A 43845-nucleotide genomic window follows, 5' to 3' on the forward strand; every position below is an offset into this window, starting at 1 on the left:
AGGCTTTATTTGAATTGCAGTATCCCAAATTTTGAAGATTTAAATCGAAAAAAGAGGTTTTTTCACAGCCTGACGTTGTTCTGCTTCTTCCCAAGAACTTGCTTCTTTTTCATTTGAAAGATATTTTTCTCTTTCTTCAGCAACTAAATCATAATGAGAATCGGAAACAATTGATTTCTTTTCGTCATGGTTTATAGCATCAAAAACACTTTCTAGAATTTCTAATTTAGAATCATCTTCAATGAACTTTCCAAAATCCTTTATAAGCTTACGTCTTAATTCTTTTGTTTCCATTATCGTTGCATTTTAAATCAAATTTAATTCTTTTTGGTTTATAAATTTAACCTCAAAGTTTTATTTTTTAATCTCGCAATCCCGATAGCTATCGCGAATGCGAGATTATCCTAAAAACTTTTGACCCTTTGTTCCTCTGAACCTTCCTAAAAAATCACCGTCGAATTCTTTACCTCACTAATCATAAAAGTACTTTGTGTGCTACCTATGTGTTGCAAAGTAGTGAGTTTGGTTACTAAAAATTCTCTGTAAGCTTCCATATCTTTTACCAAAACTTTCAGGATATAATCGTAGTCACCGCTTACGTGATGACATTCTAAAACTTCGTTGAGTTTGATGACTTCGCTTTCGAATTTGGTTAGGAACTCTTTGGTGTGCTGAATGAGTTTTAAATGACAAAAAACCACAAAACCTTTTTCGATTTTAGTTTTATCGACTAATGCTACGTAGTTTTTTATGATTCCTTCTCGCTCTAACTTTTTAATGCGCTCGTAAACTGCTGTTACGGATAAATTAAGTTTTAAAGACAATTCTTTATTTGTTTTTTTACTGTCGGTTTGCAGTAAAACCAAGAGTTTTTTATCGGTGGCGTCTAAAGTCATTTTAGTTGATGGTTTTTGGTTAATAGTTGACAGTTTATTGAAGCGAAAGAAAATCTATTGAATTATATTTTTTGTTTCAAATTTAGAATAATAATCACAAAAAATCCATTTTAATAGTTTTAAAATCTAATTATTCACTTTATAGTTGACTAATTTTCTAATTATCTCTTATTTTGAATAGTATTTCTTTTGAAAACTAGAGCATAGCCCTGATAGAAGTGGAAATCCTTTTGTGCCGGAGGTTGGCACAAAAGATTGAAACGGATAGCAGGAAATAGCTCCTAAAAATTAACACTAGATTCAAACAACTTGAAACCTGACACGAGGCTTTAGCTAAACTGGCGAAGCAAACTTGAAACAAAAAAACCAACTATATGAAAAGCTTTAACCCAGCGGACAAAATTCAGGATTTGCAGTACTTTGGTGAATTTGGCGGCGTAAATCCGTCAATTTCTGACTCTTCGACCTATACTTTTCTTTCAGCAAAAACTATGTTTGATACTTTTGAAGGAAATATGGAAGGCTGTTATTTGTATTCGCGCCATTCGTCGCCTAGTAATTTGTATTTGGATCAGGCTTTGGCAGCGATGGAAGGAACGGAAACAGCAAATGTTTCTGCTTCGGGAATGGGAGCGATTACGCCCACTCTACTGCAACTTTGCGGTGCTGGCGATCATATTGTTTCGAGCCGAACGATTTATGGCGGCACTTACGCTTTCTTAAAAAACTTCACACCACGATTTGGAATTGAAACGAGTTTTGTAGACATTACTAAACTCGATATTGTTGAAGCGGCAATTACCCCTAAAACGAAAGTTTTGTACTGTGAAACCGTAAGCAACCCTTTATTGGAAGTGGCCGATATTGCTGGTTTGGCTCAAATTGCAAAAAAACATAATTTAAAACTGGTCGTCGATAATACGTTTTCGCCATTATCAGTTTCTCCTGCAAAATTAGGCGCTGATATTGTAATTCACAGTTTAACGAAATACATTAACGGAAGCAGTGATACAGTTGGAGGTGTTACTTGCGCATCGGCAGCATTTATCAATTCGCTGAAAAATGTAAACTCAGGAGCAAGCATGCTTTTGGGACCAACAATGGATAGTTTACGCTCTGCCAGTGTGATGAAAAATTTGAGAACACTTCATATCCGAATCAAACAACATAGTTATAATGCTCAATTTTTAGCTGAAAAATTTGAAAAAGACGGTTTAAAAACGGTTTATCCGGGATTAAAAAGTCACCCGAGTCATGAGCTATATAAAACGATGATTAATCAGGAATATGGTTATGGCGGCATGATGACGATTGATGTTGGAACTTTGGCAAAAGCCAATGAATTAATGGAATTGATGCAGTCCAGAAATTTAGGGTATTTGGCAGTAAGCTTAGGATTCTACAAGACTCTATTTAGTGCTCCGGGAACTTCTACTTCTAGTGAGATTCCGTTGGAGGAGCAAAAAGAAATGGGTTTAACGGATGGACTTATTCGCTTTTCTATTGGGTTGGATAATGATATTCAGCGTACTTATGAGATGATGAAGGACTGTATGGTGGAATTAGGGATTTTATAGGTTTATTTTGCAGAGAATCTATAAGTTTTATCGGAACAGTTTGCCGTTTCAACATAAGGAGAAATAAGATGATGTAACCATAAAGTACGTGATCTTTGAATGCGATCTCTCCTTATGCTGAAAGGACAAGGCAATGAACAAAAAATCCATTCTGATACTATTTTCAGAACTGCTTTTAGTTTTTAATTATGCTCAAGATGTTTGAAGGACTGCCAATATTTATCTTTATATATTTCGTAACTTATTTCAAACTGATTATACTTCTTAATAATTTTATCTAAAACTTTGGGTGGTTTTCTAAATTCTTTACAGGCAAAATAGATTTCTCGATTACCCGAACTTGTTTCTCTTCCTATATTTAAATAACCATCCAAATCTTTAAGATCAAGCATTATTTCATCTTCAATCTCGTTCAATAATTGATAGGTTTCACCATCTGGCATTCCATTATTATTACTCCCATCAAATGGAATTTCAATACTTAAAACCCATGGATGGGAGGCTTTTTTATCCCAGTCTAAAATATCGCTATTAACTATAGCTAAAACAATTTCTCCTTCTTTTGTTTTTGCTTCGAGGCTTGAATAATTATCATTTTCCGTATCATGCCTTAGACCTTCGTATTTTTCAACAAATTCTTTTTCTCTCCAAATTAAATACTCTTTTAATTTTTCAATCGGAATCAATTCTTGAGAAACGTTCTCATTTCCTATTACTTTCAGATTATCGATTAAAGTAACTGAATGTAATTCTCCCAAAAAGTTATCTAAAAAAATATAAACTCCATTTGTAACTGTAGATTTTTTACCTTCCTCAAAATCACCATAAACAACAGTTAAGTCAATTTCATCGGGATAACTTTTATGCAAATTGGGATAAAACTTTAGATTATCCGAATTAAATTCAAAGTTCTCGTATGTAATACTAACATCTTCACTATCTGATGCTGGCTTTAATGATGTAAATTTCCACCCTTTAATTTTTGGGGCATTATTCACTAATTCTTCAATAACATAGATATTTCTAATTTCTCCGTCTGGTGTCAGAATCAATTCTGCAGTTTCATCATTAAACATTCCTGTAAGGAAATAAATCCCATCATGAATTTCTTTTAATTTTGGCGCCAGTTTATCAAAGAAACCCTGATGTATATTTTCTCCAATTTCAACAATTTTAAAAAACTCTTTTTCGTGTTTTAGAAACCAATTCCAGAAGTCGCTGTAAGATTGACTAGGAAAGTCTTTTTTGCTCAGTAAATTTTTAAGGAAACTCATTTATAAACAATATTAAATTAAAATTTATAAGTGGTAAACTTAAAGAAAAACTTTTAAAATTATACGAATATATCTACAGAAATAAAACAAAAAAAGCCATTCTGATAGATTTCAGAACGGCTTTTACATATAACTTTTTGAGTTTTAACTTCTAATCTGAAGGCAAGTTTAGCTTACTATTTTTTCGGCTGTAGCCAAAGTAAATTGAGAGTCCGATTAATAACCAGATGGTGAAATAAATCCAGTTCCAAACACTTAATTCTGCCATCATGTACAGACAGCAAATAAGTCCTAAAAGTGGAATTAAAGATAGATTTTGTCTAAATGACCAAACTGCTAATCCAACCAAAACGAAAAGGAAAATCCACATTGGAATTTTATGTTTGAATAAGCTAAAACCTGATTCGTATTTTAATGAATCACTGATTGGCAATCCTTTTACGACGGCAGCATACTTTGTATCATCATCTTGATATTGGCTCAATAAATCTTCTAAATCAGATGTTTTAGCAGTTTTACTATGAATGTCGATACTTTCTAAATAATTGAAAACTTTTGTTGATTCTTCTTTGTTTAAAGAGGTAATAATAGCTGTCGCATCATTTAATTTTGCCTCGTTGTTAATAAAGCTCATTGTAGCCTTATTATTGAAAGCAAATGCATAATACAATCCTGCAATCATTAAAACTGGTAAAATATATTTTGAATTTAAATAAGGTGTTTTGAATTTTCCTCTTGGAATTCCCGGTTTATTTTGCAGTACTAAAACACCTGCACAAACCAGAACAAAGGCGAATAAAGTACCTATACTGCATAAATCTGTTACCATTGTGAGGTTCAAAAACAAAGCAGGAACTGCAACCACAAAACCGGTTACAATTGTCGCAAAAGAGGGCGTTTTGTATTTTGGATGTACAGTTGCAAATTTCTTTGGCAATAAACCGTCACGGCTCATACTCATCCAGATACGTGGCTGCCCCATTTGAAAAACCAATAAAACACTCGCCATTGCAATTACAGCACTTACAGCGATAATTCCTGACATCCATTTTAAATTTAGTTTTTCGAAAACAAATGCTAAAGGGTCTCCAACATTTAGTTCATTATAACTTACCATTCCGGTTAAAACCAAGGCAATAGCAATATACAAAATCGTACAAATAATAATCGCCCACATCATCCCGCGTGGTAAATCGCGTTGTGGATTTTTACATTCTTCAGCTGTTGTAGAAATTGCGTCAAATCCAATATAAGCAAAGAAAACAGCTGAAACTCCTTTTAAAACACCGCTAACACCATTTGGTACAAACGGATCCCAATTGGCTGTATCAACATAAAAAACTCCAACCGCAATTACCAAAAGTACAATACAAAGTTTTACCACTACCATTAAGTTACTCGCATTACGAGACTCTTTCATTCCTCTGTAAACCAAAGCCGTAATTAAAACGATGATGAATAAGGCTGGTAAATCAGCCACAAAATGAAAAGATCCAATTGTTGGCGAGGTTGTCCAGGCCATATAAGCTGCCTGCAGTCCTGAATCTAATTTTTCAAAAGATTTTCCGCCCTGCATCAAAGCCATCGCATCTTTAAAGCCATTTGAAGCGGTTAAATAATCCATCTGAATCCATTGTGGCAAACGAATACCCCCACTCTGAAGAAGTCCCGTAAAATAATCACTCCAGGATATGGCGACCGTTATATTTCCAATAGCATATTCCATAATCAACGCCCAGCCAATTATCCAGGCGATCAATTCACCAAAAGCAACATAAGAATAAGTATAAGCACTTCCTGATACCGGAACCATAGAAGCAAATTCTGCGTAGGCAAAAGCAGCAAAGCTACAGGCCAATGCTGTAAATAAAAACAAGAAAATAACAGCTGGTCCACCATCAGCACTTGCCTTTCCAATTGTACTGAAAATCCCGGCACCAACAATAGCTGCAATTCCAAACGCAGTCAAATCTCTTGCAGTCAAATGCTTTCCTAATGCATTATGACCATCTGCTTCGTTTTTTTCAACTTGTTTTAGAATATCTTGTACAGTTTTTTTTCGAAATAAACTTGAAAATGCCATATATGATTTTGGTGTTATAAATTAATATATTTCAGACTTTACGCTTTTATTTTACAAATAATGCAATTTAAATCTTGAAATCAAAAATATAAAATGATTTTGTTTTCTCTTTAGAAATTCAAATAAAAATAAAGTCTGGCTCTATATTTAAAGATTTTTCTTTCCAACAGGATTTTTATGGGCAACTTCCGTGGGCAATATATTAGCCATGCCTTCAAAATCATCATTAATACTTAATAATATAAATTTTAAACCTTAATTTTGTAGTTCTAAAAAAAACACAACAAATGGCAAATATCAATTCTGAAAAATATAAATTAGGAATGATTGGATTAGGCACAATGGGCCGAAACTTATTATTAAATATGGCAGACAAAGGTTTTTCTGTTACCGGTTATGATAAAGACCAAAAAATGATTACTAAACTCGAAGAAGAAGGTAAAAATCATAATTTAGAAGGTTTTAATAATATTGAAAATTTTATTGACAGCTTACAGACTCCTCGTACTTTAATTTTATTAGTTCCTGCCGGACCAATTGTTGATAGTGTTATTGCAGAATTAAAGCCACTTTTAAGCAAAGGAGATATTATTATTGATAGTGGAAATTCACACTTTAGCGATACCAACAGAAGAGTTGCTGAACTGGAAAATGATGGTTTGCATTTCTTTGGAATGGGAATTTCCGGTGGTGAAGAAGGCGCTCGTTTTGGACCTAGTATGATGCCGGGCGGAGATAAAAATGCTTACAATGTTATGAAAGATATTTTTGAAGCGATTGCTGCAAAAGTAAATGGAGATCCATGTGTTACCTATATCGGACGAGGAGCATCAGGACATTTTGTAAAAATGGTTCACAACGGAATTGAATACGCCATCATGCAATTACTTGCGGAATCGTACAGTATCCTGAAAAATGGTTTAGGCTATTCTAACCAAGAAATTCATACCGTATTTAAAAAATGGAATGAAGGAAAATTGCAATCTTTTTTATTAGAAATCACTACCGATATTTTCCCAGTTAAAGATACCGAAACGTCAAACGATCTTTTGGATATGATTAAAGATGAAGCAAGATCTAAGGGTACCGGAAAATGGACTTCTGAAGTTTCAATGGAACTGCAATTACCGGTTCCAACAATTAATGAAGCAGTAACTAATCGTGATTTATCAAAATACAAATCATTGCGTGTTTCTTTAGGAGAGGCTTTTCCGAAAAACGATGCTAAAATTAATATTACTGTTGATGATTTAGAAAACGCATTCTATTTCTCGATGATTTCGGCTTATGCTCAAGGTTTGCATTTGCTTGTGCAGGCTTCTAAAGAATACAAATACGAATTGAAATTACAAGAAATTGCTAAAATTTGGCGTGGTGGATGTATCATTAGAGCTAAATTTTTAGAAGATATTTATCAGGCTTACGATAAAAACAATTCATTAGAGCATTTATTTGGAGATGCCGGTATTCAGGAAATAATTAAATCAGTTTTGACTGGAACTCGTAAAACAGTTGCTGCTTGTGTTAGCAACGGCGTTGGTATTCCTGCTTTTGCCTCAACATTGACTTATTTTGACACGATTACCAGTGCTAAAATGCCTTCGAATTTAATTCAGGCTCAGCGCGATTTCTTTGGTGCACATACTTTTGAACGTATTGACAAAGAAGGCGTTTTTCATGCCGATTGGAATTAACCACCGAACCTAATTTAATACACGAATATCACAACAAAGATGAAAACGAAAGCCAAGTTAAACCCCACTATTTTTGTAATATTTGGAGGAACAGGTGATTTAAATAAACGAAAATTAGCGCCCGCTCTTTATAACTTATTTATCGAAGGTTATATGCCTGATAAATTTGCTATAATTGGTACCGGAAGAACAGAATATACCGATCAAGGCTATAAAGATGCCCTTGAAGATGCCGTTTGCTCTTTTTCCCGTACTGGAAAAGTGAAGGAGAAATGGGATCGTTTTGGAAATACGTTACATTATTGTGCCACTGATTTTGCAAAGCCTAAAACTTTTGAAAATTTAAAAATTGCTATCGACAAGTACCAGCAGGAATACGGAAAAGATACACAGGTAATTTATTATTTGGCTGTAGCACCCCATTTTTTCCCTATAATTGCTGAAAGCCTTAAAAAATATAAATTAACTGAAGACGAAGACAATAGTCGTATTGTTATTGAAAAACCTTTTGGTTATGATTTAGAATCTGCAAAAGAACTAAATACGTTGTTAAGTACTATTTTTACCGAAAAACAAATTTATCGTATTGATCATTATCTGGGTAAAGAAGCTGTTCAAAACATGATGGCTTTTCGTTTTGCCAATGCGATGTTTGAGCCTTTATGGAACAGACAATATATTGATCACGTGCAAATTTCTGTAACCGAACAATTGGGAGTTCAAGATCGAGGCGGTTATTATGAAGGAGCCGGTGCGTTAAGAGATATGATTCAGAATCACCTTTTACAACTGCTTTGTCTGGTTGGAATGGAAGCGCCTACATCTTTTGAAGCTACTGAAATTAGAAACCGAAAAGTGGAAGTTTTAAAAGCAGTTCGCCCTTTCTCTGCTGAAGATATTCGTTTCAATACCGTTCGGGGGCAATATAGCAAAGGTTGGATTGAAGGAAACGAAGTACTTGGTTATCGCCAAGAAAAAAGCGTTGACCCTGAATCTAATACAGAAACTTTTGCTGCAGCTAAATTCCATATTGATAACTGGAGATGGCAGGGAGTTCCTTTTTATTTAAGAACAGGAAAACGTTTGAACCAAACTTCGTCTTTAATTACGATTCAGTTTAAAGATGTTCCGCATCAGATTTTCTCAGGAAGTGCCATCGAAAATTGGCAGCAAAATCGCCTGATAATCAGCATTCAGCCTGAGATGAGTATTCGTATGCAAGTACAGGCGAAAAGACCTGGATTAGATATCATTTTAAATCCAGTCGATATGATTTTTGACTATAAAGGCACTTATGAAAACGATAGCCCGGAAGCCTACGAAACCTTGCTTTTGGATGCCATTATGGGTGATCAAACTTTATTTATGCGTGGCGATCAGGTAGAAGCGGCCTGGGAATTAGTAATGCCAATCTTAAACTCATGGGAAGGCAAAAAATCAATTAGTTTTCCTAATTATCCCGCGGATAGCTGGGGACCCGAAAAAGCAGAAGCTTTGATTGCCAGAGATGGTTTTCACTGGTTTAACCTTCCTTTAAAAGAAAAAGAATAAAAAACATGGAAATACTGGTATATAAAACGACAGAAGAGTTAAATCATGATTTAGCCGATTACGTAGTTGAAATTGCTAAAAAAGCAATCGAAAAAAGAAACCAATTCAATTTTGTTCTGACTGGAGGTAATTCGCCAAAAGCACTTTACCGCTTATTAGCAACAGAATACAAAAACGAAATGGACTGGAGTAAAGTATTTTTCTTTTTTGGGGATGAACGTAATGTTCTTTCAACCGATGAAAATTATAATGGTTTAATGGCTAAAAAATCCTTTTTTGATGTTTTAGAAACTCCGGAAAATCAAATATTTTATGTAAACACAACGCTCTCACCACAAGAAGCTGCTGCCGATTACAAAAAAAGAATTGATCATCATTTTGAAGATAAAGAAATTATTTTTGACCTGATTTTATTAGGCATGGGAGACGACGCACATACAGCTTCTATCTTCCCGCATACCGATTTAGTTGATAATACCGAAGCTACAGTGGCATCAGTTTTTGTTAAAAAATTAAACACATATCGTATTAGTTTAACAGCTCCACTGATTAACAAAGCATCAAATGTTGCATTTTTAGTTTTTGGAGAAAATAAAGCCGAAGCACTGAAACATGTAATAAAGGATGAGCAAAAAGAGGTAAATAATTATCCTTCACAGTTAATTAATCCTATTGATGGAAAATTAACCTGGTTTACCGATGAAGCAGCTGCTCAATTACTTTAATTCAATTTTTAAAATAATTTTCAATCCCTAATTCATCCGATTTATGAATTAGGGATTTTTTTTAGTAAGTCCATAATGTAACATTTCTTCAAAATAACTTACTAACAAATAAGTATTTTATTTCATTTAAAGTAAACTATATGGACAAAATTTCAAGACGAACGTTTGTGAATAAATTTGGCGTTGGCGTTGGTGCCTCGGTTATTATGACTACACTTCCTTCTTTTTTATCTCTATCTGAAGTTAGTAAAATAGCTTACACCGGAAAAAAATTAAATATCGCCTTATGCGGACTTGGCAATTATGCCTCAATGCTGGCAGAAGGAATTGAGGTTTCTGAATATTGCCAGCTTGCAGGAATCGTTACAGGTACTCCTGAAAAAGCTGAAAAATGGAAAAAGAAATACAACATTCCTGAAAACAACATTTACAATTATCAAAACTTCGACGAAATCATCAAAAATAAAGATATCGACTTAGTCTATGTTGTGCTTCCCAATGGATTACATAAAGAATTTGTTATACGGGCTGCAAAAGCCGGCAAACATGTAATTACCGAAAAACCAATGGCTATTACGGTCAAAGACTGCGAAGAAATGATTAAAGCGTGCAACGATAATAAGGTACAATTGGCAATTGGTTATCGCTTGCATTATGAACCGACTCATTTAGAAATTAAACGATTGGGACAAGAAAAAGTTTTAGGGCAAGTCCGATTTATAGAAGCTTCTCTGGGGTATCAAATACATGATCCTCGTGACACAAAAAGCACTGTTAATCTAAAGGATCGCAACGAATGGAGACTGAACAAAAAATTATCCGGCGGAGGTCCCTTAATGGATCTAGGAGTCTATTGTATTCAGGCCAGTCGTTATATTTTGGGTGAAGAACCAATTGCCGTTACGGCACAATTTGGCGCTATCTACAACAAACAAATTTTTTCTGAAACTGAAGAAAGCATTTCATGGCAAATGGAATTTCCAAGCGGTGCGGTCTCAAATTGTAATACTACTGTCAATTACAATATTGACAGATTGTATGCTGCCGCCGATGAAGGTTATTTTGAATTAAGTCCGGCTTTGAGTTACGGACCCTTTGAAGGAAAATCATCTAACGGACCATTGAAATTTCCTGTAATCAACCAACAGCAAACACAAATGGATGAAATTGCAAAAGTATTGCTAGCAAACAAAAAACTGCCAAACCACATTACAGGAGAAGAAGGACTGAAAGATATTAAAATCATAAATGCCATATACAAAGCTGCTGAAAACGGCAAGAAAGTCTCGTTAAAATAATTTTTAGAATGCTGACGACAGGAATCTATACCGATTGATGCTGGTTTTTTGTTTTACGCAGATTTATTTATTCGGCTAGCTAAAAAAAGATCTATTTAAATCTGCGTGAAAAATTTAGCCACAGATACAAAATAAAATGATTAAAAAAGCCTCGACAATCATAAACCCCTCTCATCTACGTTCCATCTTCCTTTCAAATACACCTCAATATTTTCTCACCAATCAGAAAAATTCTCATAAATTTTTGATTCAAACCTTAATAAGAAATCTTGCTTATTTTTTTACATTTGTTACATTATGATAAATGTAAACAACACACTCTAATATATAATTATTTATTAATGAGTATTTTACAAAAACCACCACTGTACTATTTCTAAAAAAACCAGTCTATTAATAAACCACTATTACTATAAAATCAAACCACATGGAAAAAATTTCAAGACGATCATTTGTAAATAAATTTGGTACTGGCGTTGGAGCCTCTGTGATCATAACGACACTGCCTTCTTTTCTAACGGTATCCGATCCTGACAAAATACCGTATACCGGAAAAAAATTAAATGTAGCACTTTGCGGCTTGGGAATTTACGCCAAAAAGGTTGCACAAGGCCTGGAAGTTTCTGAATACTGTACGATTGCCGGAATAGTTACAGGTACTCCCGAAAAAGCGACCAAATGGAAAGTGCAATACAATATTCCTGACAAGAACATCTATAATTACCAAAATTTTGATGAGATCGTCAACAACAAGGATATTGACTTAGTTTATGTGATACTGCCAAACAGCATGCATAAGGACTTTGTTGTTCGTTCTGCAAAAGCCGGCAAACATGTCATTACCGAAAAACCTATGGCAATTACGGTCAAAGAATGTGAGGAAATGATTAAAGCCTGTAACGATAATAAGGTACAATTGGCCGTTGGCTACCGCCTTCATTATGAACCAACACATATGGAAATTAAACGATTGGGACAAGAGAAAGTTTTTGGGCAAGTACGCTATATAGAAACGTCACTCGGATATAAAACTTATGATACGATTGCCAAAAAACCTGTCGATATAAATGACCCCAGCGTATGGAGGTTAAATAAAAAATTATCTGGCGGAGGTCCGTTAATGGATTTAGGAATTTATTGCATTCAGGCAAGCCGCTATATTTTAGGCGAAGAACCAATTGCTGTAACCGCTCAATTTGGAACTGTAAATGACAAAAACAGATTTTCAGAAACAGAAGAAAGTATTTCGTGGCAAATGGAATTCCCAAGCGGTGCGATGGCAAATTGCAATTCTTCTGTTGGCTATTATATTGACCGAATTTATGCCTCTGCAGACGAGGGTAATTTTCAATTAAGCCCCTCTTTAAGCTATGGCCCGTATGAAGGAAAAACATCAAAAGGTCCTTTAAAATTCCCTGAAATCAACCAGCAGCAAACACAAATGGATGAAATTGCGAAAGTACTTCTGGAGAATAAAAAACTGCCAAATCATATTACCGGAGAAGAAGGCCTGAAAGATATTAAAGTCATAAATGCCATATACAAAGCTGCTAAAACTGGTAAGAAAATCTCGTTGAAATAATTTTTGAACACAGATTTAACGAATTGATGCTGGTTTTTCTCTTTAATCAGCGTCAATTTTTTCACACAGATTTTTCAATAGTGCTATACATATAGATTTGCACACTTGCATAAACCGTACTTTACTATTAGACCTTTACTTCAAACAACTTCTCAATATACTTACCGGATGCTGTGCTTGCCTGTTTGTTCCATCAAAAATCTGATGACGGCAGCTCGTTCCTGCTGCTGCTATTTTTACATTTTCGGCCGTGTTTCGTACTTTTGGAAATAAAGTATCCTCGCCCATTTGCATGCTCACCTGATAATGTTCTTTTTCATAACCAAAAGATCCCGCCATTCCGCAACAACCCGAATTATAAATGGTAACTGTATTATTTTTTGGAAGATTCAGCATAGCGAAAGTTGCTTCAACAGAACTCAAAGATTTCTGATGACAGTGTCCGTGAATCTTAATTTCTTTTATCCCTTCGGAAAATGAATCAGGCGTTATTTTACCATCAATAATTTCTTTTTTAAAGAATTCTTCAATCGTAAAAGTATTTCGGGATAATTTATCTGCTTCTTCTTTATCATCTGCCAATCGCAAATATTCATCTCTAAAAGTAAGTATTGCCGACGGTTCAAGACCAACCAAAGGAGCATTTCCTAAAACAAGATCTTTAAAAACGTTTACATTAAGGTTTGCTATTTTCTTGGCTTCTTCTAAAAATCCTTTTGATAAATATGCGCGTCCGCTTTCTTCATGGTCGATAACCAAAACCTGATACCCTAAATTGGTCAATAATTCAAAAGCATCGATTCCAATATTTACATCATAATAATTGGTGAATTCATCTACAAACAAGTATAATCTTCCATTTGGAAAATCGGTGACCGTAAGTTTATGATTTTCATGCCATTTTCTGAAAGTCTTTTTCGCCAAAAGAGGCACTTGTCTTTCTGGTGCAATTCCCATACCTTTTTTAACAAATGACTGATTCAAAATAAAATTGGTGATTGAAGGAAACAAACTTCCCATCTTATTCAGTTTGGCATTGTGAGCAAAAATTTTATTTCGGGTAGAAAAACCGTTTGCTTTTTGGTATTGGTATAAAAACTCCGCTTTTAAAGTTGCAACGTCCACATTACTCGGACATTCGCTGGCGCAGGCTTTACAGCTCACACACAACTCAAAAACTTCGTATAATTCTTTCTGGTCAAATTTATTTTCTTTTTCAGAATAGGTCAAATATTCACGCAATGCATTGGCTCTCGCACGCGTGGTTTCTTTTTCATTTTTGGTTGCACGGTAACTCGGACACATCGCTCCTCCGGCAGATGGCAATTTTCTACAATCGCCGGAACCATTGCATTTTTCGGCTGCACGCAAAATACCTAAACTGTCTGAGAAATCCTGAAACGTTTTAATATCCGGTTCTACTCTGCCTGAAACCACACGATGGTTTTCATCCATTTTTAAGGCATTAACAATCTTTCCAATATTTAAAACCGAATTTGGGTCAAACGCTAATTTGATTCTTTTCAGCAATTCATAATTGGTTTCGCCAATCATAAACGGAATAAACTCTCCGCGTACAATTCCGTCGCCGTGTTCACCGCTTAATGAGCCTCTGTATTTTTTTACCAAAATCGCAACATCGGTCGCAATGGTTCTAAATAATTTTAAGTCAGACGTTTTCTTCAAATTCAAAACCGGACGCAGATGCAGTTCTCCCGCTCCGGCATGCGCATAATAAATCGCACCTTGTCCGTGACGTAACATCATCGCCGAGAACTCTTCAATATAGGCAGGCAAATCGCTCAACTCAACCGCAGTATCTTCAATAGAATCCGCTGCTTTATCGTCTCCTACTATACTTCCCAAAAGTCCTAGGCCGGCTTTTCTCAGTTCGTTTACTTTCTCGATATCCGCTCCGTAAATTTTTACAAGAGCATAACCAAAATTATTTTTTTCTAAATCAGTAATTAAAGCATTGGCCTGATTTTCGGCATCTTCAGGATCGTTTGAAGCTACTTCAAACATCATAATCGCCTTTGGCTCACCTTGCAAAAAGAATCTGTTTTTTACATGTTCACGATTGGTTTTTGTACAATCCAAAATCGTGTCATCGATCATTTCTGCTGTGTACAAATGATGTTTCATCGCCACCACCACAGACTCCAGTGATTCCTGAATGCTATGGTAATGCGCCACCACCATAATATTATGAGATGGCGGTAAATCGTCTACTTTTAAAGTAATTTCATAAGTAAAAGCCAGCGTTCCTTCACTTCCACACAATAACTTCCCAACGTTAATTGTCGGTTCAGTTCCGCCAAACAAATCGGATTTCAGTAAAATATCAACCGCATAACCCGTATTTCGTCTGTGAATCTCCGGTTTTGGAAACTCTTTTATAATTTCATCCTGCGTTGCTTTTACCGAAAGTTCGTCGTAAAGGCTTTTGTATATTTTATTTTCTAAAGTATCGCCTTTTGTTTTTTCAATAAATTCCGCCGAAGTCAATTCTTTAAAAACCACTTTAGACCCATCACTCAAAATCGCTTTGATCTCCACTATTTTATCGCGCGTCACACCATAGCGAATCGAAGTTGTTCCTGAAGAATTATTCCCCACCATTCCGCCAATCATACAGCGATTTGAGGTCGAAGTATTGGGCCCGAAAAATACACCGTGAGGTTTCAGAAATAAATTCAGCTCATCGCGAATTACGCCGGGCTGAACCGTAACCGTTTTTGCAGTAGGGTCAAAATTCAGGATTTTAGTAAAATTTTTCGAAACATCAACCACAATTCCGTCGCCCACAGTTTGTCCGGCCAAAGAAGTACCGGCCGTTCTGGGTGTAATCGAAATATCATGATGCGCCGCAAACCGAATCAGTTTACTAATATCCGCAATAGTTTTAGGCACGGCAACCGCTTTTGGTTTAATCCGGTATACCGAAGCATCGGTCGAATAAAGCGTTTTATGTAAATCATCATATAAAAGTGTTCCTTCCAACGATGCTGATAATTCTTCTAAATACTTAAGTATTGACATTCTAAATGAATTTTAGGGCATATGTTTTCAACTACAAAAATAGTTTTTTTTAAGGTTCTGAGGTGCAAAGAAACAAAGGTTCAGAGGTTTTTTTGAAATGCGCTTTTTTTAGATAGAATTAGAATTTTATTTTTTGGATTTTATACCCAAATAAAACCCTGAGCGAAGTCGAAGGCTTATGAAGTTTGATTTTTGATACTGACATTGATATTGATTAGGAGCTATTTCCTGCTGTTCCTTCCAATCTTTTGTGCCAAACACCGGCACAAAAGGATTTTCCCTCCCATCAGGGCTAGGACATCAGGTTTCATAAGAAGTTATTTGTTATCTGAATTTTTAAGGCATTTTTAAGAACCAGTCTACCGTATTGATTATCAGTAACTTTAAAACCTAAAACCTCTTTTTAATTATTCGAGGAAATATTAAATACTATAATAGCCAATATGTATTTGTAAATTAGCAGTCAAATAAAAATATAGCAATGACAGTACTTACCTTTACGCTGATTATGATTTTAGGCGCTTTTTTAGCCGGTTTTATAGGTTCTCTATCCGGATTAGGCGGCGGAATCATCATTATCCCTCTTTTGACCGTTATTCTCGGAGTCGATATTCATTATGCAATCGGTGCGGCACTGGTTTCTGTAATTGCTACCTCATCAGGTTCCGCAGCCGCTTATGTCAAAGAAGGTATTACCAACATGCGCCTGGGTATTTTTCTGGAAATTGCCACCACCATCGGAGCTGTCTGCGGAGCGTTGCTTTCTGCCATAGCGCCTACTTCTTTTATTGCCATTTTATTCGGACTCACCCTTATTTTTTCAGGCATTAATTCTCTGCGAAAAAAAGAAGAACATATTGTTTTAGAATCAAGTCCTTTAGCCAAAAAACTTCGTTTGCAAGGCAATTATCCATCTCACGACGGACAATTGATAGCCTACGGAACAAAAAATATCATTGGCGGATTCAGTATGATGGGTATAGCCGGCATGATGTCAGGATTATTAGGAATTGGTTCCGGAGCTTTCAAAGTAATTGCCATGGACAACATTATGTGCATTCCGTTTAAGGTTTCTACCACTACCAGTAATTTTATGATGGGTGTCACTGCAATGGCAAGTTCAGTAATTTACATTCAAAAAGGCTATATCGAACCCGGTATTTGTATGCCTGTCGTAATTGGTGTTTTGTTTGGTGCTATGGCAGGAGCCAAAATACTGGTCAAAACAAATCCAAAAAAACTGCGTATTTTCTTTGCCTGCCTCATTTTTGTACTGGCAATCAACATGATTTATAATGGACTTAACGGAAAAATCTAACAGCATGACACAAGATAAATTTGGAGAAAAAGATTTCCAGACTATAATTGGAAATTTATTGCGCTACGGCGTATGGATTTCATTATCAGTAGCTTTTATTGGAGGCATTGTTTATGTAATGCATCACGGTAATGAAATCGAAAACTACTCGGTATTTAAAGAAAATGACAAAAATATTTTTAAAGTAATCACTTCTATTTATGATGGTGTAATTGAGGGAAATGGGGATTCAATCATATTTTTCGGCATCATACTCCTGTTCCTCACACCAGTATTTCGCGTACTGCTGTCGCTATTTTCTTTTCTACTTGAAAAAGATTACCTCTATGTTGTCATTACCGCAATTGTAATTTGTATTATTATATTGAGTATTTCTTTTGGGTTTTCTCATTAAGTAAGCTGGAAACTATTTTAAAAATCGCTATTTATCCATTACCGAATTCAAAGATCCCAAAGCTTCTTTCCATTTATTGAAATTCGTCAAATAAATTTCTCGGTATTTCGCTATAATGTCCTGATGTCTGGTTTGAAAATCAGTATTCATTTCATCATTCGAATGACGGTCTCTAAAAACAGTTTCAAAATTAAAGACATTCCCGGCCAACATCTTATAATCGTCCACTAAATCCTGATCCCGTCTGGAATTAAGAATCGGTTTTATTTCGGCATCATAAAAAGCCATTGCGGTTTCGTTTACCGCTAATCCTTTGGGAATCCAATTTTGCTCCAAAGCTTCTTCTTGATATTTAAAAAAATCAGTGACGAGTTTATCCGAAAACCATTCGGGTAAATCTATGTTGGGTGGATCTTCTGTTGATAATGCATTCGACTTGCTGTGAAATTGCGAATTCGGAATCGTTGACGAATTATACAAATACCACTCAGAGTCCATGATTAAATAGATGATCTTTCGGGTTTTGAGTTTGGCGAGCCAGGTTCTGTAACGAACTGGGCTTTTAGGAAACAACCCGGGGTCAATAACCATTTTTCGAACTTTATTTCCAATTCGAACTTGTAGTACCGGAGCTACGTGATACCCCCAATCAATTTTTCCGGTTGGCGAGATATTTTTTTTATCGGCAAACGAAATCAATTTAGAACTTGTCATCGAATATACAACTGGTGCAAAAGCCCAAATTTTGGCACATTCGTACCCTTTAGATTCTAGTAACAATTTAATATAATGCGAAATATTATGACAGTTCGCTTGTTGATACCCAAAAGGAAGCCCTGATTTTATGATTTCCGAGAATAACTTAGTGGCTGTATCCAAGTCAAGTACAGAAGCTTTTCTGGGTGTTAAAAGAGGATGCCTTTTGATAATATTTTGATTTTAAATAAATGAATTACAATACTTTATTACTACGTAAAGTTAGCTAATTTGTTGGGGTAGCATTCTTTCTTAATCTAAATTCTAAAGCAACAAGTGGGTTTTAAGAATTCTATAATTATCTCCCTAAAGAATTAATATATTCCAATTTAATTAAAGAATATTATCAATTCTTAAAAAAAAATAAACTCTAAATCAAACAAATTGAATTGTAATTAAACATTCCGTTTTTCTTTCTTCCATGCGTTTTTTTTATGCTTATATATAAAATTTAAAGTGAAACACATTCCTCTGTAAAGCTATTTAGCTGAATTCCTTCAAAAAATTAACTTAACATCAAAATAGTATTATTTTAATTTTATTTAGAATAAGTAAAAATAATTTGGATAAAAAAGTTTTTGACATTACTTTTGCCCATATTAAAAATTAACCCTTACCATAAGATGAACATAAATACCATCAAAAAACTCTTATTTAGTTTACTATTTTTAACCTCACTAAACATGTTAAGTCAGGAGCTTGGAAAAGTAAGCGGAAAAGTAACTTTAAACGGAAATATTCCTGCTGAGAGCATTTCAATAAAGCTTAAAGGAACAAAGTACACAGCTGTTACAAACGCAAATGGGCAGTATGAAATTAAGAATATAAAACCGGCAAGCTACATAATTAGCATAAATTCTGTAGGAATTAAACCACTGGAAGAAAAAATTGAAGTACTGCCCAAACAAACAACTACAAAAAACTTCACACTTTCTGAAAGTCAGGAGGATCTTGATGAAGTTATTATTACCAAAAACAAATACAAACAAAACAAACCCTCTTTATCTTTACGCCTTCAGACTCCGGTATTAGAAATCCCTCAGAATATTCAGATTATTAGTTCTCAAACATTAAAAGATCAGCAAATTACCAGTATGAGCGACGGAGTTATTCGTAACGTGAGTGGTGCTGTTCGTTTAGAGCACTGGGGTGATATGTACACTAATATCTCCATGCGCGGTTCACAAATTCAGGCATTTAGAAATGGCTTCAACGTAGTATCTTCTTTCTGGGGACCACTTACAGAAGACATGAGTTTTGTCGATCACATTGAATTCGTAAAGGGTCCTGCAGGTTTTATGCTTTCAAGCGGTGACCCAAGTGGTCTGTACAATGTGGTAACCAAAAAACCAACCGGAATTACTAAAGGTGAGGCTAGCGTTTTAGCAGGAAGTTTTGACTTTTATCGTGCCAGTATTGACTTAGACGGAAAATTTGATAAAGCCGGTAAATTCCTTTACCGTTTTAATGGTTCCTTTCAAAAAAAGGGATCTCATAGACCTTTTGAACATAATGACCGCTACGTAATAGCTCCTGTTTTTTCTTACCAATTAAGCGATAAAACAAAGGTTACAGTAGAATATAACGGACAGTTTGCTAATACGAGCGAAGTAGGTTCGTATTATGTTTTTAGTTCTGCAAATGAAGGATACGCCACTACACCTGTTGATTTTACTATGACTCAGCCAGGTTTGCCTGATACTAAAATTAATGACCACAGTGGTTATTTAATGTTTGAACACCATTTTAACAGTGATTGGAAATTAACAGCCCAGACTTCCTATTTTAAATATTTAATGGATGGTTACAGCTCCTGGCCAGGAGCGGTTGGCCCCGTAAGTATTGATACTGATGCAAATGGTTCTTTAGATACTGAAGTTTTATCTCAGGGAGAAATTATCAGAAGTGTTAGTATTTGGGATGCAGAAAGCGATATGTTTTTAGGTCAGATTTTCGTGAATGGAAAATTCAATACAGGCTCTGTAAGTCATAAACTTTTAGGTGGTATGGATTTAGGGAGAAAAGATTATATGGCCGATTGGGGACAAACTCATGCATTAGATACTTTAGAAGATCCTTTTAATGTTTTAAATCCTGATTATGGAACACCGGCAAACGGACTGCCAAATTTTGATGAAAGCACACCTTTAAGCCAAAGGGCAGCTGGATTATATGGTCAGCAATTTGCAGCCGGATATGTACAGGATGAATTAGGTTTCTTTGAAAATAAAGTAAGACTAACTTTAGCAGCACGTTATACCTGGATTAAGCAAACCAGCAGTTATAGTGATCCGGCTGCAGATAGCCACATTACGCCTCGCGTAGGATTAAGCTGGTCAGTAACACCTTCTTTGGCTGTTTATGGCGTATACGATCAGACATTCACACCACAGTCCGGAAGAGTGAGACCTACAGAAACTATAAAACCTCTTACAGGTACAAACCGTGAGATAGGTATTAAAAAAGACTGGTTTAATGGTACCTGGAGCACCACCGTTTCTGCTTATAGCATCATTAAACAGAATGAATTGACTACAGACCCTGTTCAACCCGCTGGATCGACAGTTATTTACAGTACAACATTAGGAGAAAAAACAGCTGAAGGTTTTGAAGTTGACTTAAGAGGTAAAATAGTTGATGGTTTAAACATAATTGCTAATTACGCCTTTACGGAATCAAAAGTAACAGAAGCTAATGTCAGCACTTTTAGTGTAGGTGATATCGTTCCTGGATATTCTAAACACGTAGCAAATGCATGGTTAAATTATACTGTTCCTACCGGAATATTAAAAGGTTTCGGTGCATCTATTGGAGGGACTTATCTAGCAGGGCGTCAAACTGATACCTGGAGCGAAGGATTAGAAAAATTACCTGATTATTTTAAATTAGATGGAGGATTGTCATATGAAACAAACAAATTCAAAGTAACGGCTAATATCTTTAATATCTTAGATGAATACTTGTATAGCGGTTCATACTACCAATGGGTTAGTAATGGAGTCTATTACTGGCAAACCGAACCACCAAGAAACTTTAGAGTTGGTGTAACATATAAATTCTAAAAACAATTCTGTTTTATCATACAAAAACCGCCTCAAAGTGCTATTTGAGGCGGTTTTGTATTCAATAAGTTCTGTTATTTTCAGTAGCTGATCCTGCTGTACGCTGTATCTTTTATGCCGAACCCCGGCACAAAAGGATGCAGCTGCCATTAGGGCTAGGGCTATTTGTTTCATTATAAGTTTTGTTGTAAAATAATTGACAAGAAATAGTTACCCAACAATGCCTCATGCAATATTTACAATATCTACTTACAGCACTTTTTTATTTTGATTTGTTGACAGTGTAAATTCCGCCCGCAATTAAAATGATGGCCAGCCCTAAATAAAGATATCCCTGTTCCTTACCGGATTCGTTCGACGCGTCAATTTTTAGTCCTAATAAATTGATTTCTTTTGTATTATCAGCTATTTTGTTGACACCTACATATCCTACACAGAGACTAATAATGATCAGAATTATTCCTATTATTTTTGATGGATTCATGTTTTTTGAATTTAATGGTTTCTCTAATTTAAGAAAAATATTTTTCAATTAGATCATATTATTCATTTTTATCCTAATTGATTAACGAAAATATTGATAATAATTCTATGTTTCTTGTATCGACTAATACTCTGGTCCTACTTAAATTATAAAACCAACTTATAGCATTTGCAATGCGGATAAATTACTATAAAGGTTCTACCATCCCTTTTTTTCTACATTAGCTCTGGTGCTCGATTGCATCGAGTACCTACTTAAATTATGAAGACAAAACAAAGCGTTTGCAACCGGATAATATTACCACAAAGGTTTTACCATTACATTACAAAAAACGCCATTATCTTCTTCATAATTCCTATAACTGCTATTCACAAAATCCCTTTCATGAAAAACGATTTCGGCTTTTACAGGATTGTAATGAATATAATGTATTCGTTGTTCAACTTTTTTTAAAGTATCTAATATAACAGGATGAAAGACGGCGTGCATGAATTCCTGAATACGGAAGCAAAAATCACCTTATCATACCGATCGGAATGATAGCTCTTGATGAAGATTCAGAAAAAAGTCCACACCTGCATTATTAATCACGATACATTCTTACAATAAGCTAAAGTTTAAAATTAGCCTGTGCAGCGAATACTAATATCATCTTACAATTGATCAGGGGATTGTTTATCCACATACAACTTATTGACAACAGTCATGATTATTGCTAGAAAAGGGGTTGCGAGTAAAACACCCCAAAACCCGCAAAGCATCCCCATAGCTACTTGACCGAAAATTATAATAGCTGGAGGAATGTTGACCATTTTTTTTTGTATAAATGGTTGTGTGACGGCACTTTGAACCAGCTGTATGAACGTATACAAGCCAACGACCAACAATGCTGACGTTGAGTCACTCTTCAATGCCAGTAAAAATGCTGGTATCAAAGCTATTACAGGACCAAAGTTAGGTACAAAATTGGATAGACCTGCAAGCAAAGCCAATGTAAGGACCAATGGAATCCCTAGAATCCATAATCCCAAGCCAGTAAGTATGGCGATAAACATAAAGCCGAATAGCTGCCCTTTAATCCAGTTTTTCATCACCTCATGTATTTCCGTTAGTATAGTTTGAGCCATTGATTTGGCTTTAGTGGGCATCAGGTGCAGAAATCCTTTTTTGTAAACGGTAGGGTTAGCAGTAAAAAACAGGCCAAGTAGGGTGATGATATACAAGTCACCTGCAATCCCGAAAGTTGATGAAAAGAATTTTTTCGCCGTGCTGATTGCCTTGCCTGAATAATTGGTATCACTTATAGAATTCAAAATTTTGCCACCGACAGGATATTGCTGCAGCCATTCTTTATAATTTTCGAGTGTTTGCGGGAGTTTGTCAGAAAGTTCGGCGATTTGCTGCTCCAGTCTGGCGCCAATAAACCAGAAAAACAACACAATTAAACCTATGTTCAAAAGGACAGCAATTAAAGTTGATGCTTTCGAAGGTATTTTGAATTTTTTATTCAATATTTTCGCACAGCTATGAAAGTAAGTTGCTATAATTATCCCTGCCAATACAAATAGGAGAACGCTGAATAAATTTTTGAACAGAAGAAGCACTATAAGTATTAATGCTAAAATTCTGCCCACCATCCAAACTTTAATTTTAAAATCTTGAAGTCCATTGTTATCTGTGTTTTCCATAAATATAGATCCTAATTTTTAATTGATTAAATATTTATTTTTAATTCTTAGCGGCTATTTTTTAACCATCACACATCAGATCGTAGTATTTCATATAGTGTCGTAGTTCAGAAAAATTATTGGAGACAATGCTTTATGGTTTAAAACAATACCTGGTGTTGTTTTATTATCTCTGATTCTGAATCTTGTAAAGATGCGAGTCCCTTTGTGCGATACATTATTAAGAATTACCAAGCTCATTTTTCAATGCGCGATGAATTGACTATGCGGATTGTTAAATAAACGTCACCATGATTACTAGATTATAGTTAGTAAATAATTACAGTCAGCTGCTAAAATTATAAATATAGGTTTAGTTATTTATAAATTGTTTAAAATTAAGACATTATTAGCAAAGAGTTCTCCAAAGAGTTATCTTTGATAATGTGCAAATACAAAAAAGCACTTATGGAGATTTAAAAAAAATAGTGAGAGAAACTATTGCCATATTAGTATGTCGGTTGAGGGATATGCCAAAATGTGGGACATCAATAATAATCCCTAATTAAAAAAAATGAATATAGGATTTACTAAATGGATTAGGATTTATTCCAATAAAATCACACAAAGCATTGCTTTTTACCCTGCCTTGATAGCGATGATTTTTTTGCTGGTTTCCTGGGGTATGCTTGAAATTGATTTTTCTGGCTGGGGCAAAGAACTTAAGTCTGGTTTTAGCTGGCTGAGCCTTAAAGATGCCAGTACTGCCCGGTCGATAATTTCCACTGTTGCCGGTGCAATAATTTCTTTAACAGTCTTTAGTTTTTCGATGGTTATGATCGTGTTAAATCAAGCCGCCTCACAAATGAGCAATAGAGTTTTAAGCAGTATGATCGAAAACCGCTTTCAGCAAATAATTTTAGGAATATATATAGGTACAATAGTGTATGCTTTTTTTTTACTAAGTACAATAAGAGATCTTGCAAGCGGAGTAAATATTCCCGCATTGAGCATTTATTTGCTATTATTGCTTACAATTATAGATATCTTTCTCTTTATTTATTTTCTCGATTATGTTACCAGTACAGTTAAATACGAAACTGTTATTGACCGGGTCAGAAATCAGACTATGAGTACGATGAAAAGAGAATTTAAAAGGAAACAAACAGGAGAACATTTGTGGGAGACTTTACCATTTATAGAAATAAAAGCAGATAAGTCAGGTTACTTTCAGAGTTTTAATCAAAGCCAGCTCCTCACTGTAACAAAAGAGAAAGGAATCTTTGTTACTTTCCTTTTTCAATTGTCAAGTTATGTATTAAGTGGTATACCATTCATCAGAGTGTATGCGGAAGCGGGTGTGGAAGTGGACGAAAACACGTTATCTAAAATAAAGACAACCATCGACTTTTTTAATGGACAGCCAATTGATAATAATTCCGACTATGGATTTAGGCAGCTCACAGAAGTAGCCATAAAAGCATTAAGTCCTGGTATTAACGATCCGGGAACAGCAGTAATAAGCCTTCAGGCACTTTCTGATATTTTAGCATATAAATTAAGTCATAACGTATCGCCAATCATAAATGACAGTAACGGTACTTCAAGGATATATTATCCCATTTCATCTTTTGCCGAACTATTCGGTAAGTGTATCGAGCCTATCTGGAATTATGGTAAAGACGATCAATATGTCAGAGAAGAATTGATCCTTATTATCGAGCAGTTAAGTTCACGTGATTTATTACTTGAAAATTCAGACTTATTAAATAATTTCCTAAAAAAAGTCAAGGCTTATAAATCAAAGTCAGAATTTAATTAAGGAGATAAGGTCTGTGTTATTTTAACTATTCTAATTTATGAAAGATATAGATTTGGATATACATACAAATAAAAAGTAGCTTAAAAGTTAAAGAGGATAGTCTGGGCAAAAGAAGATTTTTTGTCCGATGATTTTTTGAAGCAATTAAAAACAGGTGAAAACCTTCTGAATTTTTATCACAACTACAAAAACAGAGGATTAGAAAAAATTATATTATACAATAATCGTTATTGTGATTATTTTCCATTCATGCTATTTCAAGAAATATTATAATTTTATCCATTTTACTTTCGGATTCTTAAAAACTTCTTCAATTCTCTTTCGTGTTCAGATTTGTTTTTAACGTTAAAACTTTTGAAAGATTTAGTTCTGGTGATCGATTGCATCGAGCACCAGAGTTATTTATAAACGAGCGCTAGTTGGGTTACTCGATGCAATCGAGCACCAGAATCATAATAAGTGGCAAAAATTTCTTTTTCACTAAATTTATTCCTAAATAAATCCCATTTTAGCATTACCAATAAAACACTGCCTTAAAACATCATTTTAATGAATAAAAACATAAATTCTCTTTACCAAATCGCTCAAAAAGAGACCCGAAAAATAATAGGTTTAATGTCCGGTACTTCACTTGACGGGCTTGATATTGCCTTGTGCGAGATATCAGGCGCAGGAGAAAATACGGCTGTAAAAATTCTGGAATTCGAAACAATCACTTATACTGAAGATATTAAAACCGAGATCCGTAAAGTTTTTGCACAGAAAACGATCGATTTTCAGCACTTCGCTTTATTAAACGAATGGATCGGTCTTTTGCACGCCGGGATGGTTGACGATTGTCTTCAAAAATGGAATATTCCGGTACAGGAAGTTGACCTAATTGCTTCACACGGACAAACCGTTTTGCACGCTCCTAAGTTTTTGCATCAGCAGGAAAAATTCCCTAACGCGACTTTGCAAATTGGCGACGGTGATCATATTGCTGTAAAAACCGGAATTATAACCTTATCCGATTTCAGGCAAAAACATGTTGCAGCGGGTGGCGAAGGTGCGCCTTTGGCGGTTTATGGTGATTATTTGTTATTCAGCAAAAAAGACGAAAACCGAATCATGCTCAACATGGGCGGCATCGCAAATTTCACTTATTTGCCCGCTTCCCTAAACGCCGAAGAAGTTTTTGTTACCGATACCGGAACTGCAAATACTTTAATCGATATTTTCACCAAACACTATTTCCCTGAAAAAAGTTACGATAAAGATGCCGAAATCACCCAAAGCGGAATCGTAAATCAAACCCTTTTGTCCGAACTAAAAAACGATGCATTCTTCCATAAAAGTTTTCCAAAAACCATCGGTCAGGAATTGTTTAATTTTGAATTTGTACAAAAAGCACTTTCAAGAACAAGCTTAGAAAACATTTCGGCACCAGATTTGCTGGCTACCTTAACACGGCTAAGTGCTGAGACTATTGCTGAAGCGATTCAGTTTGTGGTTAAAAACACCGGAACACCAATTAGGGAATTCAAAGTGTATATGTCTGGAGGAGGCACAAACAATCCGTTATTGGTTAAATGGTTAAAAGAATTATTGCTTTGCGAATTTCAAAAAAGCGACGATTTAGGCATTTTAAGTGATGCTAAAGAAGCGGTTTTATTTGCAGTTTTAGCCAATGAAACGGTTGCCGGAGGTGATTATAATTTTGGTGTAAACAAAGGAATTCCTTCTGTAACGATGGGGAAAATTTCTTTTCCATATTGATTTTTAAATACATAAAACCATAAATTTAAACTTCAAAAAAGATATTCTTAAAAAATATAGTTTATCACCTATATCTTATTTTTTTTTAAGCAATTAAATCACCTTTGTAGACAAAAAAACTAGTTTTTTATGTATTAAAAAAAACATCCGGAATAAAGCATCCTGTTAAATCAAAACTATTTCTATAAAAAGTTAAAACAATTACATGAAAACCAAATAAATAACGTTTAAATTATAATTTCTGAATTATTTACTATAGTCCGCTAAAAAAACTATTTTTGGTTTCTGTTAAAAAAAGATTGAAATGCATAAAAATCAGCTACTACTATTCTCTATCATATATTTATTTTTCTTTGGATGGAATGCCAATTCGCAGGAAAAAACAAAACATCCTAAAAATGAATTTAGAGGTGTCTGGATTGCAACCGTTGTAAATATTGACTGGCCTAAAACGGCCTTTGACGGCGTTTCAAAAGAAAAAGCAGATTATATCGAGATTTTAGAAGCATATAAAAAACTGAATTATAATGCTGTAATTGTTCAGATAAGAAGTGTTGGTGATGCTTTTTACCCATCGGAACTGGCTCCTTGGTCACGATTTTTAACAGGCAAAGAAGGTCAGGCACCCATCCCCTATTACGACGCATTGGCCTGGATGATCGAGGAAGCACACGAAAGAGGTTTTGAATTTCATGCCTGGATGAATCCTTACCGAGCCACTTTCGATTTAAACAAACAGCAATTAAGCCCAACTCACGATGTTTTCAAACACCCGGAATGGATGATTGAATATGGTGGGAAGTTATATTACGACCCTGCTTTGCCTGAAGTTCAGTCGCATTTGACCAGAGTGGTTAAAGAAGTAGTTGATAAATACGATATCGATGCGATTCACTTTGATGATTATTTTTATCCGTATGCCGTTCCTGGCAAAGTCTTTAACGACACCGCATCATACAAAAAATACGGAAATGGTTTGTCGCTTGCCGATTGGCGCCGTGCCAATGTGAGCAACTTTGTACATACGATTTCTACTACTATAAAAAAGAGTAAACCTTGGGTTCAATTCGGTATCAGTCCATTTGGAGTTTGGCGTAATAAATCGGTAGACCCCAAAGGTTCTGAAACTCAATCTACAGCAAATTATGATGATTTATATGCTGATCCCATTTTATGGATGGATCAAAAATGGATTGATTATATACTTCCTCAATTGTATTGGAGTATGAACAATCCGAGAGCTTCTTACTCTAAATTAGTAAAATGGTGGGCAGAAAACTCAAATAACACGGCTGTTTATATTGGACACGCTTCTTATAAAATCAGGTCAGACAGTGATAAAAGCTGGAATTTTATGCATGAAATTCCGAATCAGATTGATTTTGCCCGAAATTTCAAAAACGTAAGCGGAAGTGCTTATTTCAGTGCCAAATGGTTCATGAATAATAACTTTGATATTGCCCGCCATTTAGAGGAAAATCAATATCAATACCCTGCTCTTCCTGCAGCAGTTCCAAATTTAAAACACATTATTATTGATACTCCTGTTGTCAATGAATATAGCAAAGACAGCATGAATTATATGTTCAGTATTAAAGATCCGTTGAACACAAAAGTGCGTTATATGGTGATTTACGGAGCAGATCAAATTTCAAAAATAAATATCCATGACGCGACTCAAATAGTTGAGAAAGTACCAGTATGCGAAAACGCAGGGACATTCTCATTTTCTATATCTGCCGAAAAAATGAATCAGTATAAAGCTTGCGCTATAACATTTATTGATTATTTTGCAAACGAAAGTACGCCTACTATTATCGACTTAAAAAAGCCATTCAAAATCGTTTACCCTAATCAGCCAAATGAAAACAGATAATAAACCCTGGTATTGGATTCCGCTTCTAAATTTTGCGTCTGGACTGCCTTACGCCGTCATAATTTCGGTTTCGGTAATTATGTACAAAAATCTCGGAATCTCTAATGAAGACATTGGTGTTTATACCAGTTTATTGTATTTGCCATGGGTTATAAAACCGCTTTGGAGTCCCTTTATTGAGTTGAACGGAACCAAAAGAAAATGGTTTTTATCGATGCAATTGCTTATTTCGATTGCGTTTTTGCTCGTTGGTTTTACGATTCCTGCTAATGGGTTTTTCATTATGACTTTGGCGATATTCTGGGTTGCAGCTTTTGCTTCGGCTTCGAATGATATTGCAAGTGACGGTTTTTATTTATTAGTTTTACCAAAAGAACAACAGTCATTTTTCTTAGGAATCAGAAGTACTTTTTACAGGCTTTCACTTTTGGCAGGAAACGGTTTAATTGTACTTTTTGCAGGTTATCTGGAACATAAATACGGCGATAATACCAAAGCTTGGTCATACACAATGATCGCCGTTGGTTTATTAATGACAGTTATTACTATTTATAATTTCGTTTTTACACCAAAAAATGAAATCAACTCTGAAGAAAATAATGAAGTTCACCATCAAAACTTTGCCACTATCTTTGTAAGTTTCTTTAAGAAAAAACAAATCGGATTAGTATTGGCTTTTATTCTCGTTTTCAGATTGGGAGAATCGCAGTTGCTTAAAATGCTAAGTCCCTTTTTACTTGACGGAAAAGAATTAGGCGGAATGGCATTAGATACCGAAGCCGTTGGAATAATTTACGGAACTTTTGGAGTTGGAGCTTTAACGCTGGGCGGAATTTTAGGCGGAATTGCGATTTCGAAACAAGGACTTACCAAATGGATGTTGCCTATGTTCCTGGCCATGCACCTTCCCATTATTGGTTTTATTTTATTGGCTTTTTTCCATCCAACATCAATTCATTACATTTATGCTGTTGTAATTTTAGAGCAATTCGGGTACGGATTTGGTTTCACCGCTTTTATGATGTTTTTAATACATGTTGCCGAAGGAGAATCGAAAACAGCACATTATGCTCTTGCAACCGGATTTATGGCATTAGGAATGATGCTTCCGGGAATGTTAAGCGGTTATATACAACAATATTTAGGCTATCAAAACTTCTTTATTTGGGTTTTGGTGGCAACAATTCCGGGTCTTATTTTATCACGCTTTTTAATCTTCCCAAAAGATTTCGGAAAAAAAACAGAAGAAGTTTAACCCCAAATCAAACATCTTACCTATGGAAATCAACGAAAATTTGCAGGCCGAACGCAATCTGAAAGGAAGTGAGTTCGAAAAATCCGGAAATCTTGAAAAAGCTATTGAATTATATGAAAAGAATGTCGAGGAAAGCTTTAAAGGAAATCATCCTTATGATAGACTGGCTACAATCTACAAAAACCAAAACGATATCGACAACGAGATTCGAATATTAGAAAAAGCAATTGTTGTTTTTGAAGAAATCACACTCGAAGATCGAATCGAAGGATTACCAAAACTATTTCGTTTTAAAAACCGATTGGAAAAAGCAATTGAAACAAAGAAACAATTAGCTAAACAAAAAAAAGCAAAACTGAAATAAAAATACTTAATCATGGCTGCTTTAAAGCGAACAAATTCAGACGATATTGATTTTATAAATCTTGTTGCTTTATTAGACCAGGATTTAGCGATCAGAGACGGTGAAGATCATGCGTTTTACAATCAGTTTAATAAAACCGATAAAATAAAACACACTATCGTTTATTACGAAAATGATGTTCCGGTTGGCTGTGGGGCTTTCCGCGAAAAAGAACCGTTGACAACAGAAATCAAACGAATGTATGTGCATCAGGATTACCGTAAAAAAGGCATTGCATCAGCTATTTTGGCAGCACTGGAAATTTGGGCAAAAGAAGTCGGTTATACGTACACCATTCTCGAAACCGGAAAAAATCAGCCGGAAGCGATTAATTTATACCAAAAAAAACATTACACCATAATTCCGAATTATCCTCCCTACGAACAAATGGATAATAGTGTCTGCATGAAAAAGACTTTATAATAATGAAAATGACAGCCGAAGCATTACGACAAAGAATAGGACAATTTTTCTTCCCAGCCGTTTTTATCAACGATACCGAAGAAAATATTCAGGAAACAGAATGCCTTATCAGAGACTATAATATTGGTGGCCTGACTTTTTTCCATAGTCGCGCGAGCGCTGCAACCAACTACGAAAGCAAGCAAAAAATTGTTTTTAATGACGACAGTTACGAAAAAATCAGAGCCTTAATCGTTCGTTACCAAAAAGCAGCTTCAACTCCCCTATTAATAAGCATTGATGCCGAATGGGGTTTAGCAATGCGCATCGAAAAAACACCGCAATATCCGTACGCGATTACGCTTGGGGCTTTACCTGAAAACAAATCTAAGTTGGTTTACAAAGTTGGAAAACAAATTGGTTTAGATTTAAAATCGGCCGGAATTCATTACAATTTAGCACCGTTGGCAGATATCAATAACAACCCGAACAATCCGGTTATCGGGTATCGTTCTTTTGGTGAAAACAAAGAAAAAATCGCCCATTTTGCGGTTGAATATTTAAATGGAATGTCGGAAGCTGGCGTTCTTGGCTGTCTTAAACACTTTCCCGGACACGGAAACACCAATGTTGATTCGCATTTGGGATTGCCAGTTTTAAAGGAAACTTTAGAAGAATTACTAGAAAATGAATTATACCCATTCATCAAAGGAATTGAAAATAATGTCGATTCGATTATGATTGGACATTTGGCTGTTCCGAATTTAAATGACGGAAAAGACACTTCGGCAACTTTATCAAAAGCTGTTATTCAGGATCTTTTGCGTAGAAAATTAGGCTATGATGGCTTGGTTATTTCTGATGCCTTAAACATGCACAGTGTTTCTAAACTATACGAAACAAAAGGCGAACTCGAATGGGAAGCTTTCAACGCCGGAAACGATGTTTTATGCTTTGCTGAAAATGTTCCAGAAGGAATTGAAACTATTCTTAAAAATGCTACGCCGGAACGTATTGAGGAAAGCTTCAACAGAATTATAAAAGCCAAAGAAAAAGTCGGGATTCTATCGAGCAATTCTTTTACATCAGGTGAATTAGATTTCGAAAAAGCTTCGGTTTTAAATAACGAAATTGCACAAAACTGCCTGACCAAAATCATTGACAATTCAAACAACGAATTGGCTTTTGAAGCACAAAAAAACAATCATTTAGCCAAATTGAGTTTGTATAAAAGTGTTGAGAACACTTTCTTTCAAACCTTAAATTCAAAACTAGAATCACCTGAATTTGCTTTTGAAAATTTAGAAACTTCAGATTTAAAATCAATCGAAAAAAGGTTAGACGATTTCGAAACGATAATCATTTCCCTATTTGTTCCCAAAGCAAAACCAATGAACAATTTCGAAATTGATGATGAAGTTTTCGCATTACTCTCTAAATTGCTTCAAACCAAAAAATCCATTGTTTACGTTTTCGGAAATCCTTATGTTTTACCTATTATTCCGAATCTTTCTAAGGCTTATGGACTAATTCAGGTGTATCAGGATTTTGAAGAATTTCAAAAAAATGCGGGATTTCAATTTCTTGAAAATCAAATTTGTAATGGCATATTACCTGTAAATATTGATCTTCAATAACTTACAAAACAAACATTTTAATCTATAATTAAATACTATTACTTAATAAATATTTATAATTACATCTTATTACAAGTAAGTAAACTTATACCCTATTTTTGCATCAGAAATAAATTTTAACTTTAAAACGAATAAGATGTCTTTAGTAGGAAAAAAATTCCCAAGTATTGCAGTAGATGCTATCTCAGAAATGGGTGATAACTTAAAAATCAACATTTTTGAAGAAGCAGTAAACAACAACAAAAAAGTATTATTGTTCTGGTACCCAAAAGATTTTACTTTTGTATGCCCAACTGAATTACACGCCTTTCAAGCTGCATTACCAGAATTTGAAAAAAGAAATACTATCGTGATCGGAGCTTCATGCGACACAAACGAAGTACACTTTGCCTGGTTAAACACTCCAAAAAACAACGGTGGAATCGAAGGTGTAACTTACCCAATTTTGGCAGATACAAACCGTAACTTATCTAACATTTTAGGAATTTTAGATATTGATTCTACAGAATACAGCGAAGAAACTGATTCAGTTATCATCGAAGGTTCAAACGTAACTTACAGAGCAACTTACTTAATTGACGAAACCGGAAAAATTTTCCACGAAAGTGTAAACGATATGCCATTAGGACGTAATGTAAACGAGTACTTACGTATGGTTGATGCTTACACTCATATCCAGGAAAAAGGAGAAGTTTGTCCTGCAAACTGGGAAGCTGGAAAAGAAGCTATGTCTGCAGACAGAGTTAGTACTGCTGAGTATTTGAGCGCAAACTAAGAAAAATAAAGTCCAAATTTTTGAAAATTCCAAATTCCAATTTTGGGATTTGGAATTTCTAAATTGGAAAATTCAATTCAAAAATCAATAACATTTCAAATAACAAATTTCTAAGTTCAATCGCAAGATTTGGAATTTGGAATTTATAAACTTGAAATTTAAATTTATAAGGTATGTTAATCGACTTAAATGAAGATACGTTAGCAGATTTAGTTGCTAAAAACGAAAAAGTAGTAGTGCAATATTCAGCATCATGGTGTGGAAATTGCCGTATTATGAAACCAAAATTTAAAAAATTAGCAACAGAAAATGAAGCTATTACTTTTGTTTTGGTTGATGCCGAAAATGCTCCTGAATCAAGAAAATTAGCCAATGTAAGCAACCTGCCTACTTTCGCCACTTTTGTAAACGGACACTTGGTTGGTGAAACGCAAACAAACAAACAAGAAGTTTTAATTGATCTGGTAAATGCAATTGCATAATGAGTTTCGTTAGACCAGCTTAGATTTTTTTAGACTTCTTAGATGTTGGCTAAATTTAAAAAAATCTAAGAAGTCTAAGAATATCTAAAATCTAAGAAATCTAAATATGAAATTACCCGTAATAAAACAATTGACCCAATTTATCGAAGAAAACGATCAGGATTATATCATCGAAACGATTGAAGTCCTGGAAGCTATGACCGAAATTCCTTCTCTTAAAGACGAAGAATTAGACGTAATTGGCGAATTGATTTCAAACATGTATGGTGCGCTTGAAGTACACAAAATGGTAGTTCAGGGTAGAGATAAAAAAGAAGCTTTAAATGCGTTTATGAAACGTGTTTTAGGTTCAATCGATAACTAAATCGGCCTCTTTTTCAAAGAAAAAACAAAAAAACATGACTGAGAAAGCGTTTCAATTTTGAGACGCTTTTTTTATGTGAAGGTTTCACGTCTAAAATACAATTTAATCAATCTTCGAGGTTATAAAGAAGAAAAAACTACAGTATTACTATAATTCCAAGAAAGCCATTTATAAAGCGAATAGATTCACCATTGTAATTTCATTTCATATTATTAGTTCCTTTTAAAGAATCTATACTTTTCAAAATACACCAAAAATAAAAAACCTTCAACAAAAGTTGAAGGTTTTAAAAATTCAGCGGAGAAACAAGATGTTTACTGACTGAACGAGTTATTGAACATGTCGTTGAACCTAATGTTTGCAAGTGTTGAGGTAATTTAGCGAGACCCTAATTTTTGAATTTTCTAGGGTCTCGATTTTATCTCGATTTAAATAAGATTGAATGAATAATTTGGTATGTCTGCAAAAGAAAAAACCCTGTAAATCATAAGATTTACAGGGTTTTGCTACCGTTTAGGATTTTTTCAGCGGAGAAAGAGGCTCCGCCACCTGTATCGAAAGCACCAGTAAACACTGGGTGTTATGTTATGTCAAAAAAGCTGGGCACTAATAGGGCACTCTTAAAATTCTTGGGTTTTTTAACCTCTGTAAATGTAGGAAAAAAAATCAAAAAATGACTCGAAAATAGCTAAGAAATTAATTGGTTTTATCAGTTTCAGCTGTTTCGCATTTTCGATAAGCTGCTACTCTGCATTTTTTCCATCATAAATAAGATAAGCAAATATTGTGTTTTTCAGAATCAACTGATTTTAAGATCTGCCAGCTTTTAATTAAATATTATACATCCGAATGCTCTACATTAAAAATGTCATGTCTTTTAGTATTCTTCTTTATAATTTTTTCTAAAAGAGAATGCAATCATTGTCGAAGTACTTACAGACGCATAGTTTTTCGAATTCTTTTTTGTTAAATGATTTCTCTTTTTTATCTGAAAAATGCACCCGATTAAAATTCAGTCAGTAGTGTGAAAGTGATACAATCTTAAGGTGATTAAAATATTTATATCTCCTTATATCCGGATTTATTCCTTATAATATTAATTTATTAAATACAAAGATTAATAATTAACTTTTTTTTATAATCAGATCGAGTAATTAAGTCTCTGCAAATACATAAAATTCATAAAAGTTCAAATTTTGTAAAAAAATACAGTGTAGTAAGTTTTCAGAGTGGAATGGTAAAATTAAACACCAAATTTAGACTCTACACTTTAGACAATTTTTAATTTATTATTTAAAATTAGAATTTAAGAGCTTATTATATATAAAACAAGATATGTCTTTAAATAAGTCTTCCTTGAAATTATTTAAGTCTAATTCTGCAATAACTTTTATATAGTTTGTGATATCATTTAAATTACCAAATCTATCATTTTTTGGATATCCACTATTCTTGAATTGCTCAAATAAGTAAAGATATTCATTAATTACAAGAAAGTTATCTGTATTAAATTTATTAGAATCAATGATTAAATCACCGCTTATATTTATTTTATTAAGAATTTGCGCTTTAATGCAATTATTGAATGCATTAATTAAATGACTACTTTCTGAACTAAATTGGTAAATTTGGATATCTACATTTATTAAATCTAAAAAAGTGCTACTTCTAAATAAACGCCATGTATCACCTTTTGTACTGATTTCATTTTTGAAATGATCGATTAATTCGTTGTCTAAAAATATTTTCATCTTTTTTTTAGCTCAATAAAGATTTAACCTGACTCCAAATTTCATCTGAAATAATTTCAGTTTTTCTGTTACCATCAATAATTGAGATGTTTTCTTGCTCTTTTAACTTTTCAAAAGCTTCAAAATATTTTTCTCTAACATCTTTGAGATATTCTTTATTTTCATATAATTCAATTAGGCTTCTGTCTTTGGTTATTCTTGACATGCTTTCATCTGGGCAAATATCTACATATATATTTAAAGTGGGCTTTAAAAGATCTGAACTCATCGAATTTGAGTTTATAACCCAATCCATAGGCATGTGCACACCGTGATATGCATATGATGAAAAATAATATCGATCAGTAATTACTATATAGCCTTCTTCTATTTTTTTTAAAATTCCATTTGTTTCATTTAACAAATGATCTAATCTATCGGCTACAAATAGCCCTGCAATAGTTCTATTATCTGCTATAATTCTATGATTAAAAACATTTCTTATTATTGATCCTATCGGACTGTCTGTTGGTTCAAATGTACTGTAAACTTTGTATCCATTTTCTTTTAGTTTATTTGTTAGTAATTTTACCTGAGTACTTTTACCACTTCCATCAATCCCTTCAAATGCAATAAATATTCCTTTGTTCATTTTTGTTTTTTTTTTAATAACTACCCATTTCTTCTTCAAATAAATCAAATTTTTTGCTACTTCTTGTAACAAAATAATTTAGTGCCAAACCATAAAAGTCTTTATGTTTGAAATTTATTGTTTTATTATCTTCATAGAGAATGTGTATAATTTTATTTCTCAATTCATCAATATTTTCTAATTGTGATTTATTTTTGTAATAAATATAAATAGAAAGCAAATATACTATTTCATATAAAGATGAGCTTGTTTTTTTAAATTTTGTGATTTTACTTCTAATAACATTTAATTCTATATCTTTTAAATTACTGAACTCTATTAATAATTCTATAGAATCATTAAATGAAGCATCTAATTCATTTAATTTGTCTTGTTCGTTTTTACTTTTTGATTCAAAATTAAATGAGAAGTTAGATGGTGGATAGTTTTTATAAAATGTCTTGGCTATATTGTTTTTAATTAAAGTATTGCACAAATTATTATTTGTGTAAACATGAAGAGAGTTGGATATATGTGTTTGACTATTATATTTCTTGTTTAATATAAAGGCAATTATTTCACCCATGAAGCTAAATTGAAATATATTCGCTACATAACCAAAATGTAGGTCATTACTTCTGTTAAAAATAGTTAAATTTAATTTATCTTCATATATTTTAAAAACAAGTTGGGTATTGCAGGGAATATCTTTGCTTTTAGATTGCAAATCAAGTTCAGGATTCCAGATATTAATTACAGTTCTTCTACTTTCGGGTGAATCTTTTAATAATTGCGTTAACTTAAGTAATTGATCTATTTTGAATCCATTTGATTTCCAATTTCTAATTCGATTTCCATAAGCACCATGTAATGTTTGTCCGTCATCACTATACTGATGAAATTTACTATTAAATAAACTAATAAATTCTAAGTCATTTCTTCCAGTGAAAACCCACAATGACTCTGCGAGGTGAAAAAAAATATTGACGTTTCTATTTTGTGATATTGTACATCTATTCAATGGATTAGTAAGTGTTGTTTTAAAATTACTTATTTCATATGTTTCTCCAATTCTACTATTTAATGAATTGCCTTCTTGTTTTATATATTCATTGATATCAAAATAAAAATCACTAAAAGAAGAAGCAATCATTGTGTCGATTCCAGTTTTAAACAGCTTAGATTTCATCTTTGTTGTTTTTATATTTTGCAAATCGGATTTCGTTTTCTTTTAGCTTTTCAAGAAATGCTTTTTCTAAATCGATGTTCAATTGATAACTCAATTTTATGATGTATATAAAAACATCTACCATTTCAGAAGAAAGAGTATTCTTCGATTCATTAAGGGTCTTATCCCCTCTTACAATTTTTTTAACAATATTAGCAAATTCTCCTGTTTCGCCTACTAAAGCAATTGTCAAAAACTGTAATATATTTAAATTTTCTTCGTTTATCTTTTCATTCCAATTGAATTTGATTTTGTGTTCACTGTCAAAAAGAGCTTGCAATTCGATAATTTTTTTTAAATCCATATTTATTAAATTTTAGCAATTGCTTTAGCAATATTAGATTTTACAATTTTATATTGTTCTGTACTATTTGCAGCGTAAGATGAATTCTTAACTATATTGTTGAACTTTTCGATCGAAGAAGCCACTATTTCTAAATGATTTAAAAAATCTTTTGAATAAACCGTTGTATTATTTTCTTGTATATAAAGTTTAATGCTACTGATCAAGTTATTTATTCCCGTAATTTCAATATTAGACTCTAAGTGATCCATTTTTTCATCTAACATTCCCCTTAACCATTTAGTTCCATCTCCAACAACGGCAATTTTAGTTGCAATTTCAGCTTCGCTAAATGTATCTAATCTAGCTCTATTTAGACAAGTGAAATTATCCTTAATATATGCATTAAACGCATGAATAGTTATTTCAATATTCCTAAATTTATAGCCAAAAGAATTATTTATTTGCGATGCAATAAGACAAATTTCCGCCAAATTAATTGGCAAAAATTTCTTGATTTCTAATGCTCTATAATAACATGTTATACTCAAGGTGCTATAATCATCTGAAATGCCTGCTTGGAGAACTAAAAAAGAGGGAATTGGAGTATCTCCACTATCAATCAAACTTTCCATATCAATAAGAGACCAGCACGCTCTATTACTATCACTTTTTATTTTTAATTCTTCAATTAAATAATTTACTGCGGATTTATTTTTTTTGTTTAAATATTCACCGTGGTTAAATTTTAACTGGGTAGGCCTAGATGGCTGTTGCCATAATTCAGCTAATTCCTTATTGTCTAAAATAAAAGTATTATCTAATTCAGTTATAGGAAACGTTCCAGAAATAATTAAATTTTTAATTTTACCTTTTGTATTGCATTCTTCAAGAGCCATAAACCACAATTGATCTATAGGGTCGTTAGCTTTAGTTTGTAAATATGTTATCATAAATTATTTTATTGTAGTTAATTTTTTTCCACCAGTTCCATCTAGTATTATTCTAAATTGTTTTACATCGTCTTGATTAATAACTTTCTTAAGCTCAATTATACTGAATGAATTATTATGACCCGTATCTAAACATGGAAATAATGCACTAGTGCCAACAACATCTATATTACATATTTCGATACGTGAGTTTTTGTGAATGTGACCATGCAGTATGTATTTCACATTGTATTTATTTAATGATTTAAAGAAATCATAGGAGTTTCTTGTAGTTGAACAATCATTAGAATATATAGGAATCAAGTGGTGGTGAGTAAGAATTATTATGGGATATTTAGCATTTTTTAAACATTTATCAAGCTGGGCAATCTCAATAGAACCATATTTTTGATCCTCTTCATAAGAGGAGTTAACGCATATAAATGAAAATTCATTGATTTCTTCGAGAACACAAGTTTTATCACTATTATAAATTATATTAGAATTTTTTCTCAATTCACGCGAGAAAGTATTGAAATTAGAAAAAACCGAGGAACTATTATTTTCAATATCATGATTCCCAGGGCATAGAAGAAAGTGTAAAGTATAATTTACAAATTGATTTATAATAGAATTTAAAAACTCATGTGCATATTGATATTTTAATCCATTTGCCTTATTTGCGATATCACCTCCTAAAGCAATAATTATATCATATTCATTGTGAGAATAATGATTCTTAATTTCGCGGGAAATTAATTCTGCGGTTTCTTTGCTGCCAATTTTAGTGTTGTCTCCAAAGTGAAAATCAGTCAAATGGAGGATAATTAATTTGTTCATTCTTTTTTAATTCTTTTTTTACTTCAAATTGCAAAATTGAAGCTAGATGTTCTTATAGCTGATGTCAAAATAATTTTAAGAACTTATTAAAATCTTTATTTTATATTTTATTGCTAAATTAAATATTTTACTTACCAAAAACTAAAGTATTTACAAAATCAAATCATAATGAGTTATAATATATTTATATAGGGAGTTAATAGACAGACAATTTTCAACTGTAAAAATTTCAAAAGGTAAATCTAAAAGAATTAAAAAGGCATCTTCTGTCTTTAGTTGATGCAATTTGACATTCGTCAGTTTTGAGTGCCAGTATTCACGCACCTTACAGCAATCTTTTTGGTATGCGGATTAACAAACGACTATACTTTATTTTTCCCAATTCTGGCAGTCTGCTTAATTTCAAAATATACCGCAAAAGCAATTTATCCTTACACAGTGTACAGTTACGCTCCAAGCTTGACTAAATAATATTTTTTAGCCACAGATTAAAAGGATTAGAAAGGATGTATAGAGAGTAATTAGAGATAAAATTTCTTGCGAAATGAAAACGTGAATTTAGCACAAAATTCGCAACCTCGTCATACACCTGTCAGCAGTAGTTATGATTCAATTATTTGTGGCGGGTTTTTAATTATTGATATTTCTTCTTCATAGATGCAAACAACGTTTTGACAATATTTGTTTGTTGATATATCTTGATATGTTACTTCAAATTTTATAAATTCAACACTAATTGGGGCTTCAACAATTAAAAAATGTAAAAGATATGGTTTGTCATTTTTATTCAAAGTTTTTAAAGGAGATGGGAGATAGTTTTGGGGCACCATTATCTTCTTAATATTTTGACGTTCTTCAAAATTTATTTTAATTTCTTTCGCCATACTATTTGATTCATTACTGATTTCAATAGTTATGATTTTATGATATTTAGGATCCGTTAAAAAATTCTCTGTCGAAATTTTATAACTAAATAAAGGTTTCACACTTTCTTTAAATTTTAAGCTTTCGATTTGAAACATCTTGTTTTGTGTTTCTTGAACCTCTTTTTGAGAATTAAGTGTTTGGTATAAATAATAAGCAGTAATTGTTGTTACCCCGACCATAAACCAGTCGGCTATTGTTCCCCATACATTTGGATCTAAGGTTGTCATATTGAAAAGGTTAAAAATTACAGCTAACGTTCCCTTGTTATAAGAGGTTTGGAGTTAAATGAAGTCTTATTTTCGGATTTGCCAAATCATCCTAAATACAAAACATTTTCAAATTAGACCAAATGCCCAAATCTCTTGTAATCGCTCTTATGCCTAGTGCTTTTTTATTTATCAGTATATGAAAATGATTGTGGAGCTGTTAATCCATATTTTTCCATAATATTATAGGTTTTATTATATCGTTTAAAGTTCTTAATCTTTATAGCATACCCTTTTTCTTTATTTGCAAAATATTCATCAAAAAAACTTTTATCAACAGCATTAAATTCTTTAGTTTTTTTCCAAAGTGTTGTAATTTCTTCGTGAATTATTCCATCAATTTCAAATTCTCCAATTATTCTACTAATTGGAGAAGACGCATATATAATCACAGTCTTTATATTGGGAACTTTGAATATTGATTTTCTAAGTTCATATGTCTTTTCTCCATTTAGGATTTTTTCTGCATAATAAGGTTTAATCGACAATATAACTTTCATTTGCTTTTGCTTCTTTTAAAAATTCCTCAAATTTAGTCTTTTCAATTTGAACGAAACCTCTTGGTACATCATTAATTGATTTTATAATTCCTAATTCAATTAATTTATCTAAATTAATTTTTGGTTTTGGAAATGAATCAACGTAGAGAAAATTTACAATAAATGGCCTGTTATATTTATTATAATTCCACCATTTTTTCAATTCGTTATCATCAAATACGCTTCTTTTTCTACATAATCTGATGAAATCTTCTTCATTTGCTATGTTTAATATCACATTTTCAACAACACCAATTGTAGATAAAACTCCTGCATATCTACCACCAGTTCTATAAAATAAAATTATATCTCCGGGTTTCAAATCTCTAGTGTAAGATCGAGAGATATAAACTTTCTTTAAAGCATTTCTATGTGGTTCATTTTCTATGTAATCCTGTGGGGATTCATTATTAAGTATTGAATCGGGAAATAATTCTGTATGATAATCAGGCCATATAGGATTTATAAATACTCGTGATTTTCGGTCAATGAAAGGAAAACATTCTCTTGGGTTTTCTAATATTGTTTTTGAAAAATCCCTCACATAAACATTTTCAATTCCATTTGTTGTATCTTTTGTTCCCCAATATTTGAAGCCCCATTCCTCTAATAGACTAACCAATCTTTGTTGTTCTTCTCTTTTGTCAAAAATTGTAACATATATCTCATCAACTTTATTTACTAACGCATTATCAAAAATTACCTTTAAGAATCTTTCGCCTAACTTATAACCCGTAGATGTTACTTTGAATGTTCCAATTTTTAATCTTTTCTTTGATGAGAAAGCAGGAATAATATCTCTGTAGTTTTCATCTGAGTTTTCTATCTTTAAAAATAAAAATGCTTTTACTTCGTTTTCTACTAAACAAATATAGGATTCCTTATCCGCTTTTGAATTGAACCACTTCTCAAATTCAGCATAATCTTCTTTAAAAGAATTGAAAAAATCATCTTTAAGGTTTATATTTCCAAAGTATTCTTTCTTAACTGAAAGTACTTTGTAATCAGAAAGACCTGGATTTTCAAAAACTAATTTCTCAATAAAAGAGTCTATTTTATAAACTTTGTCAGAAATCCCTAGTTCTTTTGCTTTTCTATGAAGGCCTTTATCTTCCGTTATTAGGTAATTTACCCGATTGTTTACTAATTCATTTAAAATTGAGGTATCGTTCGTGTCATTAACTGATTTGTCACCTAACCTTAATTGTCTAATTAATTCCGAATCTGGAGAAATAGTTTTTAAGACATTATAGTTTTCAATTTTAACTTTCATAGTATTGACTACATCCTCATCTTTATAAGTTGAAATTTCATCAATCGATACTGGATGAACGCATTTTTCAAAATGCATTTTGTCAAGCCAGTTAAATAATAATCCAATATCTTGGTTATATATTTTACTTGCTTCTCTATGTACAATAATATTTGTATCTAAAAGTATTCTCATTTCAAAAAATATAAAAGGGTTTCTATTTCAAATTGTTCACTATTTATTATATGAAGTGAGATTTCTAATATCTCGCTTATTTCTGTTGCAAAGTTTATTTCTAGATTTTGAAACTCCTCAATTATATTAATATCATATGTCTTTGCATCCCTTTTAGCAAGACGTTTTTTAATTGTTTCTGGATTAGCAATAACAAGAATTATTTTTTTTGGATTAATATCTTTAAAAGTTTGGATAGGAATTTTTTCAGGTTTTCCATCTTTGTTTAACAAACAATAATGACCGTCTAATAAATATGTTTTATTTTCTTCAACTATTTTGTTTAGATTGATTACAAGTCGATTTTGAGTTTCGTCAATATTTGTTACTAATTTTTCTTCTTGGGTACTTAATTCATCCCACTTTAAAACTTCGCTAGCGGTTAAATGTATTAGATCAATTTTGTTTTTAAGAGTTTCGCAGATTGTTCCTTTTCCACTTCCGTGAATTCCTCCTATGAATATAATATTTTTCATTTGTTATAATAGGTTATTTAATTCTCCGATTTTTTTAGCATTAGGAATAGCTTATCTATATCTATCATATAATGGAATAAATAAATCTAATTTCGTCTCCCTTTGTACCCTTGGCCTTTGTTTATCAAACTTACAAAACCGTCTAATTTTTACTTTACGGTTTTCCATAATCTGAGCTAATAAATAATTTGTAAAATAATCCTTTTAAGTATAAAAAGGGTACCGTATAAATACCTGTTTTTATTTCTTTTACATGTCTAGTCCTGAAATAGCGATACACAAAAAGCATCGTTATGGAAGATCAAATAAAATATGTAAAGCGTAGTCAAC

General features: G+C 33.2%; 38 protein-coding genes. 19 read left to right on the forward strand and 19 right to left on the reverse strand.

What is annotated here, in order from left to right; translation table 11 throughout:
* Positions 1 to 39 precede the first annotated feature (39 nt).
* Together ACEN2I_RS18090 and ACEN2I_RS18095 are read right to left on the reverse strand one after the other, a co-directional pair.
* Positions 40 to 294 carry a hypothetical protein gene (locus ACEN2I_RS18090; RefSeq protein WP_441767504.1) on the reverse strand — a complete coding sequence of 85 codons (255 nt, stop codon included), beginning with the start codon at positions 292 to 294 and terminating at the stop codon, positions 40 to 42.
* 146 nt (positions 295 to 440) lie between these two features.
* Positions 441 to 896 (reverse strand): Lrp/AsnC family transcriptional regulator, encoded by a 456-nt coding sequence (locus tag ACEN2I_RS18095; RefSeq protein ID WP_441767505.1) that lies wholly within the window; start codon positions 894 to 896, stop codon positions 441 to 443.
* 374 nt (positions 897 to 1270) lie between these two features.
* On the opposite strand from ACEN2I_RS18095, the gene ACEN2I_RS18100 reads away from it, so the two are divergent.
* Positions 1271 to 2473 carry an aminotransferase class I/II-fold pyridoxal phosphate-dependent enzyme gene (locus tag ACEN2I_RS18100; RefSeq protein ID WP_441767506.1) on the forward strand — a complete coding sequence of 401 codons (1203 nt, stop codon included), beginning with the start codon at positions 1271 to 1273 and terminating at the stop codon, positions 2471 to 2473.
* Between the two features lie 182 nt (positions 2474 to 2655).
* On the opposite strand, the gene ACEN2I_RS18105 is transcribed toward ACEN2I_RS18100, so the two are convergent.
* Both ACEN2I_RS18105 and ACEN2I_RS18110 read right to left on the reverse strand, forming a co-directional pair.
* Complete coding sequence (locus ACEN2I_RS18105; RefSeq protein WP_441767507.1) at positions 2656 to 3747, reverse strand: DUF695 domain-containing protein; 1092 nt, start codon at positions 3745 to 3747, stop codon at positions 2656 to 2658.
* Between the two features lie 151 nt (positions 3748 to 3898).
* Positions 3899 to 5830 carry an amino acid permease gene (locus ACEN2I_RS18110; RefSeq protein WP_441767508.1) on the reverse strand — a complete coding sequence of 644 codons (1932 nt, stop codon included), beginning with the start codon at positions 5828 to 5830 and terminating at the stop codon, positions 3899 to 3901.
* Positions 5831 to 6117: 287 nt separating this feature from the next.
* Here ACEN2I_RS18110 and gndA point away from each other — a divergent pair, with 287 nt between their 5' ends.
* The 5 genes from gndA (at position 6118) to ACEN2I_RS18135 (ending at position 12680) form a co-directional block, all read left to right on the forward strand.
* Positions 6118 to 7524 (forward strand): NADP-dependent phosphogluconate dehydrogenase, encoded by a 1407-nt coding sequence (gene gndA / locus ACEN2I_RS18115; protein WP_441767509.1) that lies wholly within the window; start codon positions 6118 to 6120, stop codon positions 7522 to 7524.
* A gap of 39 nt (positions 7525 to 7563) precedes the next feature.
* On the forward strand, positions 7564 to 9075 hold the full coding sequence (zwf, locus tag ACEN2I_RS18120; RefSeq protein ID WP_441767510.1) for a glucose-6-phosphate dehydrogenase: 1512 nt from the start codon (positions 7564 to 7566) through the stop codon (positions 9073 to 9075).
* 5 nt (positions 9076 to 9080) lie between these two features.
* Complete coding sequence (gene pgl / locus ACEN2I_RS18125; protein WP_441767511.1) at positions 9081 to 9800, forward strand: 6-phosphogluconolactonase; 720 nt, start codon at positions 9081 to 9083, stop codon at positions 9798 to 9800.
* A gap of 140 nt (positions 9801 to 9940) precedes the next feature.
* Positions 9941 to 11098 carry a Gfo/Idh/MocA family protein gene (locus tag ACEN2I_RS18130; RefSeq protein ID WP_441767512.1) on the forward strand — a complete coding sequence of 386 codons (1158 nt, stop codon included), beginning with the start codon at positions 9941 to 9943 and terminating at the stop codon, positions 11096 to 11098.
* Between the two features lie 427 nt (positions 11099 to 11525).
* Positions 11526 to 12680 carry a Gfo/Idh/MocA family protein gene (locus tag ACEN2I_RS18135; RefSeq protein ID WP_441767513.1) on the forward strand — a complete coding sequence of 385 codons (1155 nt, stop codon included), beginning with the start codon at positions 11526 to 11528 and terminating at the stop codon, positions 12678 to 12680.
* A 135-nt stretch (positions 12681 to 12815) separates the two neighbouring features.
* On the opposite strand, the gene ACEN2I_RS18140 is transcribed toward ACEN2I_RS18135, so the two are convergent.
* Complete coding sequence (locus ACEN2I_RS18140; RefSeq protein WP_441767514.1) at positions 12816 to 15722, reverse strand: FAD-binding and (Fe-S)-binding domain-containing protein; 2907 nt, start codon at positions 15720 to 15722, stop codon at positions 12816 to 12818.
* Between the two features lie 481 nt (positions 15723 to 16203).
* Here ACEN2I_RS18140 and ACEN2I_RS18145 point away from each other — a divergent pair, with 481 nt between their 5' ends.
* Both ACEN2I_RS18145 and ACEN2I_RS18150 read left to right on the forward strand, forming a co-directional pair.
* Positions 16204 to 17040, forward strand: coding sequence for a sulfite exporter TauE/SafE family protein (locus tag ACEN2I_RS18145; RefSeq protein ID WP_441767515.1), 837 nt, complete (start codon positions 16204 to 16206; stop codon positions 17038 to 17040).
* Between the two features lie 4 nt (positions 17041 to 17044).
* Complete coding sequence (locus tag ACEN2I_RS18150; RefSeq protein WP_441767516.1) at positions 17045 to 17434, forward strand: DUF1634 domain-containing protein; 390 nt, start codon at positions 17045 to 17047, stop codon at positions 17432 to 17434.
* Between the two features lie 27 nt (positions 17435 to 17461).
* Here the strand turns inward: ACEN2I_RS18150 and ACEN2I_RS18155 are convergent, their stop codons facing one another.
* On the reverse strand, positions 17462 to 18313 hold the full coding sequence (locus ACEN2I_RS18155; protein ID WP_441767517.1) for a protein-glutamine glutaminase family protein: 852 nt from the start codon (positions 18311 to 18313) through the stop codon (positions 17462 to 17464).
* Between the two features lie 560 nt (positions 18314 to 18873).
* On the opposite strand from ACEN2I_RS18155, the gene ACEN2I_RS18160 reads away from it, so the two are divergent.
* Entirely contained in the window at positions 18874 to 21252 is a 2379-nt protein-coding gene (locus tag ACEN2I_RS18160) for a TonB-dependent siderophore receptor (protein WP_441767518.1), read from the forward strand.
* Between the two features lie 262 nt (positions 21253 to 21514).
* Here the strand turns inward: ACEN2I_RS18160 and ACEN2I_RS18165 are convergent, their stop codons facing one another.
* The 3 genes from ACEN2I_RS18165 to ACEN2I_RS18175 form a co-directional block, all read right to left on the reverse strand.
* A complete protein-coding gene (locus ACEN2I_RS18165; RefSeq protein WP_441767519.1) occupies positions 21515 to 21736 on the reverse strand; it encodes a hypothetical protein in 222 nt (73 codons plus the stop codon).
* A gap of 297 nt (positions 21737 to 22033) precedes the next feature.
* On the reverse strand, positions 22034 to 22225 hold the full coding sequence (locus ACEN2I_RS18170; RefSeq protein ID WP_441767520.1) for a hypothetical protein: 192 nt from the start codon (positions 22223 to 22225) through the stop codon (positions 22034 to 22036).
* A 164-nt stretch (positions 22226 to 22389) separates the two neighbouring features.
* Complete coding sequence (locus tag ACEN2I_RS18175; protein ID WP_441767521.1) at positions 22390 to 23424, reverse strand: AI-2E family transporter; 1035 nt, start codon at positions 23422 to 23424, stop codon at positions 22390 to 22392.
* A 553-nt stretch (positions 23425 to 23977) separates the two neighbouring features.
* On the opposite strand from ACEN2I_RS18175, the gene ACEN2I_RS18180 reads away from it, so the two are divergent.
* The 10 genes from ACEN2I_RS18180 to ACEN2I_RS18225 all read left to right on the forward strand — a co-directional run bounded on the left by ACEN2I_RS18180 (position 23978) and on the right by ACEN2I_RS18225 (position 34177).
* Positions 23978 to 25225, forward strand: coding sequence for a DUF2254 domain-containing protein (locus tag ACEN2I_RS18180; RefSeq protein ID WP_441767522.1), 1248 nt, complete (start codon positions 23978 to 23980; stop codon positions 25223 to 25225).
* A 549-nt stretch (positions 25226 to 25774) separates the two neighbouring features.
* The gene (locus ACEN2I_RS18185; protein ID WP_441767523.1) at positions 25775 to 26983 is read left to right on the forward strand and encodes an anhydro-N-acetylmuramic acid kinase; all 1209 of its coding nucleotides are present in this window, start codon (positions 25775 to 25777) and stop codon (positions 26981 to 26983) included.
* A gap of 304 nt (positions 26984 to 27287) precedes the next feature.
* Complete coding sequence (locus tag ACEN2I_RS18190) at positions 27288 to 28859, forward strand: glycoside hydrolase family 10 protein (RefSeq protein WP_441767524.1); 1572 nt, start codon at positions 27288 to 27290, stop codon at positions 28857 to 28859.
* On the forward strand, positions 28846 to 30114 hold the full coding sequence (locus ACEN2I_RS18195) for an MFS transporter (protein WP_441767525.1): 1269 nt from the start codon (positions 28846 to 28848) through the stop codon (positions 30112 to 30114). The genes ACEN2I_RS18190 and ACEN2I_RS18195 overlap by 14 nt, the downstream gene beginning before the upstream one ends.
* Positions 30115 to 30136: 22 nt before the next feature.
* Positions 30137 to 30478 (forward strand): hypothetical protein, encoded by a 342-nt coding sequence (locus ACEN2I_RS18200; protein ID WP_441767526.1) that lies wholly within the window; start codon positions 30137 to 30139, stop codon positions 30476 to 30478.
* Positions 30479 to 30490: 12 nt separating this feature from the next.
* Positions 30491 to 30940: a GNAT family N-acetyltransferase gene (locus ACEN2I_RS18205; RefSeq protein ID WP_441767527.1), complete on the forward strand. Its 450-nt coding sequence runs from the start codon at positions 30491 to 30493 to the stop codon at positions 30938 to 30940.
* Between the two features lie 2 nt (positions 30941 to 30942).
* The gene (locus ACEN2I_RS18210) at positions 30943 to 32556 is read left to right on the forward strand and encodes a glycoside hydrolase family 3 protein (protein WP_441767528.1); all 1614 of its coding nucleotides are present in this window, start codon (positions 30943 to 30945) and stop codon (positions 32554 to 32556) included.
* A gap of 136 nt (positions 32557 to 32692) precedes the next feature.
* Positions 32693 to 33331: a peroxiredoxin gene (locus ACEN2I_RS18215; protein WP_055098566.1), complete on the forward strand. Its 639-nt coding sequence runs from the start codon at positions 32693 to 32695 to the stop codon at positions 33329 to 33331.
* Between the two features lie 173 nt (positions 33332 to 33504).
* Positions 33505 to 33813, forward strand: a complete 309-nt coding sequence (locus ACEN2I_RS18220; protein ID WP_441767529.1) for a thioredoxin family protein — start codon at positions 33505 to 33507, stop codon at positions 33811 to 33813.
* Positions 33814 to 33919: 106 nt separating this feature from the next.
* Positions 33920 to 34177, forward strand: a complete 258-nt coding sequence (locus ACEN2I_RS18225; RefSeq protein WP_441767530.1) for a DUF6952 family protein — start codon at positions 33920 to 33922, stop codon at positions 34175 to 34177.
* A gap of 1289 nt (positions 34178 to 35466) precedes the next feature.
* On the opposite strand, the gene ACEN2I_RS18230 is transcribed toward ACEN2I_RS18225, so the two are convergent.
* The 10 genes from ACEN2I_RS18230 to ACEN2I_RS18275 form a co-directional block, all read right to left on the reverse strand.
* On the reverse strand, positions 35467 to 35928 hold the full coding sequence (locus tag ACEN2I_RS18230; RefSeq protein ID WP_441767531.1) for a hypothetical protein: 462 nt from the start codon (positions 35926 to 35928) through the stop codon (positions 35467 to 35469).
* A 7-nt stretch (positions 35929 to 35935) separates the two neighbouring features.
* Positions 35936 to 36559 (reverse strand): dTMP kinase, encoded by a 624-nt coding sequence (tmk, locus tag ACEN2I_RS18235; RefSeq protein WP_441767532.1) that lies wholly within the window; start codon positions 36557 to 36559, stop codon positions 35936 to 35938.
* Positions 36560 to 36572: 13 nt separating this feature from the next.
* A complete protein-coding gene (locus ACEN2I_RS18240; RefSeq protein WP_441767533.1) occupies positions 36573 to 37727 on the reverse strand; it encodes a thymidylate synthase in 1155 nt (384 codons plus the stop codon).
* A complete protein-coding gene (locus tag ACEN2I_RS18245; protein WP_441767534.1) occupies positions 37717 to 38070 on the reverse strand; it encodes a MazG nucleotide pyrophosphohydrolase domain-containing protein in 354 nt (117 codons plus the stop codon). The genes ACEN2I_RS18240 and ACEN2I_RS18245 overlap by 11 nt, the downstream gene beginning before the upstream one ends.
* Positions 38071 to 38075: 5 nt before the next feature.
* Positions 38076 to 39002 (reverse strand): hypothetical protein, encoded by a 927-nt coding sequence (locus ACEN2I_RS18250; RefSeq protein ID WP_441767535.1) that lies wholly within the window; start codon positions 39000 to 39002, stop codon positions 38076 to 38078.
* Between the two features lie 3 nt (positions 39003 to 39005).
* A complete protein-coding gene (locus ACEN2I_RS18255) occupies positions 39006 to 39821 on the reverse strand; it encodes a metallophosphoesterase family protein (RefSeq protein ID WP_441767536.1) in 816 nt (271 codons plus the stop codon).
* 602 nt (positions 39822 to 40423) lie between these two features.
* Positions 40424 to 40975: a hypothetical protein gene (locus ACEN2I_RS18260; RefSeq protein ID WP_441767537.1), complete on the reverse strand. Its 552-nt coding sequence runs from the start codon at positions 40973 to 40975 to the stop codon at positions 40424 to 40426.
* Positions 40976 to 41139: 164 nt separating this feature from the next.
* The gene (locus ACEN2I_RS18265; protein WP_100430327.1) at positions 41140 to 41514 is read right to left on the reverse strand and encodes an ASCH domain-containing protein; all 375 of its coding nucleotides are present in this window, start codon (positions 41512 to 41514) and stop codon (positions 41140 to 41142) included.
* Complete coding sequence (locus ACEN2I_RS18270) at positions 41492 to 43000, reverse strand: PIN domain-containing protein (RefSeq protein WP_441767538.1); 1509 nt, start codon at positions 42998 to 43000, stop codon at positions 41492 to 41494. The genes ACEN2I_RS18265 and ACEN2I_RS18270 overlap by 23 nt, the downstream gene beginning before the upstream one ends.
* Positions 42997 to 43515, reverse strand: a complete 519-nt coding sequence (locus tag ACEN2I_RS18275) for an ATP-binding protein (protein WP_441767539.1) — start codon at positions 43513 to 43515, stop codon at positions 42997 to 42999. Before ACEN2I_RS18275 ends, ACEN2I_RS18270 begins: the two co-directional genes overlap by 4 nt.
* Between the last annotated feature and the right edge of the window lie 330 nt (positions 43516 to 43845).

Origin of the sequence: Flavobacterium sp. W22_SRS_FK3 (assembly GCF_052113665.1) — a bacterium.
Taxonomy (GTDB): Bacteria; Bacteroidota; Bacteroidia; order Flavobacteriales; family Flavobacteriaceae; genus Flavobacterium.

Excerpts from the sequence above, each read along its gene's own strand:
- ACEN2I_RS18090 (WP_441767504.1), bottom strand. The coding sequence starts at position 294 with ATGGAAACAAAAGAATTAAGACGTAAGCTTATAAAGGATTTTGGAAAG.
- ACEN2I_RS18210 (WP_441767528.1), top strand. The coding sequence starts at position 30,943 with ATGAAAATGACAGCCGAAGCATTACGACAAAGAATAGGACAATTTTTC.
- ACEN2I_RS18145 (WP_441767515.1), top strand. The coding sequence starts at position 16,204 with ATGACAGTACTTACCTTTACGCTGATTATGATTTTAGGCGCTTTTTTA.
- ACEN2I_RS18130 (WP_441767512.1), top strand. The coding sequence starts at position 9,941 with ATGGACAAAATTTCAAGACGAACGTTTGTGAATAAATTTGGCGTTGGC.
- ACEN2I_RS18100 (WP_441767506.1), top strand. The coding sequence starts at position 1,271 with ATGAAAAGCTTTAACCCAGCGGACAAAATTCAGGATTTGCAGTACTTT.
- ACEN2I_RS18135 (WP_441767513.1), top strand. The coding sequence starts at position 11,526 with ATGGAAAAAATTTCAAGACGATCATTTGTAAATAAATTTGGTACTGGC.
- ACEN2I_RS18150 (WP_441767516.1), top strand. The coding sequence starts at position 17,045 with ATGACACAAGATAAATTTGGAGAAAAAGATTTCCAGACTATAATTGGA.
- ACEN2I_RS18160 (WP_441767518.1), top strand. The coding sequence starts at position 18,874 with ATGTTAAGTCAGGAGCTTGGAAAAGTAAGCGGAAAAGTAACTTTAAAC.
- tmk (WP_441767532.1), bottom strand. The coding sequence starts at position 36,559 with ATGAACAAAGGAATATTTATTGCATTTGAAGGGATTGATGGAAGTGGT.
- ACEN2I_RS18225 (WP_441767530.1), top strand. The coding sequence starts at position 33,920 with ATGAAATTACCCGTAATAAAACAATTGACCCAATTTATCGAAGAAAAC.
- ACEN2I_RS18180 (WP_441767522.1), top strand. The coding sequence starts at position 23,978 with ATGAATATAGGATTTACTAAATGGATTAGGATTTATTCCAATAAAATC.
- ACEN2I_RS18140 (WP_441767514.1), bottom strand. The coding sequence starts at position 15,722 with ATGTCAATACTTAAGTATTTAGAAGAATTATCAGCATCGTTGGAAGGA.
- ACEN2I_RS18255 (WP_441767536.1), bottom strand. The coding sequence starts at position 39,821 with ATGAACAAATTAATTATCCTCCATTTGACTGATTTTCACTTTGGAGAC.
- ACEN2I_RS18165 (WP_441767519.1), bottom strand. The coding sequence starts at position 21,736 with ATGAATCCATCAAAAATAATAGGAATAATTCTGATCATTATTAGTCTC.
- gndA (WP_441767509.1), top strand. The coding sequence starts at position 6,118 with ATGGCAAATATCAATTCTGAAAAATATAAATTAGGAATGATTGGATTA.
- ACEN2I_RS18110 (WP_441767508.1), bottom strand. The coding sequence starts at position 5,830 with ATGGCATTTTCAAGTTTATTTCGAAAAAAAACTGTACAAGATATTCTA.
- ACEN2I_RS18275 (WP_441767539.1), bottom strand. The coding sequence starts at position 43,515 with ATGAAAAATATTATATTCATAGGAGGAATTCACGGAAGTGGAAAAGGA.
- ACEN2I_RS18205 (WP_441767527.1), top strand. The coding sequence starts at position 30,491 with ATGGCTGCTTTAAAGCGAACAAATTCAGACGATATTGATTTTATAAAT.
- ACEN2I_RS18220 (WP_441767529.1), top strand. The coding sequence starts at position 33,505 with ATGTTAATCGACTTAAATGAAGATACGTTAGCAGATTTAGTTGCTAAA.
- ACEN2I_RS18105 (WP_441767507.1), bottom strand. The coding sequence starts at position 3,747 with ATGAGTTTCCTTAAAAATTTACTGAGCAAAAAAGACTTTCCTAGTCAA.
- ACEN2I_RS18270 (WP_441767538.1), bottom strand. The coding sequence starts at position 43,000 with ATGAGAATACTTTTAGATACAAATATTATTGTACATAGAGAAGCAAGT.
- ACEN2I_RS18095 (WP_441767505.1), bottom strand. The coding sequence starts at position 896 with ATGACTTTAGACGCCACCGATAAAAAACTCTTGGTTTTACTGCAAACC.
- ACEN2I_RS18265 (WP_100430327.1), bottom strand. The coding sequence starts at position 41,514 with ATGAAAGTTATATTGTCGATTAAACCTTATTATGCAGAAAAAATCCTA.
- ACEN2I_RS18170 (WP_441767520.1), bottom strand. The coding sequence starts at position 22,225 with ATGCACGCCGTCTTTCATCCTGTTATATTAGATACTTTAAAAAAAGTT.
- ACEN2I_RS18195 (WP_441767525.1), top strand. The coding sequence starts at position 28,846 with ATGAAAACAGATAATAAACCCTGGTATTGGATTCCGCTTCTAAATTTT.
- ACEN2I_RS18245 (WP_441767534.1), bottom strand. The coding sequence starts at position 38,070 with ATGGATTTAAAAAAAATTATCGAATTGCAAGCTCTTTTTGACAGTGAA.
- ACEN2I_RS18230 (WP_441767531.1), bottom strand. The coding sequence starts at position 35,928 with ATGAAAATATTTTTAGACAACGAATTAATCGATCATTTCAAAAATGAA.
- ACEN2I_RS18175 (WP_441767521.1), bottom strand. The coding sequence starts at position 23,424 with ATGGAAAACACAGATAACAATGGACTTCAAGATTTTAAAATTAAAGTT.
- ACEN2I_RS18200 (WP_441767526.1), top strand. The coding sequence starts at position 30,137 with ATGGAAATCAACGAAAATTTGCAGGCCGAACGCAATCTGAAAGGAAGT.
- pgl (WP_441767511.1), top strand. The coding sequence starts at position 9,081 with ATGGAAATACTGGTATATAAAACGACAGAAGAGTTAAATCATGATTTA.
- ACEN2I_RS18250 (WP_441767535.1), bottom strand. The coding sequence starts at position 39,002 with ATGATAACATATTTACAAACTAAAGCTAACGACCCTATAGATCAATTG.
- ACEN2I_RS18190 (WP_441767524.1), top strand. The coding sequence starts at position 27,288 with ATGCATAAAAATCAGCTACTACTATTCTCTATCATATATTTATTTTTC.
- ACEN2I_RS18240 (WP_441767533.1), bottom strand. The coding sequence starts at position 37,727 with ATGAAATCTAAGCTGTTTAAAACTGGAATCGACACAATGATTGCTTCT.
- ACEN2I_RS18185 (WP_441767523.1), top strand. The coding sequence starts at position 25,775 with ATGAATAAAAACATAAATTCTCTTTACCAAATCGCTCAAAAAGAGACC.
- ACEN2I_RS18260 (WP_441767537.1), bottom strand. The coding sequence starts at position 40,975 with ATGACAACCTTAGATCCAAATGTATGGGGAACAATAGCCGACTGGTTT.
- zwf (WP_441767510.1), top strand. The coding sequence starts at position 7,564 with ATGAAAACGAAAGCCAAGTTAAACCCCACTATTTTTGTAATATTTGGA.
- ACEN2I_RS18215 (WP_055098566.1), top strand. The coding sequence starts at position 32,693 with ATGTCTTTAGTAGGAAAAAAATTCCCAAGTATTGCAGTAGATGCTATC.